The organism is Salinisphaera orenii subsp. orenii MK-B5 (genome assembly GCF_003788635.1).
Lineage (GTDB): Bacteria > Pseudomonadota > Gammaproteobacteria > Nevskiales > Salinisphaeraceae > Salinisphaera > Salinisphaera orenii.
The window spans coordinates 173,015-229,252 of record NZ_AYKH01000012.1 but is presented as its reverse complement, the minus strand read 5'-3'; the positions used below and the strand labels follow the sequence as shown (position 1 = coordinate 229,252).

General features: G+C 68.5%; 52 protein-coding genes and 1 tRNA gene (2 of these 53 only partly in view). 23 read left to right on the top strand and 30 right to left on the bottom strand.

The window, feature by feature from the left end:
* Both SAOR_RS07955 and SAOR_RS07950 read left to right on the top strand, forming a co-directional pair.
* On the top strand, window positions 1-1,624 hold the 3' portion of the coding sequence (locus SAOR_RS07955) for a GMC family oxidoreductase (RefSeq protein WP_123589757.1). Its footprint begins 5 nt before the window's first position; the window shows 1,624 of its 1,629 coding nt (coding positions 6-1,629); the start codon falls outside the window, past its left edge; it ends in the stop codon at window positions 1,622-1,624.
* 130 nt (window positions 1,625-1,754) lie between these two features.
* On the top strand, window positions 1,755-2,990 hold the full coding sequence (locus SAOR_RS07950) for a putative manganese transporter (RefSeq protein ID WP_185015596.1): 1,236 nt from the start codon (window positions 1,755-1,757) through the stop codon (window positions 2,988-2,990).
* A gap of 80 nt (window positions 2,991-3,070) precedes the next feature.
* Here the strand turns inward: SAOR_RS07950 and SAOR_RS07945 are convergent, their stop codons facing one another.
* From SAOR_RS07945 to SAOR_RS07935, 3 genes are all read right to left on the bottom strand, one after another.
* Window positions 3,071-4,729, bottom strand: coding sequence for an AMP-binding protein (locus SAOR_RS07945; RefSeq protein WP_123630945.1), 1,659 nt, complete (start codon window positions 4,727-4,729; stop codon window positions 3,071-3,073).
* Between the two features lie 111 nt (window positions 4,730-4,840).
* Window positions 4,841-6,496 carry an AMP-binding protein gene (locus tag SAOR_RS07940; protein ID WP_123630944.1) on the bottom strand — a complete coding sequence of 552 codons (1,656 nt, stop codon included), beginning with the start codon at window positions 6,494-6,496 and terminating at the stop codon, window positions 4,841-4,843.
* Between the two features lie 31 nt (window positions 6,497-6,527).
* The gene (locus tag SAOR_RS07935; RefSeq protein ID WP_123630943.1) at window positions 6,528-7,886 is read right to left on the bottom strand and encodes a YihY/virulence factor BrkB family protein; all 1,359 of its coding nucleotides are present in this window, start codon (window positions 7,884-7,886) and stop codon (window positions 6,528-6,530) included.
* Between the two features lie 144 nt (window positions 7,887-8,030).
* Here SAOR_RS07935 and SAOR_RS07930 point away from each other — a divergent pair, with 144 nt between their 5' ends.
* From SAOR_RS07930 to phaZ, 3 genes are all read left to right on the top strand, one after another.
* Window positions 8,031-9,740, top strand: a complete 1,710-nt coding sequence (locus SAOR_RS07930; RefSeq protein ID WP_185015595.1) for a PHA/PHB synthase family protein — start codon at window positions 8,031-8,033, stop codon at window positions 9,738-9,740.
* A complete protein-coding gene (locus tag SAOR_RS07925; protein ID WP_185015594.1) occupies window positions 9,724-10,584 on the top strand; it encodes an alpha/beta fold hydrolase in 861 nt (286 codons plus the stop codon). The genes SAOR_RS07930 and SAOR_RS07925 overlap by 17 nt, the downstream gene beginning before the upstream one ends.
* Window positions 10,585-10,699: 115 nt before the next feature.
* Window positions 10,700-11,710 carry a poly(3-hydroxyalkanoate) depolymerase gene (gene phaZ / locus SAOR_RS07920; protein ID WP_221179922.1) on the top strand — a complete coding sequence of 337 codons (1,011 nt, stop codon included), beginning with the start codon at window positions 10,700-10,702 and terminating at the stop codon, window positions 11,708-11,710.
* On the opposite strand, the gene SAOR_RS07915 is transcribed toward phaZ, so the two are convergent.
* The 3 genes from SAOR_RS07915 to rnt all read right to left on the bottom strand — a co-directional run bounded on the left by SAOR_RS07915 (window position 11,637) and on the right by rnt (window position 13,930).
* Complete coding sequence (locus SAOR_RS07915; protein ID WP_185015593.1) at window positions 11,637-12,458, bottom strand: lysophospholipid acyltransferase family protein; 822 nt, start codon at window positions 12,456-12,458, stop codon at window positions 11,637-11,639. The two genes, phaZ and SAOR_RS07915, sit on opposite strands and share 74 nt — an antisense overlap.
* The gene (locus SAOR_RS07910) at window positions 12,394-13,182 is read right to left on the bottom strand and encodes a GNAT family N-acetyltransferase (RefSeq protein ID WP_123630939.1); all 789 of its coding nucleotides are present in this window, start codon (window positions 13,180-13,182) and stop codon (window positions 12,394-12,396) included. Before SAOR_RS07910 ends, SAOR_RS07915 begins: the two co-directional genes overlap by 65 nt.
* Window positions 13,183-13,273: 91 nt before the next feature.
* Window positions 13,274-13,930, bottom strand: coding sequence for a ribonuclease T (rnt, locus tag SAOR_RS07905; RefSeq protein ID WP_123589748.1), 657 nt, complete (start codon window positions 13,928-13,930; stop codon window positions 13,274-13,276).
* Window positions 13,931-14,039: 109 nt separating this feature from the next.
* Here rnt and SAOR_RS07900 point away from each other — a divergent pair, with 109 nt between their 5' ends.
* The 3 genes from SAOR_RS07900 (at window position 14,040) to bamJ (ending at window position 17,707) form a co-directional block, all read left to right on the top strand.
* On the top strand, window positions 14,040-15,248 hold the full coding sequence (locus SAOR_RS07900; RefSeq protein WP_123630938.1) for an argininosuccinate synthase: 1,209 nt from the start codon (window positions 14,040-14,042) through the stop codon (window positions 15,246-15,248).
* A gap of 148 nt (window positions 15,249-15,396) precedes the next feature.
* Complete coding sequence (locus tag SAOR_RS07895) at window positions 15,397-16,689, top strand: MFS transporter (protein WP_123630937.1); 1,293 nt, start codon at window positions 15,397-15,399, stop codon at window positions 16,687-16,689.
* Between the two features lie 97 nt (window positions 16,690-16,786).
* Complete coding sequence (bamJ, locus tag SAOR_RS07890; RefSeq protein WP_221179921.1) at window positions 16,787-17,707, top strand: BamJ family beta-barrel-assembly machinery protein; 921 nt, start codon at window positions 16,787-16,789, stop codon at window positions 17,705-17,707.
* Window positions 17,708-18,238: 531 nt separating this feature from the next.
* On the opposite strand, the gene SAOR_RS07885 is transcribed toward bamJ, so the two are convergent.
* The 6 genes from SAOR_RS07885 to metG all read right to left on the bottom strand — a co-directional run bounded on the left by SAOR_RS07885 (window position 18,239) and on the right by metG (window position 25,827).
* Entirely contained in the window at window positions 18,239-19,894 is a 1,656-nt protein-coding gene (locus SAOR_RS07885; protein WP_123630936.1) for a phosphoenolpyruvate carboxykinase (ATP), read from the bottom strand.
* Between the two features lie 1,128 nt (window positions 19,895-21,022).
* Window positions 21,023-21,730: a phosphoglycolate phosphatase gene (locus SAOR_RS07880; protein WP_123630935.1), complete on the bottom strand. Its 708-nt coding sequence runs from the start codon at window positions 21,728-21,730 to the stop codon at window positions 21,023-21,025.
* Window positions 21,731-21,777: 47 nt separating this feature from the next.
* Window positions 21,778-22,437: a fumarylacetoacetate hydrolase family protein gene (locus tag SAOR_RS07875; protein ID WP_123630934.1), complete on the bottom strand. Its 660-nt coding sequence runs from the start codon at window positions 22,435-22,437 to the stop codon at window positions 21,778-21,780.
* On the bottom strand, window positions 22,434-23,084 hold the full coding sequence (gene nth, locus SAOR_RS07870) for an endonuclease III (protein WP_123630933.1): 651 nt from the start codon (window positions 23,082-23,084) through the stop codon (window positions 22,434-22,436). Before nth ends, SAOR_RS07875 begins: the two co-directional genes overlap by 4 nt.
* Before the next feature lie 17 nt (window positions 23,085-23,101).
* Complete coding sequence (locus SAOR_RS07865; protein ID WP_123630932.1) at window positions 23,102-23,752, bottom strand: RnfABCDGE type electron transport complex subunit B; 651 nt, start codon at window positions 23,750-23,752, stop codon at window positions 23,102-23,104.
* Window positions 23,753-23,754: 2 nt separating this feature from the next.
* Window positions 23,755-25,827: a methionine--tRNA ligase gene (gene metG / locus SAOR_RS07860; protein ID WP_245965421.1), complete on the bottom strand. Its 2,073-nt coding sequence runs from the start codon at window positions 25,825-25,827 to the stop codon at window positions 23,755-23,757.
* Between the two features lie 122 nt (window positions 25,828-25,949).
* Here metG and apbC point away from each other — a divergent pair, with 122 nt between their 5' ends.
* A complete protein-coding gene (gene apbC, locus SAOR_RS07855; RefSeq protein ID WP_123630930.1) occupies window positions 25,950-27,041 on the top strand; it encodes an iron-sulfur cluster carrier protein ApbC in 1,092 nt (363 codons plus the stop codon).
* 6 nt (window positions 27,042-27,047) lie between these two features.
* On the opposite strand, the gene SAOR_RS07850 is transcribed toward apbC, so the two are convergent.
* Window positions 27,048-27,950, bottom strand: coding sequence for a LysR substrate-binding domain-containing protein (locus tag SAOR_RS07850; protein ID WP_123630929.1), 903 nt, complete (start codon window positions 27,948-27,950; stop codon window positions 27,048-27,050).
* 149 nt (window positions 27,951-28,099) lie between these two features.
* Between SAOR_RS07850 and SAOR_RS07845 the strand changes: the two genes are divergently transcribed.
* Both SAOR_RS07845 and SAOR_RS07840 read left to right on the top strand, forming a co-directional pair.
* Window positions 28,100-28,393, top strand: a complete 294-nt coding sequence (locus SAOR_RS07845) for a YjiS-like domain-containing protein (protein ID WP_123630928.1) — start codon at window positions 28,100-28,102, stop codon at window positions 28,391-28,393.
* 511 nt (window positions 28,394-28,904) lie between these two features.
* Complete coding sequence (locus SAOR_RS07840; RefSeq protein WP_123630927.1) at window positions 28,905-29,507, top strand: hypothetical protein; 603 nt, start codon at window positions 28,905-28,907, stop codon at window positions 29,505-29,507.
* A 179-nt stretch (window positions 29,508-29,686) separates the two neighbouring features.
* Here SAOR_RS07840 and SAOR_RS07835 read toward each other — a convergent pair whose 3' ends face one another.
* Window positions 29,687-30,694, bottom strand: a complete 1,008-nt coding sequence (locus tag SAOR_RS07835; protein WP_123630926.1) for a zinc-dependent alcohol dehydrogenase family protein — start codon at window positions 30,692-30,694, stop codon at window positions 29,687-29,689.
* A gap of 126 nt (window positions 30,695-30,820) precedes the next feature.
* Here SAOR_RS07835 and dcd point away from each other — a divergent pair, with 126 nt between their 5' ends.
* The gene (dcd, locus tag SAOR_RS07830; RefSeq protein WP_123630925.1) at window positions 30,821-31,387 is read left to right on the top strand and encodes a dCTP deaminase; all 567 of its coding nucleotides are present in this window, start codon (window positions 30,821-30,823) and stop codon (window positions 31,385-31,387) included.
* Window positions 31,388-31,580: 193 nt separating this feature from the next.
* Here dcd and SAOR_RS07825 read toward each other — a convergent pair whose 3' ends face one another.
* From SAOR_RS07825 to purM, 3 genes are read right to left on the bottom strand one after another with little or no spacing between them, the layout of a single operon-like run.
* Window positions 31,581-32,330 (bottom strand): DUF3108 domain-containing protein, encoded by a 750-nt coding sequence (locus SAOR_RS07825; RefSeq protein WP_123630924.1) that lies wholly within the window; start codon window positions 32,328-32,330, stop codon window positions 31,581-31,583.
* Window positions 32,299-32,988 (bottom strand): phosphoribosylglycinamide formyltransferase, encoded by a 690-nt coding sequence (purN, locus tag SAOR_RS07820; RefSeq protein ID WP_123630923.1) that lies wholly within the window; start codon window positions 32,986-32,988, stop codon window positions 32,299-32,301. Before purN ends, SAOR_RS07825 begins: the two co-directional genes overlap by 32 nt.
* Window positions 32,985-34,076 (bottom strand): phosphoribosylformylglycinamidine cyclo-ligase, encoded by a 1,092-nt coding sequence (gene purM, locus SAOR_RS07815; RefSeq protein ID WP_221179919.1) that lies wholly within the window; start codon window positions 34,074-34,076, stop codon window positions 32,985-32,987. Before purM ends, purN begins: the two co-directional genes overlap by 4 nt.
* Window positions 34,077-34,223: 147 nt before the next feature.
* On the opposite strand from purM, the gene SAOR_RS07810 reads away from it, so the two are divergent.
* Together SAOR_RS07810 and hda are read left to right on the top strand one after the other, a co-directional pair.
* A complete protein-coding gene (locus tag SAOR_RS07810) occupies window positions 34,224-35,273 on the top strand; it encodes an AI-2E family transporter (RefSeq protein ID WP_123630921.1) in 1,050 nt (349 codons plus the stop codon).
* On the top strand, window positions 35,273-35,968 hold the full coding sequence (gene hda / locus SAOR_RS07805) for a DnaA regulatory inactivator Hda (protein WP_123630920.1): 696 nt from the start codon (window positions 35,273-35,275) through the stop codon (window positions 35,966-35,968). The genes SAOR_RS07810 and hda overlap by 1 nt, the downstream gene beginning before the upstream one ends.
* Before the next feature lie 49 nt (window positions 35,969-36,017).
* Here the strand turns inward: hda and SAOR_RS07800 are convergent, their stop codons facing one another.
* The 9 genes from SAOR_RS07800 to SAOR_RS07760 form a co-directional block, all read right to left on the bottom strand.
* Window positions 36,018-36,698, bottom strand: coding sequence for a DUF1194 domain-containing protein (locus tag SAOR_RS07800; RefSeq protein ID WP_185015592.1), 681 nt, complete (start codon window positions 36,696-36,698; stop codon window positions 36,018-36,020).
* 351 nt (window positions 36,699-37,049) lie between these two features.
* On the bottom strand, window positions 37,050-37,412 hold the full coding sequence (locus SAOR_RS07795) for a DUF2069 domain-containing protein (protein WP_123589728.1): 363 nt from the start codon (window positions 37,410-37,412) through the stop codon (window positions 37,050-37,052).
* Complete coding sequence (gene wrbA / locus SAOR_RS07790) at window positions 37,412-38,014, bottom strand: NAD(P)H:quinone oxidoreductase (protein ID WP_123589727.1); 603 nt, start codon at window positions 38,012-38,014, stop codon at window positions 37,412-37,414. The genes SAOR_RS07795 and wrbA overlap by 1 nt, the downstream gene beginning before the upstream one ends.
* On the bottom strand, window positions 38,011-38,376 hold the full coding sequence (locus SAOR_RS07785) for an ArsC/Spx/MgsR family protein (protein WP_185015591.1): 366 nt from the start codon (window positions 38,374-38,376) through the stop codon (window positions 38,011-38,013). The genes wrbA and SAOR_RS07785 overlap by 4 nt, the downstream gene beginning before the upstream one ends.
* A gap of 66 nt (window positions 38,377-38,442) precedes the next feature.
* Window positions 38,443-39,033, bottom strand: coding sequence for a lytic transglycosylase domain-containing protein (locus tag SAOR_RS07780; RefSeq protein ID WP_123630917.1), 591 nt, complete (start codon window positions 39,031-39,033; stop codon window positions 38,443-38,445).
* Window positions 39,030-40,742: a proline--tRNA ligase gene (locus SAOR_RS07775; RefSeq protein WP_123630916.1), complete on the bottom strand. Its 1,713-nt coding sequence runs from the start codon at window positions 40,740-40,742 to the stop codon at window positions 39,030-39,032. The genes SAOR_RS07780 and SAOR_RS07775 overlap by 4 nt, the downstream gene beginning before the upstream one ends.
* Before the next feature lie 75 nt (window positions 40,743-40,817).
* Window positions 40,818-41,228: a M67 family metallopeptidase gene (locus SAOR_RS07770; protein ID WP_123589723.1), complete on the bottom strand. Its 411-nt coding sequence runs from the start codon at window positions 41,226-41,228 to the stop codon at window positions 40,818-40,820.
* Between the two features lie 78 nt (window positions 41,229-41,306).
* On the bottom strand, window positions 41,307-42,302 hold the full coding sequence (locus SAOR_RS07765) for a cation efflux transmembrane domain-containing protein (protein ID WP_123630915.1): 996 nt from the start codon (window positions 42,300-42,302) through the stop codon (window positions 41,307-41,309).
* A gap of 26 nt (window positions 42,303-42,328) precedes the next feature.
* Window positions 42,329-42,856 carry a L,D-transpeptidase family protein gene (locus SAOR_RS07760; protein WP_123589721.1) on the bottom strand — a complete coding sequence of 176 codons (528 nt, stop codon included), beginning with the start codon at window positions 42,854-42,856 and terminating at the stop codon, window positions 42,329-42,331.
* Between the two features lie 346 nt (window positions 42,857-43,202).
* Between SAOR_RS07760 and SAOR_RS07755 the strand changes: the two genes are divergently transcribed.
* The gene (locus SAOR_RS07755) at window positions 43,203-44,213 is read left to right on the top strand and encodes an isocitrate dehydrogenase (RefSeq protein ID WP_123630914.1); all 1,011 of its coding nucleotides are present in this window, start codon (window positions 43,203-43,205) and stop codon (window positions 44,211-44,213) included.
* 130 nt (window positions 44,214-44,343) lie between these two features.
* Here the strand turns inward: SAOR_RS07755 and SAOR_RS16910 are convergent, their stop codons facing one another.
* The 4 genes from SAOR_RS16910 to hemA form a co-directional block, all read right to left on the bottom strand.
* On the bottom strand, window positions 44,344-44,823 hold the full coding sequence (locus SAOR_RS16910) for a PEP-CTERM sorting domain-containing protein (RefSeq protein ID WP_484336706.1): 480 nt from the start codon (window positions 44,821-44,823) through the stop codon (window positions 44,344-44,346).
* Between the two features lie 394 nt (window positions 44,824-45,217).
* Window positions 45,218-46,090, bottom strand: a complete 873-nt coding sequence (prmC, locus tag SAOR_RS07745) for a peptide chain release factor N(5)-glutamine methyltransferase (protein WP_123630913.1) — start codon at window positions 46,088-46,090, stop codon at window positions 45,218-45,220.
* Window positions 46,090-47,175 (bottom strand): peptide chain release factor 1, encoded by a 1,086-nt coding sequence (gene prfA, locus SAOR_RS07740; RefSeq protein ID WP_123630912.1) that lies wholly within the window; start codon window positions 47,173-47,175, stop codon window positions 46,090-46,092. Before prfA ends, prmC begins: the two co-directional genes overlap by 1 nt.
* Window positions 47,172-48,458, bottom strand: coding sequence for a glutamyl-tRNA reductase (gene hemA, locus SAOR_RS07735; protein ID WP_123630911.1), 1,287 nt, complete (start codon window positions 48,456-48,458; stop codon window positions 47,172-47,174). Before hemA ends, prfA begins: the two co-directional genes overlap by 4 nt.
* A gap of 149 nt (window positions 48,459-48,607) precedes the next feature.
* Between hemA and SAOR_RS07730 the strand changes: the two genes are divergently transcribed.
* The 8 genes from SAOR_RS07730 to ychF all read left to right on the top strand — a co-directional run.
* Window positions 48,608-50,311 (top strand): tetratricopeptide repeat protein, encoded by a 1,704-nt coding sequence (locus SAOR_RS07730; RefSeq protein ID WP_123630910.1) that lies wholly within the window; start codon window positions 48,608-48,610, stop codon window positions 50,309-50,311.
* A complete protein-coding gene (gene lolB / locus SAOR_RS07725; protein WP_123630909.1) occupies window positions 50,308-50,934 on the top strand; it encodes a lipoprotein insertase outer membrane protein LolB in 627 nt (208 codons plus the stop codon). The genes SAOR_RS07730 and lolB overlap by 4 nt, the downstream gene beginning before the upstream one ends.
* A gap of 66 nt (window positions 50,935-51,000) precedes the next feature.
* Window positions 51,001-52,146 (top strand): MFS transporter, encoded by a 1,146-nt coding sequence (locus tag SAOR_RS07720; RefSeq protein WP_123630908.1) that lies wholly within the window; start codon window positions 51,001-51,003, stop codon window positions 52,144-52,146.
* Between the two features lie 341 nt (window positions 52,147-52,487).
* Window positions 52,488-52,562: transfer RNA gene (locus SAOR_RS07715), tRNA-Gln, on the top strand.
* Window positions 52,563-52,863: 301 nt separating this feature from the next.
* Window positions 52,864-53,817, top strand: a complete 954-nt coding sequence (locus tag SAOR_RS07705; protein ID WP_123630906.1) for a ribose-phosphate diphosphokinase — start codon at window positions 52,864-52,866, stop codon at window positions 53,815-53,817.
* A gap of 155 nt (window positions 53,818-53,972) precedes the next feature.
* A complete protein-coding gene (locus tag SAOR_RS07700) occupies window positions 53,973-54,686 on the top strand; it encodes a 50S ribosomal protein L25/general stress protein Ctc (protein WP_123589710.1) in 714 nt (237 codons plus the stop codon).
* A gap of 39 nt (window positions 54,687-54,725) precedes the next feature.
* On the top strand, window positions 54,726-55,316 hold the full coding sequence (gene pth, locus SAOR_RS07695; RefSeq protein ID WP_123630905.1) for an aminoacyl-tRNA hydrolase: 591 nt from the start codon (window positions 54,726-54,728) through the stop codon (window positions 55,314-55,316).
* Window positions 55,316-56,238 carry the 5' portion of a redox-regulated ATPase YchF gene (gene ychF / locus SAOR_RS07690; RefSeq protein WP_123589708.1) on the top strand. It continues 169 nt past the right edge of the window, so only the first 923 of its 1,092 coding nucleotides appear in the window; the start codon lies at window positions 55,316-55,318; its stop codon lies off the right edge, out of view. Before pth ends, ychF begins: the two co-directional genes overlap by 1 nt.

Sequence of the window (56,238 nt, the reverse complement as noted above, 5' to 3'; positions counted from 1 at the left end):
CGCGCAGCAGCAGACGTTCGATTACGTGATCGTGGGCGGCGGCTCCGCCGGTTGTGTCCTGGCCAATCGGCTCTCGGCGGATCCGGACGTCAGCGTCTGCCTGCTGGAGGCCGGCCCCTCGGACTGGAATCCGCTGATCCGCATGCCCATCGGCATCATCGGCCTGATGTGGTCGCGGATGTTCAACTGGGCCTACTACACCGTGCCGCAGAAGCATCTCGGCGGCCGCCGGATGTTCTGGCCGCGCGGCAAGACGCTCGGTGGATCGAGCGCGATCAACGCCCAGTGCTACACCCGCGGCAACGCCGCCGACTACGACCACTGGGCCGAACTCGGCAACCGCGGCTGGGGCTTCGCCGAGATGCTGGCCTATTTTCGCAAGTCCGAGCGCTGCGAGGCGGGCGAGAGTGAATACCACGGGGTCGACGGCGCCTACTGCGTGAGTGCGCCGCGGCACGTCAATCCGCTCAGCCGTGCCTTCATCGAAGCGGGCGTGGCCTGCGGCTATCCGCGCAACGACGATTTCGGCGGTGCCACCGAAGAGGGCGTCGGTCTCTACAGCGTGGCCCAGGACAACGGCCGGCGTTGCTCCAACGCCGATGCCTTCCTGCATCCGGTGGCCCATCGCGAGAACCTCACCGTCATCACCCGTGCGCGGGTCCGGAGAATTCGTCTGGAAGGGCGCCGGGCGGTCGGTGTGACCTATCGCCGCGGCCGCTGGGGCGGAGACCGCACGGTCGAGGCCCGGCGCGAGGTGCTGCTCTGCGGCGGAGCGATCAACTCGCCGCAGCTTCTGCTGCTGTCGGGCATCGGTCCGCGCGAGGAGATCGAACCGCACGGCATTCCGCTGGTTCACGAGCTGCGTGGCGTCGGGCGCAATCTCCAGGATCATCTGGATGTCAGCATCATCGACCTCGAACGGACCCGGCTCAGCCTGCGGCTCGGACCGCGATTCCTGTTCGTCGACCTGCCGCGGGCCGTCTATCAGTACTTCGTCCATCATCGCGGCCAGCTCACCAGCAACGTCGCGGAGGCGGGCGGCTTCGCGCGCAGCGGTGACGATCGCGCGCAGGCCGATCTGCAACTGCACTTCATCGCCACCGTCGAGCAGGATCACGGCCATAATCTCTGGAACACGATCAAGCATCACGGCTACACGCTGCGGGTCTGCGACCTGCGGCCGAAATCGCGCGGACGCATCGGGCTGGCGAGCGCGGATCCGGCGGCCGACCCGCTGATCGATCCCAACTATCTGGATCATCCCGACGACCTCGCGCAGATGGTCCGCGCGGTGAAAGCCGGGCGCGCCATCATGCGGGCGCCGCCGCTGGCCGCCCACCGCGAGCGCGAACTGGAGCCGGGCGAGACCGTGACCGACGATGCCGCCATCGAGGCCTTCGTCCGGGACAAGGCCGAGACCATCTACCATCCGGTGGGTACCTGCCGGATGGGATCGGACGCGGCGGCGGTGGTCGACGACCGCCTGCGCGTGCACGGCATTCAGGGCCTGCGCGTGGTCGATGCCTCCATCATGCCGACACTCGTCGGCGGCAACACCAATGCGCCGACGACCGCCATCGCGGAAAAGGCCGCCGACATGATCCGCGAGGACGCCGAAGGCTAGGACCTATCGACAGGCCCCGGGTTAGAACATCCAACGATTAATCGCGAGTCTTGCCGCAGCGCACGGGGTCGGATAGATTGGGCGTCAAGAGTTAGCCAAGGCTAAAATTAAGACGCTCATGAAGGAAACGATGTTCGCGCCAATATACGGGGTCTGGCAGCGCCTGCCGGAGGCGTTCGGTGGCCGCGCCTGGCGCTGGTCGGTGCCGATACTGCTGCTGGCCGCCGTGCTTGGCGGCGGCGACAGCGGCGCGCTCGTGCGCGATACGCTGGCCGAGGCCTATCTCCAGGTCAGCGTGTTCGTCGCCGGCACGCTGATGCTGTTGTTCGCGGTCGAACGCTGGTTTGCCGTCGACCTGCGCGAGCGCATCGCCCAAGCGCGCGTCGGGCAGGTGCCGATCGCCACCGCGCTCGGCATGCTGCCCGGCTGCGGCGGTGCGATCGTGGTCGTCACCCAGTTCGTGAACGGTCGCATCGGCTTCGGCGCCCTCGTGGCGGTGTTGATCGCGACCATGGGCGATGCCGCCTTCCTGTTGATCGCCGCCGCACCCGAGACTGCGGTGGTCGTGTTCGCGGTGAGCGGCGCGAGTGCCGTGCTCTGCGGCTGGGCCGTCGAGGCGATCCACGGCCGTGACTTTCTGCGCCATCGACGGGCCGAGGACGATGCGCCGACGACCGCTGTAGCGGGTGCGGGGCGGCCGGTCCCGCCGGTGATCGACGGCCTCTGGGCCGCGCTCTGGGCGATTGGCGTGCCGTTCGCGCTGCTCATCGCCTTCCAGCAGGATCCGAACGCCTGGTTCGGGCCCTGGGCCGCGTATCAGCCCGCCACCTGGCTCGGCTTTGCCGGGGCGATGCTGGCCGTGACCCTATGGGCCGGCGGTCTCGGCGAGCGCGAAGCCGGGACGAGCGGGACATACGGCGAATTCTCACCCCTGTCGAATGCCGGCCACGGTAACGGCCGGGGCGCGGCGTCGAACGTCGGGCCCATGGCATGGGTGCGCTGCGCGCGCACCGATACCAACTTCGTCACCGTGTGGGTGATCGCTGCCTTTCTGCTGTTCGAGTTCGGCGTGGTCTTCAGCGGTGTCGATCCCGAAGCCTGGTTTGCCGTGGTCGGGCCTCTGGCGCCGCTGGTCGGCGTGCTGGTGGGCTTCATCCCCGGCTGCGGCCCGCAGATCCTGTTGACCACGCTGTATCTCAGCGGCGCGATGCCGATGTCGGCGCTGCTGGCCAATGCGATCAGCAACGACGGCGACGCGCTTTTCCCGGCCATCGCGCTGGCCCCGAAAGCGGCCGTTCTGGCCACGGCCTATTCGGCGCTGCCGGCGCTGGCGGTCGGCTACGCCGCCTTCGGTCTGGGGTATTAGCCCGGGCCTTCGGCGGATGCTCTCGCGGCGGCCGGCCCGAGCGATCATCGCCGCCCGGGCCGGGATTCGAGCGTTCGGCGCTAGGTGCCCCGAAGTTCCTTGCGCAGGATCTTGCCGACGTTGCTCTTGGGCAGTTCGTCGATGAACGCCACCTGCTTGGGCACCTTGTAGCCGGTGAGCTCCTTGCGGCAGAAATCGATGAGCTCGTTCTCCGTGAGGCTGTCGTCCTTCTTGACCACGAAGACCTTCACGACTTCGCCGGAACGGTCGTCGGGGATGCCGACACAGGCCGCCTCCAGAACCTTCGGGTGCTGGGCGACCACGTCCTCGATCTCGTTGGGATACACGTTGAAGCCGGAGACCAGGATCATGTCCTTCTTGCGATCGACGATGTAGAAAAAGCCCTGTTCGTCGTAGTTGGCGACGTCGCCGGTCCGCAGGAAGTCGCCGAAGAAGGTCTCTTCGTTCTCCTCGGGCTTGTCCCAGTAACCCGGCATGACCTGGGGGCCGCGCACGCACAGCTCGCCCGGCTCGCCGGCCGGCAGCTCGTGGCCCTCGTCGTCGCGGATGGAGACGTCGGTGCCCGGCAGCGGCAGGCCGATCGAGCCGTTGTAGTCGGTCATGTCCAGCGGATTGATGCACACGCCCGGCGACGCCTCGGTCAGCCCGTAGGCCTCGATCAGCGGCACGCCGGTAATCCGTTTCCATTTCTCGGCGACTGCGCGCTGCACCGCCGCGCCGCCGCCGAGGGTGATCTTGAGATCCGAGAAGTCGAGTTTGGCGAAGCCGTCGTCGTTGACCAGCGCGTTGAACAGCGTGTTCACGCCGGTGAAGGCGGTCGGCTTGTGCTTGTCGAACTCCTTGACCAGCGCGGGGATGTCGCGCGGATTGGTGATCAGCACGTTCTTGCCGCCCTGCTGGAGAAAGACCAGACAGTTCGCCATCAGGGCGAACACGTGGTAGAGCGGCAGCGGCGTGATGATGCGTTCGCGCCCCTTTTCGGTCCACGGGTCGAGCCAGGCCTGGGCCTGGGCGATGTTGGCGACCATGTTGCGATGCAGGATGATCGCGCCCTTGGCCAGGCCGGTGGTGCCGCCGGTGTACTGCAGGAAGGCGATGTCGTCCGGCCCCACGCCGGCCGGCTTGAACTGCTGCTGCCCGCCCTTCTTGAGTGCGGTGTTGAGCGAGACCGCGCCCGGTAGGTTGAAGCGGGGCACCATGCGCTTGACGCGCTTGACCACGAAGTTGACGAGATGGCGCTTGAGCCCGGGCAGACGATCGCCGATGCGGGTGGTGATGATGGCCTCGAGCGCCACCTTGTCGACCACCTGTTCCAGCGTCGCCGCGAAGTTCTCCACGATGACGATGCCGCGCACGCCGGCATCGGTGAGCTGATGCTCGAGCTCGCGCGCGGTGTAGAGCGGGTTGACGTTCACCGCGACCATGCCGGCCCGCAGGATCCCGAACAGCGCGATCGGGTACTGGAGGAGGTTGGGCATCATGATCGCGACGCGATCACCCTTGGCGAAGCCCAGTTCGTTCTGGAGATAGGCCGCGAAGTCACGGCTGTGGGCATCGAGTTCCGCATAGGACATCTCGCAGTCCATGTTGCTGAACGCCGGACTGTCGCCGAACTCGCGAAAGCTGTCCTCGATGACCTCCACGAGCGTGCGGGCGCTGTCGGTCTCGATGTCGGCGACGACACCCTTCGGATAGCGGTCTAGCCAGATCTTGTCCACGGCATCTCCTCTTGCGCTGCGGTTTCGGGCGACGCGGCGCGGCGCCGGTTTTTCGAGTATATCAGCAGGCTGGCGGCCAAAGCCTGCACGTTGGCTGCGGGTTTGCGTGCGTTATCGCAATTCCTTGCGGAGAATCTTGCCCACGTTGGATTTCGGCACCTCGTCGATGAATTCGTAGTGCTTGGGCACCTTGTAGCCGGTCAGGTGTTCGCGGCAGTGGCGTCGGACCTCCTCCAGGCTAAGATCCGGGCGCCGCCGCACCACGAACAGCTTGACCGCCTCGCCGGATTTCTCGTCGGGCACGCCGACCGCGGCGGCCTCGAGCACGCCCTCGTGCGCCACGATCACGTCCTCGATCTCGTTGGGATACACGTTGAAGCCGGACACCAGGATCATGTCCTTCTTGCGATCGACGATGTAGAACAGGCCGGCCTCGTCCTGGCGTGCGATGTCGCCGGTGCGGAAGAAGCCGTCAGTGGTGAAGGCCTCCGTGTCGGCGTCTTCCCGGCGCCAGTAGCCGCGCATCACCTGGGGGCCGCGCACGCACAGCTCGCCGGCCTCGCCGGGCGGACGGCTGTGGCCGTCGTCGTCGCGGATGTCGACGTCCGTCGAGGGCAGCGGCATGCCGATGGAATGATTGAAGCGCTCCACATCGAGCGGGTTGCAGGTGACCACGGGCGCGGTCTCGGACAGGCCGTAGCCCTCGATGATCGGCCGGCCGGTGACCCGGTACCAGCGCTCGGCCACCGCCTGCTGGGTGGCCATGCCGCCGGCCATCGAGAACTTCAGGTGGGAGAAGTCGAGCTTGTCGAACCCTTCGGTGTTGAGCAGACCGTTGTAGAGCGTGTTCACACCCGTGATCGCGGAGAACGGATGCCGTGCGAGCGTCTTCACGAACCCGGGCATGTCGCGCGGGTTGGTGATGAGCACGCCGTGCCCGCCGATCGAGAAATAGACCAGCGTGTTCACGGTCAACGCGAAGATGTGATACATCGGCAGCGCCGTGATGATGGTCTCGCCGGTCTCGCTCATCTGCGGGGCGAACCACGCCTGGCACTGGCGTACGTTCGCGGCCACGTTGGCGTGCGTGAGCATCGCGCCCTTGGCCGGGCCGGTGGTGCCGCCGGTGTACTGCAGAAAGGCCAGGTCTTCGCCGCGCACGGCCACGGGCCGGAACGTCTGGCCGCGGCCTTCGGCCAGGGCATCGGGAAAGGCGACCGCGCCCGGCAGATTCCACGCCGGGACCATCTTCTTGATCTTCTTGACCACGAAATTCGTCACCACGCGGCGCACCGGCCCCAGCATGTCGCCGAGCTGGGTGGTGATCACGGTCTCGACCGGCACGCTGTCGTAGATCTTTTCCAGCGTCGCGGCGAAATTCTCCATCACCAGCAGGGTGCGGACGTCGGCGTCGGTCAGCTGATGCTCGAGCTCGCGCGCGGTGTAGAGGGGGTTCACGTTGACCACGGTCAGCCCGGCCCGCAGCGCGCCGAACAGCGCGACGACGTACTGCAGGCAGTTGGGCATCATGATCGCGAAGCGCTCGCCGGGCTGCAGGCCCCGAACCTGCTGGAGATAGCCCGCGAACGCTGCCGACAGCCGGTCGACGTCCGCGAACCGGATGGTGTTGCCCATGCTGCTGTAGGCGTCGCGGTCGGCATAGTCGCGGCAGGCGGCGTCGATGATGCCGACGAGGGTGGCGTCGTCGTCGGTGTCGATGGTGTGCCCGATCCCGGGCGGATAGTGCTCGAGCCAGTTCTTGTTCATGGCGCTCTCCCTTCGATGTGGCGCGGCGGCGTCAGTGACCGGCCCCGACGCCGGTCGGGGCGATGGCGGCGTCCTCGTCGGCGACCAGCGCGCGCAGCGTCAGACCGTCGAAGACCCGGCGCCGCGCCTTTTCCTTGCGCTCGATCCAGGCCGTGACGTCCCGATGGGCGACGGCATCGCGCGGGCGCAGTGCCGCGGCCGCATCGCCGGCGCGGACCGCGTCGAGGATCCCGTTGAGGGTCACGCATTCGATGTCCTGTCGCGGCAGCAGGGTCACGCTGTCCTCGCCGGTCTCGAGCAGGATGCCGGCGTCGACGAGCTGGTCGACGACATCGTAGACGTGATCCGGCGCCGCCCGCAGTTCGTGGGCGATCCGTTCGACCTGCCAGGGCGTGTCGCCGTGCAGGAAGCTGCGGCCGATCAGGCCCATCATCAGCAGGGCGAGCTGCTCGCGACGCTCCGCGCCCAGGCGCGGCGGGTAGGGGCGTCGGCTGAGCTGCTCGGTGTGCTGCAGAAGAAAGGCCACCCGGCAGCCCATGAGCAGGATCAGCCAGGAGACGTAGATCCAGATCAGCAGCAGGATGACGATGGCGAAACTGGAATAGATCGCGTTGACGTTGCCGGCGTTCTTGGCGAACACGGCAAAGCCCAGACTGGCGGTCTGCCAGAGCACCCCGGCGAACACGCCGCCGCCCAGCGCAGGCAGCAGCCGCACCCGGGTGTTGGGCATGAAGGCGTAGAGAAAGGTGAACGCCGCGCTGTAGAGCAGGTACGGGACCAGCCGGCCGGCCACGTACAGCGAGGTGCCGAACGGCTCGATGTCGGCGAGATAGTCGACCACCGTGTTGCTGGTCAGCGAGGCGGTCATGCTGCTGCCGGCGAGAATCACGATCGGGCCCACGATCAGCACGCTGAGATACTCGGTGAAGCGTCGCCCCAGCGAGCGCGCGTGTCGCACCTGCCAGATGTAGTTGCAGCCGGCCTCCACCTTCTGGATCAGCGAGATCACCGAATACATCAGAAAGACGACGCCCAGGGCGCCGAGCACGCCGACCTGGACGTTCTCGACGAAGTCGACGATCTGGTCGACGATCACATCGCCCTGCCCGCCGAGCGGCGCCATGAACCGCTGCAGGGTGGGGCGCAGCGCGCTGTCCACGCCGAACGCCTTGAGCATCGAGAACGCGAGTGCGAGCAGCGGCACCAGCGACAGCAGGGTGGTGTAGACCAGCCCCATGGCGCGCATGGTGATCTCGCCGTGCTGGATGTCGCGGATCAGCACCTGCACCAGCCGCGCCGCAGTGATGCCCCAGCGCCGGGCGCCGCGTTGGCGCTCCAGTTCGGGCTCCCAGATCGCGGCGTCGAAACGCCGGCTTATCGCGCTGATCATGATCGCATCTGCGCCGGTGTCGATGAATCCTGCATTCTAATCCCCCTGTCTCGACGCATGCGGCAGTGCGCAACGGTTGTCCCCGCCCCAAGCGTAGCGCACCCTGTAGCCCATCGGTCACGACCGTACCGCAGCGAGCCCGTCATGAGCGCCATCGCCACCGATCAGAGCACCGCCCGCCGCGGCGAACTGCCGCCGCGCGCGCTGCGTGATCTGACCGGCGCCTATGCGATCACGGGCCGGCGCTGGCGCGATACCCTGGGCTCGGCGCGCGAGCTGGTGACCACGCTGCTCTCCCATCCGCTCGTGCTGGCGCGCGCCGAGGCGCGGCTCGCGCGCGAGATGGCGCGGATCGCGCTCGGACGCTCGCGGCTGCGGCCGGCGCCCGAGGACGAGCGCTTCGTGCATCCGGCGTGGACCGACGACCCCGTCTTCCGGCGCACGCTGCAGGGCTATCTGGCCTGGTCGCAGACGCTGTTCGAGATCATCCAGGCCCTGCGTCTGCGGCCGGAACGACGACGCCGGCTGTTGTTCGCCGCGGAGCATCTGGTCGCGGCGGCCGCGCCGAGCAATCTCTTCGTGACCCATCCCGGCTTCTACACTCGCGCCCGGGCGACCCGCGGCGGCTCGATCGTGGCCGGGCTGCGCCACGTGCTCGAGGACCTGCGCGACCATCGCGGCCTGCCGCGCCAGGTCGACGAGACCGCCTTCCGTGTCGGCCGCAACATCGCGGCCACCGAAGGGGCGGTGATCTTTCGCAACGATGTCTTCGAACTGATCCAGTACAGCCCGCGCACGACCGAGGTCGACGCGCGGCCGGTGCTGTTCGTGCCGCCGCAGATCAACAAGTACTACGTGATCGATCTCGCCCCCGAGAAAAGCCTGGTGCGATATCTGCTGGAGGCCGGCCAGCAGGTGTTCACGCTGTCGTGGCGCAACCCGACCGCGGCCCAGCGCGACTGGGGCCTGGAGACCTACGTCGAGGCGGCCACCGACGCCATCGATATCGTGCGCGCGATAGCCGGCGACGCGCCGGTGAAGCTCGTCGGCGCCTGTGCCGGCGGCACCACCGCCACCCTCGCGCTGGCGCGGCTCGCCGCGGCTCGGGCCCAGGACCGCGTCGCCTGTCTGACGCTCATGGTCACGGTGCTCGACGCGCCGCGCGCCGGGCGGCTGTCCCGGGTCACGGACGAGGCCGCCATCGGCACCGCGCTGGCGCGTTCGGCGCACGCCGGCGTGCTCGACGGGGCGGATATGGCGCGGACCTTCGCCTGGCTGCGGCCGGACGAGCTGGTTTGGCATTTCGTGGTCAACAACTATGTCCTCGGGCGTCGCCCGCCCGCCTTCGACGTGCTCTACTGGAACAGCGACACCACGCGCCTGCCGGCGCGCCTGCACGCGGATCTGCTGGGCATCTACCGCCACAATCGCCTGCGCGAGCCGGGCGGGCTGCGGATCGCCGACACGCCCATCGACCTGCGTGCCATCGACCGCGATGTTTTCGTGGTTGCCGGTGCCCGCGATCACATCACCCCGTGGCAGACCTGTTACCGCGCCATGCAGATGTTCTCGCGCTCGAACGTGCGCTTCGTGCTCGGCGCCGCCGGCCACGTGCAGTCGATGCTGTGCCCGCCCGGCGACGCGCGGGCGCGGTTTTTCATCAACGACGACTACAGTCTGGATCCCGCGGCCTGGCGCCGCGGCGCCCGCGAGCAGACCGGCTCCTGGTGGCCGGCCTGGGTGCGCTGGTGCGAGGCCCACGGCGGCGGCCCGCGGCCGGCGCCGACGGCCTACGGCGACGAGCGCTACGAGCCCATCGAACCCGCGCCCGGACGCTATGTCCGCCAGCGCTGACCGCGATCACGATCCGTTCACCCACGCCACGGTGGCGGTGGACGGCGAACGCCTGCACGTGGCGCAGCGCGACGGGCGGGGCACGCCGCTGCTGTTCTGCAACGACTTCGCGGCCAACCTCGAGATCCTCGGCGACGTCGCGCGGCATCTCGAGCAACCCGTCATCGCCTTCGATCCGCCGGGCGTGGGCGCGTCCGAGGACGTGCATCGCATGCGCCGCATGGCCGCGCTCGCGCACCTGGTCGTCGCGATGCTGGACAGGGTGGGCGTCGACACGGCCGTGGACGTGCTCGGCATCGGCTGGGGCGGGCTGCTCGCCCAGCAGATCGCGCGCCAGGCGCCGGACCGCGTGCGTCGGCTCGTGCTGGCGGCGACCTCCAGTGGCCAGCTGATGTTCCCGGGCCGGTTCAACAGCCTCTGGCGGCTCGCGCATCCGAAGGGGCTGACGCGCATCGCCCCGGACGCCGCTCGGGCCCGGTCGGTCTTCGGCGGACGGCGCACCGATGAATGCCGGGCCATCGCCCGGGCCATGGGCCGGGCCACGCCACCGACACGGCGCGGCCACGCCGCCCAGCTCTACGCGCTGGCCGGCTACAGCAGTCTGCCCTGGCTGCACCGGCTGGGCGTGCCCACCCTGGTGCTGGCCGGCGACGATGACGCCGTGGTGCCCATGGTCAACGCCCGGGTGCTGGCGCTGCTGCTGCCCCGGGCCCGGCTGACGGTGATCCGCGGCGGCGGCCATTGGTTCGTGCTCGAGCGCACCGACGAAGTGGTTCGCGAGCTCGACGGCTTTCTGAACGCCCGCCACGCGCCGCGCCCGCCGGCCGAGGACAATACACTTTAAGCGCGAAAGGCAAGTTTCTGATCGTGATCGGTTGCTGCGCTGCGGCAAAAGTCTTAGAGCCGGATGGTGACGTTTTCCGTCATACTCGGCATATGGCAGTCGAAGGGGATGTGTCTTGAGCGCCGAGACGGCGCCCGAGTCGAGCGGGCGGCGGCGCGTGCCGCCCGCGCTGAGCGTGCTGCGCCGGCGCACGCGCATGCGCGTCGAGTTCGTCGATGTCGACGGCATACGCCTGCGGGTCGGCGTGCGGCGAGGCCAGGGCCGGCCCATGCTGCTGTTCAACGGCATCGGCGCGAACCTCGACCTGACCCTGCCGCTGATCAATGCCCTGGACGACGTCGAGCTCATCGTCTTCGACATGCCGGGGGCCGGTGCCTCGCCGGCGCTGAAGCTGCCGCATCGCTTCGGCTGGCTGGCCCGGCTCACCGCGACACTGCTCGATCGGCTGGGTTACGACGAGCCGATCAACGTCGCCGGCATCTCCTGGGGTGGCGCGCTGGCCCAGCAGTTCGCGCTGGATTTTCCGGGGCGCACCAATCGGCTCGTGCTGGCCGCGACCTCGGCCGGCATGCTCGGCCTGCCGGCGCGGGCGAACGTGTTCCGGCGCCTGATCACGGCCCGGCGCTATCAGAAGAACCAGACCCTGGCCGAACTCGCGCCGACGCTGTACGGCGGGCTGGTCCGGCGCCGGCCGGAGCTGCTCGAACGGCGCGGCGCGCACGCCGCCGGACCGTCGACGCGCGGCTACCTCAACCAGATGCTGGCCGGTCTCGGCTGGACGAGCGTGCACCGACTGTACCGGCTGCGCTGTCCGACGCTGATCATGGGCGGCGACGACGATCCGGTGATGCCGCTGGTCAACATCCGGCTGCTGTACTGGCTCATTCCCAAGTCGTACCTGCACATCGTTCGCGGCGGTGGCCATCTTTTTCCACTGGTGCGCGCGAACGAGAGCGCGGCGGTGATCAAGCGCTTCATCAACGAGCGTCGTTATGACGGCACCGACGGCCAGGACTATTACGCCGCGCGCGGAGCGCCGGCCGACGGGCGGCTCACGCCGCTGACCGCACCGGGTCGGACCGTTCCGAACGGGCGCGAGCGGCCGCCATCGCCTGGCGATGGCTGACCGCCAGCTGGCAGGCTTCGGCCAGACTGCGGCGATCGTAGCCGCGCGGATCGACCGGCGCGCACAGCCGCACCTCGGCCCGTATCTCGCGCAGCCGGAACAGGTCGCGGAAATGCGGCCAGAGTGCGGCCTCGTTGACCCACGGCGCGAGCGCATGATGCATGTCGGCGGGCGTGGTCTCGTCGCAGTAGCGCAGTGCCACCGGGGTCACCGGGTAGCCGCCGTCGATGGCGGCCGCGAACAGCCGCGCGTGGAAGCGGCGCGGCTGCGGATCGGTGGTGGTCGTGCCCTCCGGGAAGAACAGCACCGAACGCCCGGATTCCAGTACCGAACGGATGCGTGCCGAGGTCTCCGACGTGCGCCCGGCGCCGCGGGCGAGAAACAGCGTGCCGGCGGCGCGCGCGAACGAGCCGACCAGCGGCCAGCCGCTGATCTCGGCCTTGGAGACGAACGAGGCATTGAAGGCGTGGCCGAGCACGACGATGTCCAGCCACGAACAGTGGTTGGCCACGATCAGCGTCGGTCGGCTGGGCACCACGCCGTCGATGTCCAGGCGGACGTTGAGCACCCGCAGCATGCGACCGTGCCACCAGCGCACGAGGTGCCAGCTGCGCTTGCCGATCAGCGGCACCATCGGCAGCAGCACGATGCCCAGCAGCAGGAGTCCGATCAGACGCAGACTCTTAAGATACAGGCCGACCCGCCCGAGCAGCGGTCGGGCCTGGCGATTCGAGGAAGTGTCGTGCATAACGCGGGCACAAGTTAGCGACTTGCAGGTGCGTGAACAAGTCGGCCACGCGAAATGCCGGGTCCCAGCAGGGTTCGCCGGCCACCGTGGCGCCCAGCCCCAGATAGGTCCGCAGTAGCGGCGGACGGCGCGTGCCGGCCGGGTCGGCGTCCGCCGCGGGCAGTGGTCGTCGCGGGCGCACGACCGTGCCCGTCGACCGATGCCGTGATTCCAGTGCCGCGTAGAGCGCCCGCGCCCGCGCGCCGCCGTCGCGTGCATCGAGGCTGACACAGCCGATCAGATGCGCATGGTCCTCGGCGCGCACGAGGCGGGCGATGCCGGACCAGAGAACGGCCATCACCGTCCCGTGGCGTGCATCCGGTGCGACGCAGGTGCGGCCGATCTCGAGCGTGCGCCCGGGCAGCTCGAGAACGGATTCGAGTTCGAATTCGGTCTGCGAGTAGAACCCGCCGGCCGCGACGGCGCCGGCGTCATCCAGCAGTCGGGTCGAGGCCAGCAGCCGGCCCGTGGCGGTGTCCCGTACCAGCAGGTGGCGACAATGGCGATCGAAGGCGTCGGTTTCGATATCCGGCGCCTGGTTCGGGATGTGCGCGCCCATCTCCTCGACGAACACGCGATGGCGCAGTGCCAGACTGGTTTCGATCTCCGCGGCGTCGCGCGCGACCTGCACGGTGAGACGCGGCGCGGACCGGGGCAACTCCAGCGAACGTGCGGCGACGGCCATGGCATGTCCTCCGTAACGGTGGCGTCATGCGCAGGCTAGGGTTCGCGAGTTGAGAAACGATGACGCGCGCATGGCACGCGCGTGACCGGCGTCAGTTCTGTGGCAGGGGCGGGATGTTCTCGTAGATGGGCTGGAAACGGTTGACGATGGTGCAGAACAGACGGGCGGTCTGCTCGGTGTCGTAGCGGGCCGAATGGGCGGCCTCGCTGTCCCAGGACATTCCCGCAGCGGTCGCGGCGCGCTTGAGCACCGTCTGGCCGAGGGCGACGCCCGCCAGGGTGGCGGTGTCGAAGCAGGAGAATGGATGAAAGGGGCTGCGCTTGATGCCCGTGCGGGCGATCGCCGCGTTGAGAAAGCCGAGATCGAAATGGGCGTTGTGTCCGACCAGGACCGCGCGCTTGCAGCCGGCTTCCTTCATCGTCTGGCGCACCACCTTGAAGATGCGCGCCAGCGCTTCGTGCTCCGGCAGCGCGGGGCGCAGCGGGTGATGCGGATCGATGCCGTTGACCTCCAGGGAGGCCGGTTCGATGTTGGCGCCTTCGAAGGGCGCCACGTGATAGGCCATAGACTCGCGGATGTCGAGCTGCGCATCGGCGTCGAAATCCACCGTGACCGCCGCGATCTCGAGCAGTGCGTCGGTCGCGCTGTTGAAGCCGCCGGTCTCCACGTCGATGACGACGGGCAGGAAGCCGCGGAAGCGATTCGCCATCAGCGGCGTCGCCGATTCGATGTTGTCGGATGCTGTCATGGCGCGATACTAGCAGCTGGGCGATGCCGGGTGGGCCGCGCGGGGCGACGGCTTGCGTATAATGCCGCGTTCTGAGATTTCGATTGAAACGCAAGGCCCGGCGAAGACTATGAGCGACGTCAAGAAAGTGGTGCTGGCCTATTCGGGCGGCCTGGATACCTCGGTCATCCTGAAGTGGCTGCAGGACGAATACGACTGCGAGGTCGTGACCTTTACCGCCGATATCGGCCAGGGCGAGGAGCTCGACGAAGTCCGCCCCAAGGCCGAGAAACTGGGCGTGAAGGAAGTCTTCATCGACGACCTGCGCGAGGAGTTCGTGCGCGATTTCGTCTACCCCATGTTTCGCGCCAACGCCATCTATGAAGGCGAGTACCTGCTCGGCACCTCGATCGCGCGCCCGCTGATCTCCAAGCGGCTGGTCGAGATCGCGCAGGAGACCGGCGCGGATGCCATCGCCCACGGCGCCACCGGCAAGGGCAACGATCAGGTGCGCTTCGAGCTGTCGGCGTACGCGCTCATGCCCGGGATCAAGGTGATCGCGCCCTGGCGCGAATGGAATCTGAACTCGCGCGAGAAACTGCTCGCCTATGCCGCGGACAACGGCATCGATATCCGCAAGAAGGCCGACGGCGGTTCGCCGTATTCCACCGATGCGAACGCGCTGCATATCTCCTACGAGGGCGGCGTGCTGGAAGACCCGTGGACGCCCGCCGAGGATTCGATGTGGGAATGGAGCGTGTCGCCGGAAGACGCGCCGGACGCGGCCCAGGAAATCGACCTCACCTTCGAGCGCGGCGATATCGTGGCCATCGACGGCGAACGGCTCACGCCCTATCAGGTATTGGCCAGGCTCAACGAGCTCGCCGGCGCCCACGGTATCGGCCGGATCGATATCGTCGAGAACCGCTATGTCGGCATGAAGTCGCGCGGCTGTTACGAAACCCCCGGCGGCACGGTCATGCTGCGCGCCCATCGCGCGATCGAGTCGATCACGCTGGATCGCGAAGCCGCGCACCTGAAAGACGAGCTCATGCCGCGCTACGCCAAGCTGATCTACAACGGCTACTGGTTCTCGCCCGAGCGCGAGATGCTGCAGGCCGCGATCGACAGGTCGCAGACCCACGTCAACGGCACGGTCCGCGTGAAGCTCTACAAGGGCAGTGTCTCGGTGGTCGGCCGGGCGTCGGAATCCGACAGCCTGTTCGACGAGGCCATCGCCACTTTCGAGGACGATCGTGGCGCCTACGATCAGAAGGACGCGGCTGGTTTCATCCGTTTGAACGCGCTGCGGCTTCGGCTGGGGCACGGTCGGGGCTAGTCCGCGGCGCCGGCGACGTTAGATCTGTCGTGGGCGAGATGGTACCGACCTGCCATATGGTCTTCGGGAAGACGTTGACGAGGGCTGACGAGCGTTCGGCAGTGATGGCCGGGCGCGCTCGCTTCGTATCGGGGCAAGTGGTGCATCGATGGGGCAGGTGATCGTATCGCTGGCGGCGATGTTCGCGAGCCTCGCGCTGTTCATCGCCGGTACCGCGCTGCTCGGCACCGTCCTCGCCGTGCAGCTCGCGGATGAGGGGTTTTCGGCGACCGCCGTCGGGCTGGTGCTGGTCTGTCATTCGATCGGCTTCGTGCTCGGGTCGCGCCTGGCCACCGGGCTCATCCGGCGCGTCGGCCAGATCCGCTCGTTCTCGGCGTTTGCGGCGGTGGGCTGCGTGGCTGCTCTCATTCACCCGATGTACATCGACGGCTGGCTCTGGGCGGTGCTGCGCGGCCTGGTCGGATTCTGTGCCGCCGGATTGATCATGGTGCTGGAGAGCTGGATCTCGGGCCGGTCGACGCGTGCGACCCGCGGCGCGCTGCTCGGGGTGTATCAGGTGGTGTATTTCTTCGCCGCCGCGCTCGGCCAGTATCTGGTCGCCTGGGGTGCGACCGACGACTACCCGATCTACAGTCTCGTCGCCATCCTGATCGTGCTGTCGCTCGTGCCGCTGGCGCTGACGCGTTCCGAGGCGCCGGTCATGGGGGCGATCGGCCGATTGCACTTCGGCGCGCTCTATCGGCTGTCGCCCAGTGGCGCCCTGGGCGGACTCGCCGGCGGTGTGGTCATATCCGCCTTTCTGGCGCTGGCGCCGGTCTACGCCAGCAGCATCGGCCTGTCGCTGGAGGGGGTCTCGCGCTACATGGCCTTTGCCGTGGTGGCGACCATGGTGCTGCAGTGGCCGGTCGGCTGGGTCTCGGACCGGTTCGATCGGCGCTGGCTCAGCGCCGTGATCGCCGGCCTCGCGCTGATCGGCGCCCTGGCCGCCGCGGCGTTCGGCGCCGGCCAGGCGGTCGTGCTGTACGCCGCCACGGTCGCGGTGTTCGGGCTGACGGGCTGTCTCTATCCGGTGAGCCTGTCGATGATCAACGACGGCATGGCCGAGGGCGATCCGGTCGCTGCGAGCGCCGGTCTGCTGTTCGTCTACGGGATCGGCACCTGCATCGGGCCGGTCGCCGGCGCGTTGGCCATGCAGGGGCTGGGTCCGGACGGCCTGTTCGTATTCCTGGCCGCGGTACTGACCGTGTACGGCGGTTTCGTGATCTGGCGCGGCGTCACCACGCCGAGCGTGCCGGTGGACGCCCAGGGCCCTTATGTCAACATCGCCGCCGCCGACACCGGTCCGGTGATCCTGGAACTCGATCCGCGCACGCATCCCGACACGCCCGGCGCACCGCCCGGCGCACCGCCCGGCGAGTCGGCCACGGGGCGGGGCGGCTAGTCCCGGGCCGGCTTCGGCGTCGTCGCCTGTCCTGCTTTTGCTTGTCCGACCTTTAGCGTAGGCTTGCGGGTCCCATTACAGTCCATGGACGATCTCGATGAAACGATTCATTGCGTTGCTCGCGTGCATCCTCGCGCTGACGGCGTGCGGCAATCAGTCCGATTCGGACCAGTCCGGCAGCGAACAGGCCGGTGGCGGCGACAGCAGCGCGAGCACCGACACCAGCACGAACGGCGACGGCGGCGACAGTGGCGCCGAAGACGATGCAGCCCAGTCGGGCGATGCCTTCGCCAACGATGACGAGAAGCGCAGCTACGCGCTCGGCATGGATATCGGCAATTCGCTCCAGGAACTGCCGGTCGAGCTCAACGTGGACATGCTGGCCCAGGGCGTGCGCGACACCATCGAGGGCAACGACACGCGTCTGTCGCAGGAAGAGCTCGACAGCGTGATGCAGGGCTTCGTCAAGGACATGGAAGCCGCCCAGCAGGATCAGGCGCAGGAGCAGGCGCGCTCGAACCAGGACAAGGGCGAGCAGTTCCTGGCCGAGAACAAGGACAAGGAAGGCGTCGAGACGACCGACAGCGGGCTGCAGTACAAGGTTCTGGAGGAAGGCGACGGCCCGACGCCCTCGAAGAGCGACAGCGTCACGGTGCATTACACCGGCGAGCTCATCGACGGCACCGTGTTCGACAGCTCGCGCGAGCGCGGCGAACCGGTGACCTTTCCGGTCGATGCGGTCATCCCGGGCTGGACCGAAGCGCTCCAGCTGATGAAGGAGGGCGCCAAGTACGAACTCTACATCCCCGCCGATCTCGCCTACGGCGAGCGCGGCGCGGGGGCCCAGATCGGCCCGAACGAGACGCTGATCTTCGACGTCGAGCTGATCGAGGTCGACGACGGCGGCAGCGGCGAGGGCAGTGATGGCGCCGGCGGCGATGGGGGCGACGAAGAGTCCGCCGCCGACGCCTCGGGTGGCGACAGTGCGGGCGAGGACTCGAACGCCGACGAGGGCTGATCGCCGACCACGACGAGCGAGCCCGCACCACGCGGGCCGCGTCATCGCCGGCATGAAAGCGAGCCGCTGACGCGATGCGTCAGCGGCTTTTTCGTGTCCGGGGAGGCACGCTCCGGCCGGCACCCGCACAGCGTGTAGGCCGTGGCGCGCCCGGCCTTGATGCCGTGGTCGCCGACGTAGACGATTGGGGGTGGGATCGGCCGCTCGCGACCGTCGTGTGGTTCGGTCGAGGGGATGCCAGCGCTCGCCTGCGAACGCGGGGGCTTCGACGGCGCGGCGATGGACGCCCTGCCCGGCATGACCGGCGGCGGCCGTACGACACGAAACGCGGCGGCCGCGCCGGGTCGGGTCAGCGGAACTGCGGCTCCGGCCTGCGGTCGCGGCGACGGGCAGGTTCATCGAGCCGAGCTTTGGCGTGATCCGGTGCCGTGCTTATCGACACGACACGCGACGCGGCCCGGCCGAGATGATGCAAGAAACCTGTCAAACGTCGATCGCCCGGGCTCGGGCGATCGACGTCGTCGGCCGTGGCTACATCACCGCTTCGATGCCGAGGGCGTCGAAGCCCTTGCTGCGGTAGTTCTCGCGGAACATGTCGCGTAGCTTCTCGGCCTGGACGTCGTAGGCGTGCTTGTCTTCCCAGGTGTTGCGCGGATTGAGAATCTCGGTGGGCACGCCGGGGCAGGCGGTGGGCATGGCGAGATTGAAGATCGGATGGTTGTCGTAGCCGACCTTGTCGGCATCGAGTTCGCCCGCCAGCGCGGCGTTGAGCAGCGCCCGCGTATGCTGAATGGAGATGCGCTTGCCGACGCCGTGCGGCCCACCCGACCAGCCGGTGTTGAGCAGAATGCAGCGGGCCCGGTGCGTCTTCATCTTCTCGGCCAGGATCTCGGCGTAGACCGAGGGTTTCTGCGCCATGAACGGCGCCCCGAAGCAGGCCGAGAAGGCGGCCTTGGGTTCGTTCACGCCGACCTCGGTACCGGCCAGCTTGGCGGTGAAGCCGGAGACGAAGTGGTACATGACGTCGCGGGTGTCGAGGATCGAGACCGGCGGCAGCACGCCGAAGGCGTCCGCGGTGAGCAGCACGATGGTCTCGGGGTGCGGCCCGCGTGCGCCATCGGCGACGTTCGGATTCGCCGCCAGCGGATACGACAGCCGCGTGTTCTCGGTGATGGCGTTGTCGCTCAGATCCAGATCCTGCGGATCGGTTTCGGCCAGCGGCCGATCGGGCAGGGGCGGCACGTTCTCGATCACGCTGCCGGGCATGGACAGCGCCGCGGCGATCACCGGCTCGGCGGCCTTGTCGAGATCGATGAGCTTGGCGTAGCAGCCCCCCTCGAAGTTGGACACGCCGTCAGCGGTCCACGCGTGCTCGTCGTCGCCGATGAGCTCGCGTTCAGGGTCGGCCGAGAGCGTCGTCTTGCCGGTGCCGGACAGGCCGAACAGGATGGCGCCGTCGCCGCGCGGGCCGACGTTGGCCGAGCAGTGCATCGGCATCTCGCCGATCTCGGGCAGCAGATAGTTCATGACCGTGAACATGGTCTTCTTGACCACGCCGCAGTAATCCGCGCGGCCGAGCACCAGGCCGACGCGGTTGCGCATGTCGATGATCACGGCGCGCGCGCTCAGCGTGCCGTCGCGCTCGGGGTCGCAGTGGAAGCTGGGTACGTCGAGCAGCGTCCAGCGCTTGGATTCCGGGTCCGCGACGTCGACGCCCGAGGCGAACATGTTGGTCGCGAACAGGGCGTGCGTGGCATATTCGCCGACGAAGCGATAGGGCACGGCGTAGGCCGGGTCCCAGCCGCAGTGAACGTCCTGGACGTACAGATGACGGCCGCGCTCGTTCAGATGCGCGGCCACGCGCTCGAGCAGCGGGCCGAAATGATCCGGGTCGAACTTCTGGAAATCCGACTTCCACCACAGCTTGTCCTCGACCTCCGGCCAGGCGACCGCAAAGGTGTCCTGGACCGGGCGCCCGGTGCAGCTGGGATCGGAATAATAGACCAGCGGCCCCTCGAGGCCGAGCGCGGTCTCGTAGGCCTTGGGCTCGTCGTCCGGCCCGTCGGCCCGGATGCGGCCGCGGTCGTTGGCGAGTGCTTCACGAAAGAGCGCATCCTTGCCGAGATCGTGACGATATTCCAGGCCGTCGAGGCCCAGCGTTTCCTTCAACGCGGCGTTCAGACTCATGTGCACCCGTCCTGAATTCGACCGGCCCGCGGGGCGCGGCAAAAACGCGGAGATTACCGATTAGGTCATAGCGTGGCAATACGCGACCGAAGGGCCGCTGAACGTCGCGCGGGCCCGGGTCGCGCCCGGAGCGGCTGCGCGGCGCGACCCGGCGTGCCGGTGCGGCAAGCGGGGCCTGCGATCGTGAAGTCGCCGGACGCACGCGTGATCGAGGCGCGGTCGTCACGTGAGTTGATCATACCGGTGGCGATCCCGATGCGAGCGCGGTGGAGGTGAAATCGAGCAGCCCGGCACCCGTCGGCAGGGATGGCAGGGTCGTGTTGATCGACGGCGTGTCGTGGATGCGGGCATCGCCGGCCTGCAGCCGGATAGCGCGGTCGGAGCCCGTCGGCGGGCCCGCTCAGTCGGTATCCGGGAGATTCGGCGCCGGGCCGGGCTCGTCGAGCATCGCCGCCGCGAGTTCGCTGAGACGGAAACCTGATCGCGGCCCAATGATCGGCCGATCGTCGTCGGGTCTCACGCCGTCGCGAACGGATATCGCCGGGCCCGAACGCTCGAACCCGAGTACGGACGGCACCGGTCTGACCGGCAGAGCGAACCGCGGCCCCGTCGTGACAGTGACGAACAGGCGCTGGCCCCCGGCCGTCGATACCGCAGGGGAGAGCGTGCTCGGCAGACCGCCGACCGGGGATCAGCCCGAACAGCCGGCGCGCCCTGCCGCGCGCCGAGCTGCGGTTCCAATGCGCGAGGCGCTGCTCCGCCCGGAGCGATCGGTCGCCCATGCCGTTTGGCGTGATCGGCGTCGCCATCGGCAAACGTCGGCGACGGTATTGTCGCTGAAGCGTGAACGCATAGCCGCGCGCACAGGCCGGCCGCTTGCGGCCCGAGCCGCGTAGTATCGCTTCGCGCGCCGGGGGCGAAGGGCTGCGAATCACGCCCGGCGGCGACGTGACGGTCACGGAATGCAGTCGGCGGCGCCTTCTCGCGGCCGTCGATGCCGCCCCCGCTGTGTCCTCGTGCCGGGCCGGTTTCGTGGCGACGATGAGGCGCCGGCTCGGCGTCCGGTGGGGGCGCGATCCCCCGTGCGCCGTTACTGGATCGCCTCGTCACGCCTCTGTCGGAAAGGACTCAGGTTGCGTGGGGCGACAGAGTCTCGCCCTGGGGCAGCAGCTCGGCCAGCGTATCGACCACGTGGTCTGGAGCGCTGTCCCGGACGGGCTCGCCGTGGTTGTAGCCGTAGGTCACGGCCAGCGTACGGAAGCCGGCCGCCTTGCCGGCGGCGACGTCGTGCCGCGAGTCGCCGATCATGAGGGCGCGGTCGGGGCTGATGCCGGTCCGCTCGGCGGCGTGCAGCAGGGGATCGGGGTGAGGTTTCTTGCGCGCGAGCGTGTCGCCGCCGACGGTCACGGCGAACCGGTCGCCGAGACCGAAGCGTTCGAGAATCGGGGGCAGAAACGCGGCGGGCTTGTTGGTCACCAGTGCGCAGGCGATCCCGGCCGCGCTCAGCGTCTCGAGCAGTTCGCCTGCGCCTTCGTAGAGCAGCGTGCGTTCGCAGGGGGCAGCGCCGTAGTGGATCAGAAAGCGCGCATGGGCGGCGTCCACATCGGCTTCGGAGGCCGGCTCGCCGCTTGCACGCGTGGCGTCGGTGAGCGCGCGTTCGACCAGCTTGTGCGTGCCGTTGCCGACCCAGTCGCGCACCTTGTCCACGCCGGCTGGGGGCAGCCCGCGCTCGCCGAGTACGGCGTCGACGGCCGTTGCCAGGTCCGGCGCCGAGTCGATGAGCGTGCCGTCCAGATCGAAGACGACGAGAGCGATGTGATCGAGCGCCGGATGCATGGCGTGTCCTTGTGACTGGAGCGAAGCGAGAAGGGGTCTGCGGGTCGTCAGGCGATGGTCCATTCGGCGCCGGCGAGCCGGGGCGATGACAGGGCGAGCTGCATGCCCGCCTGCACCGGCCCGACGCCCTCCGGTGTGCCGGTGAATACCAGATCGCCCGGCAGCAGGTGCCAGTGGCGGCTGAGCACGGCGATCAACTCGGCGACCCCGACGAGCATGTGGGCGGTATGGCCGTGCTGGCGCACCTCGCCGTCCACGCTGAGCTCGAAGTGCAGATCGGCCAGGTCGATGTCGTCGTCGAGCGCGGTCATCGGCCCCAGTGGCGCACTGTGGTCGAAGGCCTTGGCCTTCTCCCAGGGCTCGCCCGTATTCTTGAGCCCGGTCTGTACGTCGCGCAGGGTCAGATCGAGCCCCAGGCCGACCGCGGCGATGTGCCCGCGTGCGGCTTCGGCGGCGATGTCGCGACCGCCCGGGCCGATCTCGACCACGAGTTCCGCCTCGTGGTGGATCTCGCCGACGTCGGCCGGCAGGATGATCGCCTCCTCGGGCGCCACCAGCGCGCTCGCCGGTTTCATGAATATCACGCACTCCTGGCCCGGCAGCGTGCTGTCGAGTTCGGCGATGTGCTTTGCGTAGTTGCGCCCGATGCAGAAGATGCGCGGCGTGCTGCGAACGGAAAACGCGTCGGCGGGGCGGGGTCGGCTCATGAAGCGACGTCCTCGGCAAGATTCTTGTGGCGATATTCGCACAGGTCGACGATCACGCACGCATCGCATAGCGGCTTGCGCGCGCGGCAGGTATAGCGCCCGTGCAGGATCAGCCAGTGGTGGGCGTCCCGCAGGAACGGTTTCGGCACCAACCGCATGAGCCGGTCCTCGACCGCGCGCACGGTCTTGCCCGGCGCGATGCCGGTACGGTTCGACACCCGATAGATATGCGTGTCGACCGCCATCGCGGGCTGGCCGAAAGCGGTATTGAGCACGACGTTGGCGGTCTTGCGGCCCACGCCCGGCAGTGCGACCAGCGCCTCGCGCGTGTCCGGTACTCGGCCGTCATGTTCGTCGACCAGCGCCCGGCAGGTCTTGATGATGTTGGCGGCCTTGCTGTTGTATAGACCGATGGTCTTCACGTAATCCTTGAGGCCGTCCTCGCCCAGGTCGAGGATCGCCTGCGGCGTGTTGGCGACGGGAAACAGCTTCGCCGTGGCCTTGTTGACGCCGACGTCGGTCGCCTGGGCGGACAGGATCACCGCGACCAGCAGCTCGAACGGCGAGCCATACTGCAGCTCGGTCTTGGGTTCGGGGTTGGCATCGCGCAGACGCTCGAAGATCTCGGTTCGCTTGGCCTTGTTCATGAATCGATCAGTCGCGGCTACGGGGTGCGGCGCGCCTTCGCACGGGCGATGGCATCGGCGATCGTGGCTTTCTTGTCCGCGGAGCCGGCGGCCGCGTCCTCGCGCGCATCGACGGTGGCATCGTGACGATTGCTGCGTCGGCGGCGGGTGGTCTTCTGGTTCAGGCGTCGGCGGCGCGCCTCGAACAGCTCGCGGGCGCGGGCGGCGCGTTCGGCGTCGATCGTGCGTTGCGGCGGCCAGAGCGGCTGGCCGCTCTCAGCGCCCGATTCCGGCATGTCGATACAGTCGACCGGGCAGGCGGGCACGCACAGCTCGCAGCCGGTGCAGTCGAACTCGATCACCGTATGCATCTGCTTGGCCGCGCCGATGATGGCGTCGGTGGGGCAGACCTGGATGCAGCGCGTACAGCCGATGCACTCGGCCTCGCGGATGAAGGCCACCTTGGGAATGCTGGCGTCGCCGCATTCCGGATCGATCGGCTTGACCGTTTCGCCGGTAAGTGCGGCCAGGCGTTCGACCGTGGCGTCGCCGCCGGGCGGGCAGCGGTTGATGTCCGTCTCGCCCGCGGCGATCGCCTCGGCATAGGGCCGGCAGCCGTCATAGCCGCAGCGGCGGCACTGGGTCTGCGGCAGCAGGGCATCGATGGCATCGACGCGGGCCTCGTCCATGGCTACTTGATCTTGTCGCCCGGGGCAGCACCGGCGTCCGGCGACAGAATATGCGGCGAATCGCCGGCGGCCAGCACCATGCCTTCGGATACGCCGAAGCGCATTTTGCGTGGGGCGAGGTTGGCGACCATGACGGTCAGCCGGCCTTCGAGCTGTGCCGGGTCGTAGGCAGCCTTGATGCCGGCGAAGACCTGCTTCTTGCCGAGCGTACCCACGTCGAGGGTGAGCCGCAGCAGCTTGTCCGCGCCCTCGACGTGATCGGCGGCTTCGATACGCGCGACCCGCAGGTCCACCTTGGCGAAGTCGGCGATATCGATCGTGTCGGCATCCGAAACTTGCGAGTCCGGCTTGTTCTTGTCCGGCATCTTCGCGGCCTGAGTGTCGGCAGGGGTCGAGTCCTGGGCCGGTTCGCTCTGCGGCGCCGGCTTGGCGGCCAGATCCTCCCGGCTCGCGGCCAGCATCTTGTCGATGGCCGGTTGTTCGACACGCCGCAGCAGCGGCTTGAACTTGCGGATCGTGCCGGAGACGGGCGTAGCGAGATCCGCCCAGCTCAGCGGCTCGACGTTCAGAAACGCCTCGGCGCGTTCGGCGGTGTCGGGCAGCACCGGCTTGAGATAGATCGTGAGCTGGGCAAACAGCGCGAGCGCGGTCGTGCAGATCTGCTGCAGCTCGTCCTCGCGGCCGTCTTCCTTGGCCAGCTGCCAGGGCGCGCGCTCGGCGACGTAGGCGTTGGCCTCGTCGGCCAGTGCCATGATCTGGCGTATCGCCTGGGCGAAGCGGCGCTGCTCGTAGTGCTGCCCGATCTCGTCGGCGGCGCCGGCGAAGCGTTCGAACAGCGCCGGCCGGTCGAGCGTGTCGGCCAGCCGGCCGTCGAAGCGCTTGCTGATGAAGTTCGCACAGCGGCTGGCGATATTGACGTACTTGCCGACCAGGTCCGAGTTGATGCGGGCGACGAAGTCGTCGAGGTTCAGGTCGAGATCCTCGACTTTGCCTGAGAGCTTGGCCGCGAAGTAGTAGCGCAGGAACTCCGCCGGCAGATGTTCCAGCCAGGTGCGCGCCTTGATGAAGGTGCCGCGCGACTTGGACATCTTCTCGCCGTTGACGGTGAGAAAGCCGTGCGCGTGGATGGCCGTCGGCGTGCGATAGCCCGCGCCTTCGAGCATGGCCGGCCAGAACAGGGCATGGAAATAGACGATGTCCTTGCCGATGAAGTGGTACAGCTCCGCTTCGGAGCCGGCTTTCCAGAAAGCGTCGAAGTCCAGGTCGTCGCGACGGGCGCACAGGTTCGCGAAGCTGGCCATGTAGCCGATCGGCGCATCCAGCCAGACGTAGAAGTACTTGTCGTCGGTGCCCGGGATCTTGAAGCCGAAATAGGGCGCATCGCGGGAGATGTCCCAATCCTTGAGGCCGGCCTCGAACCATTCGTCGAGCTTGCGGGTGACGGCCTCCTGCAGATGTTCGCTGCGGGTCCAGCGATGCAGGAAGTCCTCGAAGTCGGCGAGCTGGAAGAAATAGTGCTCGGAATCGCGCTCGACCGGCGTCGCTCCGGACAGCACCGAGACGGCATTCTTGAGCTCGGTCGGCTGGTAGGTCGCGCCGCAGGCCTCGCAGGCGTCGCCGTACTGCTCGGGCGTGCCGCATTTCGGGCATTCGCCGCGGATGAAGCGGTCCGGCAGAAACATCTGTTTTTCCGGATCGAAGGCCTGGGAGATCGTGCGCTTGGCGATATGGCCGGCCGCGTCGAGCGCGTTGTAGATGGTCTCGGCCAGCTCCCGGTTCTCGTCGGAGTGCGTCGAGTGGTAGTTGTCGAAGCCGATCGCGAAATCGGCGAAGTCGCGCTGGTGTTCCTCGCCGACGCGCCGAATGAGCTCTTCCGGCTCGATGCCTTCGGCGCGCGCCTTCAGCATGATCGGCGTGCCGTGGGCGTCGTCCGCACAGACATAAATACAGCGGTTGCCGCGCAGCTTCTGGAAACGCACCCAGACGTCGGTCTGGATGTATTCCACCAGATGGCCGAGATGGATCGACCCGTTGGCGTAGGGCAGAGCGGATGTGACGAGGATGTCGCGCGCCATGGCAGGGCTGTTCTGGAAGCGTTTTCTAGCCCGCCAGTATGCCACAGGCACCCCCGGTGGCCGGCCGGTCCTTGCTATCATCGCGGGCAGTTCAATTCATGCGATCAATCGGGACACACGCCATGAGCGATTCCCTGAAACAGACTGTCGAGGCCCGCCTCGGGCGCTTCAACGAACCCTATCTCGGTACCGACCTGATGAGTGCGCGCGCCGTGCGTTCGCTCGAGGTCGACGGCGGGCACGTCAAGCTCGAGCTCGATCTCGGCTTTCCCTGCGGCGACTACGGCCAGGAACTGGCCGAACGGGTTCGCGGCATGCTCGAGGCGGTCGAGGGCATCGAGCGGGCCGATGTCACCGTCGGTTTCACGGTGGCCGCACGCGCGGTCCAGTCGTCGCTCAAGCGGCTGGATTCGGTGCGAAACATCATCGCCGTGGCCTCGGCCAAGGGCGGCGTCGGCAAGTCGACGGTCGCGGCCAACCTGGCGCTCGCGCTCAAGGCCGACGGCGCCTCGGTCGGTCTGCTCGATGCCGACATCTACGGGCCCAGCCAGCCGCGGCTGATGGGGATCGAGGGGCGCGCCCAGGGCAAGGACGGCAACACCCTGCTGCCGATGGAAGCCCACGGCATGCAGACGATGTCCATCGGCTATCTCATCGACAAGGACTCTCCTGCGATCCTGCGCGGGCCCATGGTCACCTCGGCGCTGCAGCAGATGCTGTTCCAAACCGCCTGGGACGATCTGGACTATCTGATCATCGACCTGCCGCCCGGCACCGGCGATATCCAGCTCACGCTGGCGCAGAAGATTCCGGTCTCGGGCGCGGTGGTGGTGACCACGCCCCAGGATCTGGCCCTGATCGACGCCCGCAAGGGCGTGGAGATGTTCAACAAGGTCAACGTGCCCGTGTTGGGCATCGTCGAGAACATGAGTACCCATATCTGCTCGAAGTGCGGCCACGAGGAGCATATCTTCGGTGAACGTGGCGGGCAGACCCTGGCCGACGAATACAACGTGGACCTGCTCGGCCAGCTGCCCCTGGACATCTCCATTCGCGAGAACGCGGATTCGGGGCATCCGAGCGTGGTCGCGCAGCCGGAGGGCGCGATCGCCGCGGCCTATCTGGACATGTCCCGCAAGACGGCCGCGCGGCTGGCCCGTCAGAAGAAGGACTACGCCAGCAAGTTCCCGAACATCAAGGTCGAGAACAGCTGACCGCTTCTAGCCGCGCAGGGCGCGAAACGCGTCGACGACGTGCTGCGTAAGCGTCTGGGCCGCCTCGGAGCGCCGGGCGCCGGTGACGAGCAGGATGTGTGTATCGGCGAGCGCCGGCAGCTTCGGATCGTCCACGATTTCCAGCAGCGGCGAGGTCGCCAGCGAACGCGGCAGCGGCGCTACCGCCAGATCGGCCTGAACGGCGGCGCGCTGACCGGCGCTGTGTTCGCTGCTGTAGGCCACGCGGTACGGCCGGCCGGCGCGATCGAGCGCGTCGACCGCGCTCGCGCGCCACGCGCAGCCGTGTTCGGCGAGCGCCACCGGTAGCGGCTCGCGCAGGCGGGCGGTGCCGTCGGCGCGGGCGACCCACACCAGCGGCTCGGTCGCCACGACCTCGCCGCGTTCCGGATCGACGTCGCGGCTGCCCGCAGTCACCAGCGCCAGGTCGATTTCGCCCGCATCCAGTCGTTCGAGCATGACCCGGCTCACACCCGCCATCACGTCGACCTGCACCGCCGGGTGCGACGCAGCGAAGCCCGAGAGTACCTGTGGCAATACCCGCGTCCCCACATCGTCCGGGGTGCCGATCCGCACCGTGCCTTCCAGCGCGGGCGTCAGGAAACAGGCCACGGCCTCGGCGTTGAGCTGCAACAGCCGGCGCGCATAGCGCAGCAGCAGCTCGCCGTGCGCGGTCAGCTGCACGCGCCGCGCTTCACGTACGAACAGGGATTGGTCGAGCGTGGTTTCCAGCCGCTTGATCTGCATGCTCAGCGCCGACGGGGTGCGAAACACGGCCTTGGCGGCGCGCGTGAAGCTGCCGTATTCGGCGATCGCAACGAAGCTGCGCAGCACATCCGTATCCAGCAGCGGCTGAACGTTCGAGACGTTCGGCACAGGAGATCGAGTCATGGCTTTGCGTTAAGAAATATTGAAATCAGAGTATAGAACTTTTCGCTGGAATGAACGCAGGCTCGGGCGCAGGCTGGCTTCGTGCCTCGACGAACGGGCACGTGATACACCCGGCGGGCCTGCGATGGCACGCCCTATGGAGATGAGCCATGCGTGAATATTCCAGTCGATCGAACCCGCCGACCGCGCAGCAGGTCGAACAGCAACACGCCCGGCTCGACCGGCTCTATATGCCGGCGATGCCGCCCCTATGGCTGCTTACGCTGATCGGGCGGGCGGTGCAGGCCCGGCGCAAACGCCGGGCCGTGAAGGCACTGTTGAAACGCGACGACCATAGTCTTCGCGATCTCGGTTATAGCCGCGCGCAGCTGCGTCAACGGCTGAACGACGGCGAAAAACAACGGGTGCTACTCGATGATCGTGTGGCCCGTTCCGGCCCGTGAAGCTTCGATGTGCCGCGGCCGCTGGCTGATGGTTGTCGGAGATTCTTGCACCCGGTCGCTGCCCGGCCACGTTCTGCGGTCGCGCTGGATGGCGCGGCCTCCGGAGCCGGTCGGCATACCTGATCCAGCCCGGCGGGCTTGAGGTCGACGGTTGATACCAGGCAACTGCCCGAATCGACACGTCTTGCCGGATCGTGAGCCGACGGGGCGCCACCGACAACAATCGGGCTCGGCTAAAGGTGGATCGCCCGGCTGGGGCGTTGCGACCGTCGGCGATTCTGACACGTCGAAGCCGCTGGCGCAGATGTTCGGGAAAATAGTCGCCTGATCAACGGTCTACACAATGGCGCGAAAAAAATGCGATGTCTGGTCCCGTGCTCGTTTTCCCTGCCGCGGGCAGGTTTCATCATGGAGCGAGGTGCAGACCATGCATGCGATGTATATCAGGCGGTTGCTCGGGGCCGGTGTATTCTTGGCGGCGGCTTGGGGCGGATCGGCGCTGGCCGTACCGATGACCCAGACCATCGACCTCGGTTCGGTGTATACCGGAGCGACCCCGACGGGAGCGCCGCCATGGCTCAGCGCGGCGTTCTCCTACGAAACCGGCGCCACGACCGGCACGTTGACGCTGATGTCGCTGCTCGATGGCGGTGATTTCGTGCAGGGGGGAAGCAACGCCAATGCCCAGCCGGGCTGGGCGTTCTCACTTTCTCCGAGTGTCCAGTCGCTCAGCTGTACGAGCGGAAACTGTGCGGATGCGGTATTCAACCAGGCAGGCCTGAATGCGGGGCCGACAGGCACCGGTGACTACAATCTGGCCTTCAGCTGGGCCGTTCAGGGCCCCGGTGGGCGCCTCGATGGCGCCGAGCAGGCCGTTTACGACCTGATTTTCGCCGACGCGCTGGGCGCATCGCCGTTCGTCCCCAACGCGGCGGGCTATATTTCCGCCGCGCATATCCAGGGTATCGGCGACGGTGACGACAGCAGCTTCGTCGTCGACGGCGGGCAGCAGCCGCCGCCGGTCGATGTGGCCGAGCCGGCGGGCACCGCGCTTGCCTGGCTGGCCCTGATGCTGGTCGGACTCGGCGCGTGGCAGACACGCCGTATCGGCTGACGCCGGACGAGGAGTCGACCAGTGGCCGTACAGGGGCGGACCGCCTCCGCCCCTGTTTTTCAGTATCCCGGTCGCGCGGCTATGGATCCGCCACCGGAACAGTTGAATCGTCAACTGTTTTCAACGTGCTCGATAATCGAGGCCGGCGCATGTCCGTCCTCTATTCTCAGGCACTTCGCTCAGAGGGTCTTTGCCTCCTCGCCGATATCGATGACGATCTTGCCCACGGCCGCGCCGGCTTCCAGATGCGCGTGCGCCGCGGCGACGTCGCCGAGAGTGAAGCGCCGCTCGTCGAGCATCGGCCGGAGCTGATCGGCGGCCGCGAGTCCGGCGGCCTTGGCGAGGATCTCGCCGTGGTGCTGTGGATGCACGCCGTTGAGCATGCTGGTGAGCATGAAGATGGTGTGCAGCGTCAGACTCTTGGTGTGCATGGGTGTGAGGTCGGCCGTGTACTGCGACACGATGGTCGCGACCTGGCCGTTGACTCGGGCGCCGGCGAAGGAGGTCGCGATATCCGAGCCGCCGGTGGCATCGAAGACCACGTCGAAGCCGCGCCCGCCGGTCAGGCGCTCCACGTAATCGTCAACGCTTTCTTCACGGTAGTTGATGGTCTCGTCCGCGCCCATGCGGCGGGCGATATCGGCCTTGGCGGCCGAGGAAATCGTGGTCGCCACCCGCGCGCCCTGGGCCCTGGCGAGCTGGACGGCGATATGGCCGACGCCGCCCGCGCCGCCGTGGATGAGCACGTGATCGCCGGGCGCGACGCGGGTGCGATCGACGAGCGCTTCCCAGGCGGTGATGGTCACCAGCGGCAGCGCCGCGGTCTCGCGCCAGTCGAGGGCGTCGGGCTTGAAGGCCATGAAGGCGGCATCGACCGCGACGTATTCACCGTAGGCGCCGCCGTGGCCGCGCACGCCGGCGGCACAGCCGTAGACGGCGTCGCCGGGTGCGAAGCATCGCACGCCGTCGCCGACGGCTTCGACCACGCCGGCCACGTCGCAGCCGAGCACCGCCGGCAGTTCGGGCGCGATCGCCGGCCCGGCGGTGCGCAGCTTGGTGTCGACCGGATTGACGCTCGCCGCGATCTGGCGCACCAGCAGTTGGCCCGGGCCCGGCCGGGGCGTGTCGATCTCGGCGGCTTCGAAGACATCCGGGGCGCCAAAGGCGCGAATGAGTTGAACCTGCATGACACGACTCGTGGAAATGACACGCCCACGATACGACATCCGCTGCCGCGGAACAGGCCGGCGCTGGGCGGCGGGCGACGCAGTCGCTAGACTGCGCGGGTTGTTTCGCCGCCGCAGCCCTTCGCAATGAGCATCAAGTCCGACAAGTGGATCCGCCGGATGGCCGCCGAGCACGGCATGATCGAACCGTTCGAGCCGAGCCAGGTCAAGGCGCGCGACGGCGAGCGGATCGTGTCCTACGGCGTGTCCAGCTACGGCTACGACGTTCGCTGCTCGCCGTATTTCAAGATATTCACCAACATCAACACCGCGATGGTCGATCCGAAGGCGTTCGACTCGGCCAGCTTCGTCGATTTCGAGGGCGAGGTCTGCATCATTCCGCCCAACTCCTTCGCGCTGGCCTCCACCGTGGAGTATTTCCGCATTCCGCGCAGTGTGCTTACGATCTGTCTGGGCAAATCCACCTATGCGCGTTGCGGCATCATCGTGAACGTCACCCCGCTGGAGCCGGAGTGGGAGGGCCACGTGACACTCGAGTTCTCCAACACGACGCCGCTGCCCGCCAAGATCTACGCCAACGAAGGCGTGGCGCAGATGCTGTTTTTGGAATCCGACGAGGTTTGCGAAACCTCGTACGCCGATCGCGGCGGGAAGTACCAGGGCCAGCGCGGGGTGACGCTGCCGCGCACCTGACCTCGTCGTTGCCCGCCGCGCAGATCGCGAGGTTCGGCGCGCGGTACGGTCTCACCGTACGCACGCGGGTCCGCGGGAATTAGGGGCCGGGGCAGATCAATCCGGGGTTTCGGTCTGACGGGGCGGAGCCGGGCCGGCGGGCGCGTCCGCCCGGAGACGACACGGCCGATGCCGACGCCCACGGCGGCTCGGATCAGCGGTGCAGACGCGTCATGGACATGCGGAAAACGCCGCCGTCGCCTTTCTGGTGCTCGACGCGCACGGGAATCCAGTCGGCGTTTTCCGCCAGCCAGAAGCGCAGATGTCGACTGCTGTCGACCCGTTCGACGCGCAGCGTATCGTAGATGCCGGCCTCGGTCTCGATCGTGCCGCCCTCGGAGACCCGCAGCGTGTAGGTCTTGCGCTCATCCTCGTCGATCAATTCGAAGCGCGCCTCGCCGAGGGCCGCGGGGTCGTCGGCCTCGGCCAGCCAGCGCCGGGCCGCGATCTGGATCGACAGCGGGTCGAGCGCACGGTCGCCGAGCGCCATCGTCTTGCGGCGGCCGGCCTCGTTCTCGTAGGTGACCTCGTGCGCCGACCAGTCGAAGTCGAGCGTGTAGCTGTCCTCGGCGTCGCCGTCGATGTGATGACGGAAACGCTGCGGCCGGATGGCGCCGTCCTCGATGCAGAACCGACTCTCGTCGGTGACGCGGCCGATGAACATGCGCACGAGGGCGTTGGGATCCGCGCGGCCGCTGTAGACATAGCAGCCGGCGCGCTCGCCGGCCTCGAGGCGGAATGTGGTCGTGCCCAGAGCGATGCTGCCGCGGTGGACGTCGAAATCGGCGGTGAAGGCGTCGGTGACCGCCGCCTGGGCGGGCGATGCGATCAGCAGGACGAGACCGAGCGCCAGCGCGGCGCTCCGTCGGCGGTCAGGGCGTTTCGTCGGTGTCGTGGTCCTCATGCGGGCACTGCTCCTGCGGCCGGCCGTCGCGCCACACCCGGCCGTCGTGCCAGCGCACGCGGCCGGCGGCGAGCTCGGCCAGCGCGGCCGGGTAGATGCGCTGCTCCACGCGCTGCATCAGACGATCGGCCAGGCGCGTCGGCGTGTCGTCCGCCGCCACCGCGATGCTGCCCTGGCGAATCACCGGGCCGGCATCCAGTGCGTCGGTGACGAAATGTACGCTGGCGCCGTGGCGGTGTTCGCCCGCGGCCAGCACGCGTTCGTGCGTGTGCAGCCCCTTGTAGTGCGGCAACAGCGAGGGGTGAATATTCACGAGCCTGCCGGCAAAGCGCTGTACGAAGGCTGAACTGAGCAACCGCATGTAACCGGCGAGCGCGACCCAGTCCGGCTGCTCCGCGTCGATGCGCGCGCCGAGGGCGCGATCGAAATCCTCGCGCGAGGCGAAGGCGTGCGGCTGGATCGCGACCGTCGGCAGCCCGGTGAGGCGGGCGGTCCGAAGCCCCGCCGCGTTCGCCCGGTTGCTGGCCACGAGCACGATGCGCGCGTTCAGCGCGCCGCGCTCGATGGCGTCCATGATCGCCTCGAGATTGCGGCCACGGCCGGAGATGACGACGACGAGCCGCGCCGCGGGCCCGTCGCGGGTGGCGGCCGGAGTCAAACCAGTCGGACGGCGTCGGTGTGCGGGTCCCGGCGCCGGATCTCGCCGAGACGCCAGGCCTGCTCGCCGGCCGCCGCGAGCACGTCCAGCGTCTCCGCGACCTGGTCGGACGGCACGATCACGCAGTAGCCGATCCCGCAATTGAAGGTGCGCTGCATCTCCGCTTCGCTCACGTTGCCCGCCTCGGCCAGCCAGTCGAACACGGGCGGACGCGGCCAGGCGTCGCGCTCGAGGGTGGCGCCCAGATGTTCCGGGATCACCCGCGCCAGATTCTCCGCCAGCCCGCCGCCGGTGATGTGCGCCATGCCGCGGACGTCGACGCGCTCGAGCAGGGCATGGATGGCGTTGACGTAGATCCGGGTCGGCGCCAGCAACGCATCGGCGAGCGTGGCGTCGCCGACGGGCGTGTCCAGCCCGGCGCCGTGGGTTTCCAGTATCCGGCGGATCAGCGAATAGCCGTTGGAATGCGGCCCCGAGGAGGCCAGGCCGATGACGGTGTCGCCCTCGGTCAGGCCGCTGCCGTCGATGCGGGCCTCGTACTCGACCACACCGACACAGAAGCCGGCGAGATCGAAATCGCCGGCGCCGTACATGCCGGGCATCTCCGCGGTCTCGCCGCCGATCAGCGCCGCGCCCGCCTGCCGGCAGCCCTCGGCGATGCTCCGGATGACTGGGGCGGCGACCGCGGCGTCGAGACGGGCGGTGGCGTAGTAGTCGAGAAAGAACAGCGGCTCCGCGCCGGTGACGAGCACGTCGTTCACGCACATCGCGACCAGGTCGATGCCGATGCCGTCATAGCGCCGATGGTCGATGGCCAGCCGCAGTTTCGTGCCCACGCCGTCGGTGCCGGAGACCAGCACCGGACGCCGGTAGCGCTCGACCGGCAGCTCGAACAGGCCGCCGAAGCCGCCCAGGCCGCCGATGACCTCGGGCCGCCGGGTGGCTTCCACCGGTTCGCGGATGGCGTCAACCAATCGGTTGCCGGCATCGATGTCCACGCCGGCATCGGCATAGGTCAGGGGAGTGCGTTCGCTCACGGGGCCTCGTCGGTGATCACGTATGGAGGGCGGGCGGCAGCCCGGCACCATGTTATTGTAACGCGCGTTGCGGACCCGGTTGACCGCGCTCGTGAATCCCGCAGAGGTAGTCTTGTCCCAGCGTCTCCTGCATGCCGCCGTATCGCGCAGCGCGCCCGTCGATCGCCGTTGCCCGGCCCGTCTCGCCCGGGGCGTCCGATGACCCCGCGTACCATGGTCACGATCGCGCTGCCGGTCCTCGTGATCGCGACGTTGTGGATGCTCGGCTCGATCCTCACGCCGTTTCTCGTCGGCGCCGGCCTGGCTTACATATGCGATCCGATGGTGGATCGCCTGGAGCGGGTCGGGCTGTCGCGCACCAGCGGCGTGATTGTCGTCTTCGCCGGTGTGACGCTCGTGTTCGTGCTGCTGCTGCTGCTGCTGTTTCCGGTGCTCCAGCAGCAGGTAAACACACTCATACAGAACCTGCCGCGCTATGTGAACTCGATCCAGCGCACGATCGCGCCTTGGCTCGGCGGCGTCGATCGCGGCGGCGAGCCGTTCGATGTGGATTCCATCAAGGGCCTGATTTCAGAGAACTGGGGCACGGCGGGCGGGTTCGCCTCCACGGTCCTCCAGCGGGCGTTCTCCTCGGGCACGGCGCTCATGGCGATCGTCATGAACCTGCTGCTCATCCCGGTGATCCTGTTCTACCTGCTTCGCGACTGGGACCACATGGTCGCCTGGATACGGGCCCAGCTGCCGCGGCGCTATGTCGGCACGATTTCGGCGCTGGCGTCGGAGACCGACGAGGTGCTCGGCCAGTTCATCCGCGGCCAGCTCGTGGTGATGACGGTACTCGGCAGCATCTATGTGGCCGGGCTCTGGCTGGCCGGACTCGATCTCGCGCTGGTGATCGGCCTGGGCGCGGGGATGGTCAGCTTCGTGCCCTATGTCGGCGTGATCAGCGGCCTGCTGGTCGCCGGCATCGCCATGCTGGTCCAGACCGGCGATCCGGTATCGCTGCTCTGGGTGGCGCTGGTGTTCGGCATCGGTCAGGTGATGGAGCAGGTCGTGCTGCAGCCGCTGCTGCTCGGCGACGCCATCGGCCTGCATCCGGTGTGGGTGATCTTCGCGGTCCTGGCCGGCGGTCAGCTGTTCGGATTCGTGGGTGTGCTCGTGGCCCTGCCGGTGGCGGCCACCATCGCGGTGCTCGTGCGTTACGGCGGCCGGCAGTGGCGTGCGAGCCGGCTCTACCTGAATCACTGATGGCCACTCAGCTCGTGCTTGGCGTGCAGCTGCCCCAGAGCGCCACGCTCGACGCCTTCGTGGGTGGTCGCAACAGTGCGGCCAAGGCAGCGGTCGCGGATCTGGCCGCGGGCCGCAGCGAGCGTCTGTTCATCCACGGGCCGGAGGCCACCGGCAAGACGCATCTGCTGCAGGCGGTGTGTCGCGCGGTCGGTGACGGCGGCGCGCGCAGCGTCTACGTGCCCCTGGCCCAGCTCGGGCGCGATGCGGAGTCGCTGCTCGCCGGCCTCGACGATATGGATTGCGTCTGCGTGGACGATGTCTCCGCGATCGCCGCCCACCGCGACGCCGAGATCGCGCTGCTGAGCCTGACCGAGGGGCTGCGCCATCGGGGCGGGCGGTTGCTGGCGGCCGATGCGCGGCCGCCGGCCGATATCGGGCTCGCACTGCCGGATCTGGCCAGCCGGCTCGGCTGGGGCGGGGTGGTCGCTATGACGACGCCGGACGATGCCGACAAGCAGGCGATGCTCGTGCGTCGTGCCGCTCAGCGCGGCATGGATCTGCCCGAGGCGACCGCGCGCTGGCTGCTGCGGCACGGCACGCGCGACGTACCCTGGCTGATGGACGCGCTCGAGCGGCTCGACGAGGCGTCGCTGGCGGAACAGCGCCGCCTGACCATCCCGTTCGTCAAGCAGGCCCTGCGGGTGGAGATCTAGGCCAGAGGGCCGGCAGCGGGTGCCGCCGGCCCGCATGAGCCACCGATGTTCAGCCCCGACGCGCCCGGCGCCGACCGGCCGCACCGATGCCGGCCAGACCCAGGGCCAGCACGGCGAGGGCGCTCGGCTCGGGCACGCCGATCGGCCCGCCGCCGATTTCACGCTGCAGCTTCTGCCGCAGTGCGCTCTCGAGGTCGTCGAAGGAGCTTATGATCACGGAGAACGAGTCGTCCGGAATGAAGCTGCAGTTGGCACCCGCGCCGATGCCCAGACAATTGATCTGATCCACGCCGGCCGCGAGCGAATCGGCCACCGAGGTGCCGAGCGAGCCCACCCCGTCGGTCGAGACGTCGATGACCTGGCGATCCGAGTCGATGCCGTTGCCGAAGATCTCGCTGGTCAGCGCGTCGATGCCGATACCGATATTGGTGCCGCCGCCCGGATAGGCCGCGTTGCGGATGGCGTCGGCCACGCCGCCGATGGTCGTCGGATCGATGACGGTCGCCGGGAACAGGGTATTGAACGAGCTGGAAAACACCAGCGCCGCGATGGCGACCGAGCCGTCCTGCGGGACGATGTTCGGATCGCTCAACACGTCGGCGTAGATGTTCTGCTGGGCCTGGAAGGTGGAGAAGCCGATACTCCCCGAGCCGTCGATGGCGAGCCCGAGTTCGATCGGGATCGCGCTGGCCGTCGCACTGCCCGCGAGCAATGTCGTACCGACCAGCATGTTTCTCAATGTCCTGAGTTTCATCTCTGCGGTCCTCGTGCCGTTGTTTGTCCCGAAGCGATCGCCTCGGTACGAGCCCGCCCCCGGGCCCGGGCTTTTCGATGCAGGCCGCGTGCCAGAGCGGAAAACGGATATGAACCATAGATTTGAGAAAGAACGGCGCTTCATCCGCTCATGCTGTGTAAGCGATTACGACATGAGGTTTCCCTGCGGTTACAGCGCGCGTTGCGGCAAGTGATTGAATCCGATGGCCGAATCGGTGTTTTGCGCAAGGCGGGGCCGCAGGCGTGGCTGTCGGCCGGGCCGACAGCGCCGGCCGGGTCGCCTGCGTGTGCGGTGTGTCGACGCGGCTCAGTCGTTGCCGCGTTTCTTTCCGGTGAGACCGCGCTCGCGCGCATCCCATTTCGCGAACACCACGGTGCCGGTGAACAGTGCGATGCTGGCAGCCAGACACAGATCGACGCCGAGCGAGCCGGCTCCGGCGATGTACTCGACCATCGCGTAGGCCAGGTAGAACAGCGATGCCATCGAGGCCCAGGCCGCCGTGTAGATGCGGCCGCGGGCGAGACCGTTCAGGGCGATCAGCAGGGGAATGCTGAACACTGCCGCGAGTATCAGGCGCTGACTGCCGCTGCCGGCGATGACGAAGAGGCTGGCGATGAGCCCGATGTCGCCGGCGATGGCCAGGCCCAGCGCGTAGCGCGAGCGGCGCATCAGCCCGCCCCCAGCTTGATGGCGGTTCGGGCGACGCGCTCGCCGAGATTGCGGGCCAGCTGGCTTTCGATCTCGGTGAGCTGTTTCTCGCCCATCACGCCGGAGACGTGGCTGGCGCCGTAGGGCGTACCGCCGGAATCGGTCTCGGCGAGCAGGTTGTCGGCGGTGTACGACAGGCCGACGATGAGCATGCCGTGATGGAGCAACGGCAGCATCATGCTGGTCAGGGTGGTCTCCTGACCGCCGTGCAGGCTGCCGGTGGAGGTGAACGCCGCACCGGGCTTGTCGGTGAGCGTGCCGGACAGCCATTGTCCCGAAAGCGTGTCGATGAAGTGCTTGAGCGGCGCGGCCATGTTGCCGAAGCGCGTGGGCGAGCCGATGATCAGCCCCGCGCAGTCCTCGAGGTCGTCGTGGCTGACATACGGCGCGCCCGCCACCGGCACGGCCGGGGCCTGGGCCTCGTGGTCGGGCGAGACCTCCGGTACGGTCCGCACCCGCGGCTGCATCGGTGCGGCTCGGGCGACGCCGCGCGCAACCTCGTTGGCGAGCTTGGCGGTGGCGCCGTTGCGGCTGTAATAGAGCACGAGGATTTCGTCACTCATGGGCGAGGGTCGTCCTGTGTCGGCGGGTCAATCAGTTCGAATACGCGTTCGGGCGGCCGCGCGATGACCGCGCGGTCACCCGCGACCAGTACCGGCCGTTGCATGAGCCCCGGGCGTGCCGCGAGCAGCTCGATCACGTGCCGGCGGTCCAGCGGCCCGGCAGCGTCAGGGTCGAACGCCGGATCGTTCCCCCGCACGAGCGAGGCGGGGGGCGCGTCGAGGGCGTCGACGAGCGCGGCCAGCGTCGCGGAATCGGGCGGGCGGCGCTGATAGTCGACGATCTCGACGTCCCGGCCGGCGTCGGCCAGCAGATCGCGGGCGGCACGCGACTTGGAGCAGCGCGGGTTGAAATAGAGTCGCATGGGGTCTCCGGCCGGCGGGCGCGTCATCCTGACCGGGGCCGGGCGCGGGCGCAATTGCTGCATCGTTCAGCGGCCATACCAGCGCGTGCGCAGCGCGCGCTCGACGCGGGCGGGATACCAGGTCTCGCCGAGACTGCCGTTGTAGCGTGCCAGCGCGCGGACGACGTTGCCGTCCTCCTTGTCGAGATAATAGGCGAGGATCGTGCAGCCGTAGCGCAGGTTGGTGCGCATGTCGAAGAGATTGTCGTCCGGACGGCCGATCTCCTCGATCCAGAACGGCATGATCTGCATCAGGCCGCGGGCGCCGGCCGAGGACACGGCGAAGCGTTTGAAAGCGGATTCCACCTGAATCAGCGCCAGCACCAGCTGCGGGCTCAGACCGGCGCGCGTGGCTTCGGCGTGCACCGTCTTCAGCAGCGCCATCCGACGACCGGCGTCCGGCATCTGTGGGGCCAGTCGGGTCGCCATGTCCAGTAGCCAGACTTCGGCTGCGAAGCGGTTGTCGAAGCTCGTGGCGTCGTCGACCGCGGTCGTCAGCTGCTCGCGCAGCGCCGGATCGACCGACTCCCGGGCGGCGGCCGCCGCTGAGGCCCGGGATATCGGCATCAGCGCACCGGCGACGACCAGGCCCGCCGCGACGGCCGCCGCGGGCCTCATGCGCCGTCGGTGCGGCCCATCGCCTCCCGGATCGCATCCAGGCCGTGCCCGATCTGCCGGCTCTCGGCATCACGACGGCCCTTGTATTCGAGCGTGCCTGCGTCCAGGCCGCGCTCGGAGACAACGATGCGGTGGGGTATGCCGATCAGCTCGGCGTCGGCGAACATCGGCCCGGGGCGCAGCCCGCGATCGTCGAGGGCGACGTCGATACCGGCCGCCCGGCATTCGGCATAGAGCGTGTCACAGGCGTCGCGCACGCGCTCGGACTTGTCGGCCTTGATCGGCACGATCACCAGCTCGAACGGTGCGATCGCCGTCGGCCAGCAGATGCCGGCGTCGTCGAAGCACTGTTCGATGGCCGCGGCCACGATCCGGGAGACGCCGAAGCCGTAGCAGCCCATCTGCGGCGTCACCGCCGCGCCGTTCTCGTCGAGTACGGTCAGTTCCAGCGCGCGGCTGTACTTGTCGCCGAGCTGGAACACATGGCCGACCTCGATGCCGCGCAGCACCGCGAGCGGGGAGCCGTCGGGGGCCGGATCGCCCGCGACGGCGTTGCGCAGGTCGGCGAACTCCGGTTCCGGGGCGTCACGGCCCCAGTTGAAGTTCACGAAGTGGGCGCCGTCATAGTTCGCGCCGACCGCCATGTCGGCGGTCTTCTCCAGGGCATGATCGGCGATCACGCGCAGGGACAGATGCACGGGGCCGAGCGAGCCCGGCCCGGCGCCGAAGTGCTCGCGGATCACGGCCTCCTCGGCGAATCGCAGCGGGCTGGCGATGCCGTCGATGCCCTCGGCCTTGATGTCGTTGAGCGAGTGGTCGCCGCGCAAGACCAGCAGTACCGGCCGATCGTCGTCGCCGGCGACGACGATCGCCTTGGCCGTGGCTTCGGCGGGCAGATCCAGCGCGCGGCAGAGATCGGCGATGGTCGCCACGCCCGGGGTGTCCACCTTGCGCAGCTCGCCGCCGGGCGCCGGCCGCTCGCCGGCCGGCGCCCGGGTCACCGCGGCCTCGATGTTGGCCGCATAGGCGCCGGATTCGGACACCGCCAGTTCGTCCTCGCCGCTGTGGGCCAGGACGTGGAACTCCTCGGACTTGGCGCCGCCGATCGCGCCCGAGTCGGCGGCGACGATCCGGTAGTCCAGCCCCATGCGGTCGAGGATGCGGGTGTAGGCGGCGCGCATGCCGTGGTATTCGCGGTCCAGATCCGCCTGGTCCATGTGAAAGGAGTAGGCGTCCTTCATGATGAACTCGCGCGCGCGCATCAGCCCGAAGCGCGGCCGGATCTCGTCGCGGAACTTGGTCTGGATCTGGTAGAAGTTCACCGGCAGCTGCTTGTAGCTGGCGATGTCGCGCTTGGCGAAATCGGTGATGACTTCTTCATGGGTCGGGCCGAAGCAGTACTCGCGGCCGAGCCGGTCGTCCATCTTCAGCATCAGGTCGCCCATGGCCTCCCAGCGGCCGCTTTCGCGCCAAAGCTCCGCGGGCTGGACCGCCGGCATGAGCACTTCCAGGGCGCCGGCCGCATCCATCTCCTCGCGGATGATGTTCTCCACCTTGCGCAGTACGCGCATGCCCAGGGGCGACCACGTGTAGAGGCCGGCGGCGAGCCGGCGGATCATGCCGGCGCGCAGCATCAGCTGATGCGAGATGATCTCGGCGTCGGCCGGTGTCTGCTTGGTGGTGGCGAGCGCGAAGCGGGATAGACGCATGTTCGGTGTCTTTTTCGGGGAGAACGGACGAGTCAGCCGCGATTCTACAAAAAACCGGCGGCCGGGGCGCCGGACTCAGTCCATGACGGTGAGCGTGTGCTCGATCATCCGATCGTCCTGGCGCTGCCAGGCACGCATCTCGAGCACGCCCTTGATGTTCAACGAGATAATCAGATACAGCGCGTCGGGATAGCCGAGGCCGTCGAGGTCGTGGACGGAGGGCTCGGGCGGCGCGCTCGGGTGCGAGTGATAGATCGCCAGCATGGTCTCGCCGCGCTCGCGCATGGTCTTCATCGCGCGGATCTGGTCGGCCGGGTCCATCTCGAAACGGCGCGCCGGATCGTCGGCGACGTTGGCCACCGGATAGATCTCCCGGGGGTGGCCGTCGAGGGCGCTGAGAAAGCCACAGACCTCGGTATCGGGCTGCTTCTGCGCCTCGAACAGGAGTCGGGTGGCCAGCGGCCGGCTGATCTTCAATGCTGTCAAGATGTACTGTCGCCGCGAAACCGGCGCGCATGATAGCGCGCGGGCATGGCCTCGCGACAGCCGGCCGGCACGCGCGACTCAGATCCAGCTCGGCCGGCCCGGACTGTCCGGCAGGGCACGGCAGCGCGAGTCGGCCACCGGCACCAGTGCGATGTCCAGCAGCCGCCAGTCCATTGCACGAATGTCGCCGCGCGCCCGCTCCAGGCGGTCCACCAGGTCGTGTTCGGTGTTGGGGGCGACGAAGGCCACGCCGGTTAGCAGGCGGCCCTCCTCGCGCAGGCGCACCCGCGCGGTATCGATCCAGTCCAGCGATTCCAGGTAGGCGAGTACGCGTCCGCCCAGCGGGTCGACCTGGGCGGAACCGATCCGGCGCGGCACTTCGTCGATCAGGTCGCAGACCGCGGTCTGCAGCAGCCGGCTGCCGTGGCGCAGGATATCGGCGCCGATGAGCAGGGTGGCCACGAAATCGACGCGGTCCAGGCCCAGCCCCACGCAGAGCACGCCGATGACGGCCGCGCCGCCGGCCATCCAGCTCATGCGCCCCATCTCCGCGTCGGCGTAGAGGCCCTTGTCGTGCAGCCGTATGGCCAGCGCCTGGCGTGAGCGGCCGGCCACCAGGGGGACGGCGATGCTGTAGAGCAGGGCGGCCACCGCGGGCCAACCGGGCCAGGTCAGCCAGCCGGTCTCCGCAAAGGTCGCAAGTCCCGGATGGCGACTGTGGAGCAGGCCGCGAAGGCCGGTCCAGCACAGGTACAGCCCCATGGTCGCGAGCGCGAGTGCGGCCGTGAGAAAGGCAATGCTGCCGGCACGGTAGAAGCCGTATGGAAAACGCGGTGTCGGCTGCCGGGCCTCGATCCGGCAGGCCGCGAGAAAAGCCGCCGGGGGTAGAAGCGACCACAGACTCTTGAGCCAGATGGCGTCGAGCGCCTGGGTACGCCCGAGCCCGACGTAGAGCGCCAGGACCACGGTCACCCGAAGCGCGAGGGTGAGCCATTCGAGCCGTCGCGCACGGGTCAGTTGCTCGCGCTTGTCGGGCGGCAGGCGGCCGGGCGGGCGCGGTGCCTGATGGGTCATTCGGACGTCCCGTCAGCGCGTCGCGGTCAGGGATAGATGTGGATGCGCGTGCCGTCGGGCACGCGCGTCCAGATATCGTTGATGGCCGCGTTGGACACCGCGATGCAGCCGTTGGTCCAGTCGCCCTTGCGATCGCGGTCGTCGTAGTCCGGCTGGCCGTGGATCATGATCATGTCGCCGGGGTCCAGGCCTCGAGCCTTCGAGGCGCGGACATCGCTGGGCTTGGGATAGGAGATGTGGATCGAGCGGTGGAAGATACTGTCCGGATTGCGCCAGTCCAGCGTGTAGGCGCCCTCCGGGGTGCGGTTGTCGCCGCGTTCGCGCTTGGTGCCGACGGGGTTCTTGCCGAGTGCGATCGGATACTGGCCGACGATCAGGCCGTCGTCGTAGAGATAGAGCACGCGTTCGGATTTCATCACCACGACGAGATCCACCGCGGCCTCCGGTTCGATGTCGCTGTCGGCGACCCCGTCGCTGGCATTGGCGCTACAGACCGCCATCAACGACAGCAGCGCGATGACGAAAATACGGCAGGCGAAAGGGATCGAGTGCATGGCGTGATTCGTCTGTCGATGTAGCGGAATGCCGTGGCCGACCCGGCGTACGGCCGGCGCAGATTCATGCGATGACGCCGCCGAGTGGACCGAAAACCGAATTTTTCCGGCGCAACCCGCACGACGGCCCCGGTACCCGGGGCACCGGGCGGACACAAAAGCCTCGCGCCACGCGGTGCGTGCTCGCATGCGCAGAGCGTCGGCCAGGGTTCTCGGCGCGGGCGCCGGATGCCGCGAACCGCTGTCGCAGCCAGTGCTAGCATGCCACATATTCAAGCCGGTGAGGCGCGACCATCAAGGCCCGTTTCGCCCCCGGCGCCCCCAACATTCGTTAACGGGAATCGACATGAGCACTACACCGGTTACGGTCATCAAGGGCGACGGTATCGGCCCCGATATCGTCGATTCGGCCCTGCGCATTCTAGAGGCGCTGGATCCCGGGCTGGATTATGAAGAGGTCCAGGTAGGGCAGGCGGCCCTCGACGCGGGCGCGTCCGACGTCATGCCGGAGGCGGCGATCGCCTCGATCGAACGCACCGGGCTGGTTCTGAAGGGGCCGGTCACCACGCCGTCCGGCAAGGGCTATCGCTCGGTCAACGTGGCCATGCGCAAGAAGTTCGATCTGTACGCCAACGTCCGGCCGACGCTGTCCATGCCCGGGACCCAGTCGCGCTACGAGGGCCTGGACATCATCACCGTCCGCGAGAACAAGGGCGGCATGTACTCCGGCGAGGGCCAGACAGTCTCCGAGGACGGCACCCGGGCCGAGGCCCTGTCGGTGATCACGCGCGAACAGTGCGAGCGCATCATCCGCTTCGCCTTCGAAATGGCGCGCTCGCGCGGTCGTCGCAAGGTCACCCTGGCGCACAAGGCCAACATCATGAAATCCACCTCCGGGCTGTTTCTCGATGTCGGCCGCGAGATCGCGCAGGAGTACGATGATCTCGAGCACGACGAGATCATCGTCGACGCCTGTGCCATGAAGCTGGTGATGTATCCCGAGCAGTTCGACGTGATCGTCACCACGAACCTGTTCGGCGACATCATCTCCGACCTCTGCGCCGGCCTGATCGGCGGGCTGGGGCTCGCGCCCGGCGCCAACATCGGCGAGAACTGCGCGATGTTCGAGGCCGTGCACGGCAGCGCGCCGGACATCGCCGGCAAGGGCATCGCCAACCCCACGTCGGTGGTTCTGGCCTCGGCGCTGCTGCTGGAGCACATCGGCCGGCGCGAGGACGCCGAGCGCATCCGCCGGGCGGTGCGCGCGGCGGTCGCCGATCACGACCGGGTCACGCCGGACCTGGGCGGCGACGGCACCACGTCGAGCTTCACCGACGCGGTCATCGAGCGGCTCTAGCGCCAGTCCCCGGACCGGGCGGCTCGCGGACCGCGTCGACCGCGTTCGGTGGCGGGCGGTACCGGCCCGATGAGGGCTCGCAGATAGACAGAGCCGCCGGGGGCGGCTCCGTCGGGTCGCGATCCTTCGATCAGCCGCCGTGGGTGCGACGCCGCGCCCAGGCGGCGCCCACCAGGCCCGCGCCGAACAGCGCCAGTGCGCCCGGCTCGGGCACGCTGGTCTTGCCGAAGGCGTGATTGTCGCTCCCGAACGCGTACGGCGAGCGGGTCATGCGGATGCCGTTGAGCTCGGGTAGCCCGAAGAAGTTCACGTGGGTGTGGGTCCCCGGCGAGTTCTGGTTGCCGTCGGCCGGATTGGTGATGTCGAGACCGGCATAGCTGTCCACGACGGTGCCGTCGAGCAGGAACTCGAGCGTGTTGTCGTCGTCGATCGAGCCCCGGAGCAGGCCGAAGTAATTGGCGGAGGTGCCGAGCGAGAACTCCGCCGAGATCGGCTGCTGGCTGAGATTCTCCGGCACGGTCGGATATTGCGTGGTGCCGGGGCCGCTGGCCCGGGGCGGGGCGCTTACTGGCCGGAGCTGCCGGTCGCCAGCGCATAGTTGCCGCTGCAGGCGGCACAGCCGCAGCCGCTGTTGAAGTCGACGGTGGTCACACCGGCAATGCTGGACATGGGCACGCCGTTGGGGGTGCTGTCGTAGGTGATCGGGCGGCGCTCGCGGAACCGGCGGCGACCATCGCCGCTGCGAACACCATCGTGCTGACCTGTTTCATGGTGGATACTCCTGATCCTTTCTTCTGGTGAGGCCGGGCTTGTTAAGGCCAGAAATGTGCCCTCACCGGGAAAACCAATGGATCAATGCCTTGCGAGGGGCGCAGCGGTCGCAGTCGGGCGACTGGCAGGTTCTCCGACGCCGTTGGCCGCCGGACCGCGTTCGCGCTGTGTCGGCTGCGGTCGAAGCCGCGCTGAATCAGGTGGTTCACGGGTCGGGACGCGTCCCGGCGGTGTCAGGCCGAACGACCGATGGCGCCGCCGGCGAGATGGCCGCAGGTCACGCGTGCGCGCCGACCCAGATCGCTGATCGTCTCGGCCTCGAAGCCCGCGGCCGCCAGCAGGTCGCGCACGGCGGAGCCCTGGTCGGCGCCGTGCTCCAGCAGCAGCCAGCCGGGGCCGCGCAGATGGGCGGGTGCGGCCGCGGCGATCGCCGCCAGGTCGGCCAGGCCGTCGTCGGCGGCCACGAGTGCCGCGTGCGGCTCGTGGGCCAGGTCGTGCAGATGCGGATCGTTGGCCGCCACGTAGGGCGGGTTGGCGACGATGGCGTCGAAGCGGCGCCCGGCGACGGCTTCGAGCCAGGGGCCGGCCACGCATTCGACCCGATCCAGATCGAGGGCCCCGGCGTTGTCGCGGGCCACGGCCAGCGCGGCCTCGCTGGCTTCGGTGGCCACTATGTGCCAGGCCGGGCGCTCCCGGGCCAGGGCCAGGGCGATCGCTCCGGAGCCCGTGCCGAGATCCGCCACGGCCAGCGGCGCGTCCGGAGGCAGCCGCGCGAGGGCCGCCTCTACCAGGGTTTCGGTATCCGGGCGCGGAATGAGCACGTCCGGGGTCACACGCAGATCGAGCGACCAGAACCCGGCGCGGCCGATGATGTAGGCCAGCGGCTCGCCGGCCGCGCGCCGTTCGACCAGTGATTCGTAGCGCGCGGACGCCGTCGCCGGGAGCGGCGTGTCCGCGTGGGCCAGCAGATAGGCCGCACCGACATCCAGCGCGTGCTCGGCCAGCCAGCGCGCGTCCAGATCCGGCGTGTCGCTGACCGAGGCCAGCCGGCGGCGAGCCTCGCGCAGCGCCGCCGCCAGCGTGCACGGGGCGCTCGTGGCGGTCATCACGCCGCGCCCAGCTCGGCGAGCTGGTCCGCCTGATGTTCGCTGGTCAGGGTCTCGATGACTTCCTCGAGGTTGCCGGACATGACGTCGTCGAGCTTGTAGAGGGTGAGGTTGATGCGGTGATCGGTCACCCGCCCCTGCGGAAAATTGTAGGTGCGGATGCGTTCCGAGCGGTCGCCGCTGCCGACCAGCCGCTTGCGCGCATCCGCCTGTTCGCGGTCCTGCTTGTCCTGCTCGGCGGTCATCAGCTTGGTCTGCAGCAGGCTCATGGCGCGGGCCCGGTTCTTGTGCTGTGAGCGCTCCTGCTGGCATTCGACCACCACTCCGGTGGGCAGATGGGTGATGCGGATGGCCGAGTCGGTCTTGTTGACGTGCTGGCCGCCGGCGCCCGCCGCGCGAAACGTGTCCACGCGCAGATCGTTGGCGTCGATCTGGATGGCCTCGACTTCGTCCTGCTCCGGCAGGACCGCGACCGTGCAGGCGGAGGTGTGGATGCGGCCCTGGGACTCGGTCGCCGGGACCCGCTGCACGCGGTGGGCGCCGGATTCGAACTTCAGATGCGAGAACGCGCCGTCGCCGATCACCCGCGATATGACTTCCTTGTAGCCGCCGTGCTCGCCCTCGCTTGCCGACAGGATCTCGATACGCCAGCCGTGTTTCTCGGCGTAGCTGCTGTACATGCGAAACAGATCGCCGGCGAACAGCGCGGCCTCGTCGCCGCCGGTGCCGGCGCGGATCTCGAGATAGAGATTGGCGCTGTCGTTCGGATCGCGCGGGATCAGGTGCTTGCGCAGGGCGGCTTCGAGCGAGTCCAGCCGCGGCCGGGCTTCGGCCAGTTCGGATTCGGCCATCTCGCGCAGTTCGGTCTCGTCGGCCTCGACCATGCCCTCCAGATCGGCGATCTCGTCGACCAGCGCGCGCCAGGCGCGATAGTCCTCGGTCAGCGCCTCGAGCTGGGCGTATTCCTGCGACATGCGCCGGAACTTGGCCTGATCGTTGATGACCTCGGGATCGGACAGCGAATGCGCCAGATCCTCGTGGCGTTCGACCAGTTCCTCGAGCTTGCGGCGGAGCGAATCCTTCATGTGATGTCGTCGTCGTCCTTGTCGTGCTCGGGCTCTCCGAGCTGGAACAGTTCGCGAGCGCCGGTCAGCAGTTCCTGCTGGTGGGCGCCGCGGGCATGCCGCAGGGTCGCGCTGGGCGGATGCATGAGCTTGTTGGTCAGTGTACGGCCGACGAAGGCGAGCACCGCGTCGGTATCGTCGCCGCGGGCGAGGCGGCGGCGGGCCTTGTCGAGCACTTCGTCGCGCTCGGCCTCGGCCTGACGGCGCAGCGCCTTGATGGTATCGGTGGCCCGGCGGGAATCCAGCCAGTCGATGTATTCCTCGATGCGGGCGTCGAGCATGCCGTCGGCGAGCGAGGCCGCCTGCTCGCGCGAACGCAGATTGTCGTCGATCACGCCCTGCAGGTCATCCACCGAATACAGGTAGATGTCCTCGAGCTCGCCTGCGGCCGGATCGATGTCGCGTGGCACGGCCAGGTCGAGCACGAACATCGGCTTGCGCCGCCGGCGCTTGACCGCGGCCTTGAGCTGCGAGAAGTGCACGATGTAGCCGGGGGCGGCGGTCGAGGCGATCACCATGTCGGCTTCGGCCAGATGCGCGGGTACGTCGGCCAGCGCGATGGCGTAGCCGTGGTAGCGTGTCGCCAGCGCCTGGGCGCGCTCGACGCTGCGGTTGGCGAAAACCATGCGAGAGACGCCGATCTCGGCGAGATAGCGCGCGGTCAGGTCGATGGTGTCGCCGGCGCCGATGAGCATGGCACAGGTCTCGGACAGGTCGGCGAAGATCTGACGCGCCAGGCTGACACCGGCGTAGGCCACCGACACGGGGTTGGCGCCGATGTCGGTCTGGCTGCGGATCTGCTTGGCGACGGCGAAGCTGTGCTCGAACAGTCGCGTGAGCAGCGGGCCGGTGCCGCGCGCCGCCCGGGCGCTGCGGTAAGCGTCCTTCATCTGGCCGAGGATCTGCGGCTCGCCCAGAATCATGGAATCCAGGCCGGAGGCGACCCGCAGCGTATGGCGAATGGTGTCGCGGTCGCGGTAGACGTAGAAATGCCCGCTCATGTCGTGAGCGCTCAGCCCGCGCTGACGACAGAGCCAGTCGCGCAGGGTGCCGTCGCCGGGCGCGTCCGTGACCGCGTAGAGCTCGGTGCGGTTGCAGGTCGACAGGATCGCGCCTTCCTCGACGTGGGGCAGACGCAGCAGGTCGCCGAGCGCGTCGTCGAACTGCTCGGGCGGAAAGGCGGCGGTCTCGCGCACGGCAAGGGGCGCGGTATTGTGGTTCAGGCCGACGGTCAGCAGCGTCATGGGCGCATTCTACCGCGAGCGGTCCACGATCCGCGGTTGCATGGCAGCGTTGTCCGTGCGCGCGGTATCATCGGATCATGCCGTTATTCCAAGTCAATCCAGGGGCTCCGGCGCGGATCGTCCGGTCGCCACGCGCCATTCGAGCCTTCGTGCTGGCCGCCGCGCTGACACTCGCCGGCTGCGCCGGCCAGCCCGCGTCCGACAGCGTCGAAGGCATGCGCATCGACGCGGCGACGGTCGCCACCCCCGAGTCCAGTCGCCGCAGTGCCTACGAGTATCACGTGCTGGCCGGCGAAATGGCCATCCAGCGCGGGCATCGCGACGTTGCGGCACGGGAATATGTGGCCGCGCTCGATTATTCCAATGACCGCGAGCTCGCCGAGCGGGCCACGCAGATCGCCTTGTTCGCCGGCGAGGCCGAGCTGGCGTATCGCGCCGCGGGCACCTGGGCGGCGGCCGAGCCGGATTCGCTCGATGCCCAGCGCACCGCTGCGCGACTCGCACTCGCCACCGGCGACGCCAGCGGGCTGGCGGTGTACGCGCGCAGCCTGGTCGCGGCGGCCTCGTCGACCCGGACCGGCTATCAGCTGCTCGCCGATCTGTTGTCGGGCGAGAACGACCGGGCGGACCTGGCCATCGACACGCTCACTGACATCGCGCAGCGCCACCCCGAGAGCGCGCCCGCCCAGCACGCGCTCGGCGTCGTGGCGCTGCGCTACGGGCGTGAGCAGGTCGCCTCGCAGGCGGCCGAGCGCGCCGTACGGCTCGAGCCGGCGTGGGACGGCGCGGTCCTGCTGCAGGCCGGCGTGCTGATCCGTGCGGGCGAGACCGACCGCGCGCAGGCGCTCATCTCCGGGCTGCCCGGCAACGACGCGCGTCGGGCGCAGTACCACCTGACGCTGGCGCGTCTGATGGTGCAGGCGGATCAGGGCGAGGCCGCGCTGGACGCCTTCGATCGCGCGCTGGCGCTGGCGCCGGACAATGCCGATGCGCGCTACGGTCTGGGCGTGCTCGCGCTCAGCGTGGGCGATCTCGAGCGCGCCGCGACCGCTTTTCGGCGTCTCTACGAGGACGGCGATCGCGCCGACGATGCCGCGTACTACCTCGGCAGCATCGCCGAACGCAACGACGATCCCGCCCGCGCCCAGCAGTGGTATCAGCGGGTCGAGAACGGCAGTCATGCGTTCGAGTCCCAGGTGCGTGCGGCCCGCATGATCTGGGCGCAGGGCGACATGGCCGGCGCGCGGGCGCGGCTTGCGTCGCTGCGGGAGACCTATCCTGAAATGACCGACCAGCTCTATGCCGCGGAAGGCCAGCTGCTGTTCGAGGCCAATCGACCCGCGGACGCGCTCGCCGTCTATGACGCCGGGCTGGCGGCGGCGCCGGAGAGTCTGGAGCTGCGCTATGGTCGCTCGCTCGCCTACGAGCGCCTGGGGCGCATCGACGCCGCCAAGGCTGATCTGCAGGCGGTACTCGACGCCGAGCCGGACGACGCCCGGGCACTCAATGCGCTCGGTTATCTGCTGGCCAATCACAGTCAGCGCTATGACGTCGCGCGCAATTACATCGAGCAGGCGCTGGCCTCGGATCCGGACAACCCCGCGATTCTCGACAGCATGGGCTGGGTCGAGTACCGGATGGGCCACCTCGACACCGCGCGGGATTATCTCGAGCGGGCCTACGCGGACTATCCCGATCCCGAGGTCGCCGCGCATCTCGGCGAGGTGCTCTGGAAACAGGGCGAACGGGAGGCCGCGCGCCGCATCTGGCAGGATGCGCGCGCCGACAACCCGAACCACCCGATCCTGCGGGAGACCGTCGAGCGTCTCGATTCGCAAGGAAACGCGCCATGAAACATCTTCTTCTGTTCGTGACGCTGGTCAGTCTGCTGGCCGGCTGTGCCGTGATACGTCAGCCGCCCGAGGCCGAGCCCGGGGTAGCGGATGCCGCGGCCTGGCAGGCGCACCGTGAAACGCTGGCGGAACTGAAGACCTGGGCGCTGCAGGGGCGTGTGGCCACGGGCCAGCTGCTCGGCTGGACCGGCAACCTGAACTGGCGTCAGAGCGGCGAGGATTTCGACGTCCGCCTGTCCGGCCCGATGGGGGCCGGCGGCTTCCGCGCCTCGGGCACGCTCGACCGCGTGGTGATCCGGACCGGCGACCGGCGCATGGTCACCACCGAGCCGGACGCGCTGGTCGAGCGGACGCTGGGCTGGACCTTCCCCCTCGAGCCGCTGCGCTACTGGGGCCGGGGGCTGCCGGCGCCCGGGGGCTACGATCGCATCAGCGTCGATGCGCAGGGGCGCCTGGTCGCGCTCGAGCAGGACGGCTGGAAGATCGCGTTTCCCGAGTACGCCGAGCCCGACGGCGCGCCGGCGCTGCCCGAGCGCATCGTGCTCGATAACGGCGAGACCCGGATTCGGCTGGTGGTCGATCGCTGGTTCGACATCGGCGGGGCGAGCGCGCCGGATGCCTGATCGTCCCGCGGGCAGCGGCCGGCAGGCCCCGTTCGCGGCACGGCCGTGGCGGTGGCGCGACCGGGCATGACGGAGGCTCACGACGGATCGCATCGCGCTCGCCTCGCCGCGCTCGGCTGGGCCCATTTCCTAAACGACGGGGCCGCCAACTTCCTGCCGGGGGTGCTGCCGCTGATTCTGATCGATCTGAATCTGTCGGTCGGGCTGGCGGGCTCGATCATGGGTGCGCTGCTCATCGGTCAGGGCCTGCAGCCGTTCGTGGGCCTCGTGGCCGATCGGCTCGGCGGCCGCGCGCTGATCGCGGCCGGCCTGCTCGGCTCCTCGCTGGGCGGGGCGCTGATCGGCTGGGTGGACGGCATCGTGTCGCTGGTGGTCGTGCTCGTGATCATCGGCATCTCGAATTCGCTGTTTCATCCGCAGGCGCTGGCGGGGGTGCGGCGACTCGCCGTGCACCGGCCGGGCGGCGCGATGTCGGCGTTTCTGGTCGGCGGCGAGATCGGCCGCGGCGTCTGGCCGGCGCTGGCGAGTGCCCTCGCCGTCGGGCTCGGACGCGGCCACCTGTGGCTGATGATGCTGCCCGGGCTGGCGACCGTGCCGCTGGTCCTGCGGGCCGCGCCGAGGCTGCCGGCCCGACGCGCCGATGCGCCGCGCCTGAACTGGCGGCGCAACGCGCGGCCGCTGGCGCTGCTGGTGGGCTACTGCGCCCTGCGCGGCCTGATGATATTCAGCCTCGTCACCTTCATGCCTCTGATCTGGGTCGAGGCCGGCGGCGACGTGACCGTCGGTGCCAGCCTGCTCACCGTCCTGCTGGTCGTCGGTGTGGTCGGCAATCTGTCCGGCGGCTGGTTCGCCGATCGTTTCGGCACGCGCCGGATTCTGATGGCGACGATGGCGATGGCCACGGTGTTGCTGGGGCTGTTCACGCAGGCCGCAGGGGTCTGGCTCTGGCTGATCTGTGCCGCCCTGGGCATCGTGCTGTTCGCCACTCTGCCGCTGACCATCCTGGTGGCCCAGGACCTGTTGCCCGAAAACCGCTCGCTGGGCTCCGGGCTGGCCCTGGGGCTCGCCAACGCCGTGGGCGCGGTCGGGGTCATGGCCGTGGGGCCGCTGGCGCAGTGGTGGGACGTGCGCGCGCCCCTCTGGTGCGCGGCGATCGGTGGCCTGATCGCGATGCTGCTCGTCCTGCGGATGCCGCGGCGCGCTTCGGCGTGACTGGCGCCAGCGCGACTACAATGCCGTATCGATGACGGCGCGGCTCGCGGCCGCGGCGGGTCGGTACGGACACTGAAAACCAAGCCCCCCGGTCGGGCGCAGCCGACGGTCCGCCCCGACACCCGATTGCGTGAATGCCCGGCTCGGCGCCGCCGCTAAGCGCGGGTGGCGCCGGTGCGCGAGTGCTGCGGGCCGGCACGGCGCTCGGAGACGGCTGGCCGGATGCGCTGCGGCTTCGCGATGCAGTGTCGCTGAATTGACACGGATGAGACGGGAAAAGAGAATACGCGCCTGTTCGAGTCAGCGGTGACGTCCGGTCGAAGCCGCTGCTGCGATTCCACTGGGGCGTAGCCAAGCGGTAAGGCATCGGGTTTTGATCCCGTGATTCGCAGGTTCGAATCCTGCCGCCCCAGCCATTGTCATCCGTCGCGAACACGGCGGGGTGGCGGAGCGACAATCCGACGGTGTCCCGAACGCGCGTCGGCGAGCCCGGATCACCGCGTGAAGCGGTTCGGGTCCGACGGGTCGAGAACGTGACAATCCACGGATCGTCTCGCCGCCGCAGCCAGGAAAAATTGACGAACAGCCACGGCATCCGGCGCGCGTCCAGGGAATAGCAACGGCCCGCGCCGAGCCCCGGTCGCTTCAGGACCGGTGGCATTCGACGGCACGCCGCCGGCACGCGGTCCAGACATCATTGAAAAACGGCGGTAATTCATGACGGACTCCCGATTGATGGTCTTCACGGGCAACGCCAATCCGGCGCTGGCCCGGGATGTGGCGGGCTATCTCAAGCTGCCGGTGGGCAAGGCCAGTGTCGGCAAGTTCTCCGACGGCGAGGTCGCCGTCGAGATCGAGGAGAACGTACGCGGGCGCGACGTGTTCGTGGTCCAGTCGACCTGTCAGCCGACCAACGACAATCTCATGGAACTGCTGATGATGATCGATGCGCTGCATCGTGCATCGGCAGGGCGGATCACCGCCGTCATACCCTACTTCGGCTATGCGCGCCAGGATCGCCGTCCGCGCTCGGCGCGCGTGCCGATCTCGGCGAAGGTCGCCGCCAGCCTGCTCGGCGCCGTCGGCACGGACCGTGTGCTCACGGTCGATCTGCACGCCGACCAGATCCAGGGCTTCTTCGACATGCCGGTCGACAACGTCTATGCCTCGCCGGTGCTGCTCGGCGATATCTGGCGCCAGAAGGAGGACAATCTCATCGTCGTCTCACCGGACGTCGGCGGGGTGGTCCGGGCCCGGGCGCTGGCCAAGCGGCTGGACGAGGCCGATCTCGCGATCATCGACAAGCGTCGGCCCAAGGCCAACGAAGCCAAGATCATGAACATCATCGGCGACGTGAACGGCAAGAGCTGCATCATGGTCGACGATCTGGTCGATACGGCGGGCACGCTCTGCCAGGCCGCCGATGCGCTCAAGAATCAGGGGGCGACCCGGGTGCGCGCCTACGTGACGCATCCGGTGCTCTCCGGCAAGGCGGTGGAGAACATCAGCAATTCCCGCCTCGACGAGCTGGTGGTTTCCGATACCATCCCGCTGTCGACCGATGCGGCGGCGTGCGGCAAGATCCGACAGCTGCACATCGCCGCGCTGCTGGCCGAAACCATCCGCCGTGTCAGCAACGAGGAGTCGGTCTCCACACTGTACGTGGACTGATTGCGAATTTTTCGGTCGCGGCTCGGCATTCGCCGCGCAAGCGCGTATACTACGCGGTCTTTTGAACGCGGCGGAACCGATCGTCGCGGCCTGCAAGCATTGTTCGACCCGGCAAGGCGTGGTTTGCCGGTGCACATCGACTGGAGCGAATCGATATGGAAGCCTTCGAGTTGAACGCGGAAAAACGCACGGCCAAGGGCCGCGCCGAGAACCGCCGCCTGCGCCGTGCCGGCCAGGTGCCGGCCATCATCTATGGTGGCAACGGCGATCCGGTGATGCTGAGCCTGGAGCACAACGACCTCGACCATCATCTGGATAACGAGGCGTTCTTCTCGCACATCATCAAGATTCACGTCGCCGGCGGTGGCACCGAAGAGGCGGTGCTGCGTGACCTTCAGCGGCATCCCGCCAAGCCGTTCATCGAGCACGCCGATTTCCTGCGCATCGTCGCGGGCGAGGCGCTGCGCATGAGCGTGCCGCTGCACTTCGCGGGCGAGGACGAGTGCCCCGGTGTGGTCGACGAGGACGGCGTCATTCAGCACAACATGAACGACGTCGAGATCGAGTGCCTGCCGCGCAATCTGCCGGAGTACATCGAGGTCGACTGCTCGAAGCTCGGGCTCAACGACTCGATCCATCTCAGCGAGCTGGTGCTGCCGGAAGGCGTGCAGATCGTGGATCTGATGGGCGACGAGGAGGATCAGAACGATCTGACCGTCGTTTCCGTCCAGGTGCCGCGTGCCGCCATCGAGCTGGAAGAAGAGGATGCCGAGGCCGCCGAAGCCGAAGAGGGCGAGGACGCCGACGGCGAGTCCGACGACTCGGAAGCCGGGGACGACGGCGAGGACGAGGGCGATCAGGACAAGTAGTCCCGGATCCTCGTCCGGCCCGGTTCGGAGCGACAGCGCGTGAGCGAGAACATTCGTGCGATCGTGGCCCTGGGCAATCCCGGGCCCGATCATGCACGGGACCGTCACAACGCCGGGTTCTGGTTCGCCGACGTGCTGGCGGCGCGCTGGCGACTGTCGTTCTCATCGGAGAAGCGCTTCAAGGGCGAGCTGGCGCGCTACGGCGCCGGCGGCGACACGGTGTGGCTGCTCAAGCCCGCGACGTTCATGAACGTCAGCGGTGCGGCGGTCCAGCCGCTGTGCGCCTTTCACAAGATCAGCGCGCCCGAGCTGCTGGTCGTGCACGACGATCTCGATCTGCCGCCGGGCACGGTTCGACTCAAGGAATCCGGTGGCCACGGCGGGCACAACGGTCTGCGCGACATCCACCGCGTGATCGGCTCCCAGTACAAGCGGCTGCGGGTCGGCATCGGGCACCCCGGTGACGCCGCGGGCGTGCTGTCGCACGTGCTCGGCACGCCGACGGCCGATGAGCAGGCCGCGATCGAGGCGGGCCTCGTGGCGGCGGCCGACGCCATCGAGACCGTGCTCGCCTCGACCTGGAACCGGGGCGCCCAGCAACTGAATTCGCGCAAGGCGGTAAGCGACTGATGGCACTTCAAGTGGGAATCGTGGGCCTGCCCAACGTCGGCAAGTCGACGCTGTTCAACGCCCTCACGGCCGCGGAGATCCCGGCCGAGAACTATCCGTTCTGCACCATCGATCCGAACGTGGGGGTCGTGCCGGTGCCGGATCCGCGCCTGGCCGCGCTCGCCGAGATCGCCGCGCCGGAAAAGACGCTGCCGACGACCATCGAGTTCGTCGACATCGCCGGGCTCGTGGCCGGGGCCTCGGCGGGCGAGGGGCTGGGCAACCAGTTCCTCGCCAATATCCGCGAGACCCACGCGATCCTGCACGTGGTCCGCTGTTTCGAGGACGACGACGTCATGCACGTCGCCGGTCGTGTGGATCCGATTGCCGACATCGAGACCATCGACACGGAACTCGCGCTGGCGGATCTCGCCACCGCCACGCGCGCGGCCGAGCGGGCGACCAAGGCGGCCAAGTCGGGCGACAAGACGGCGCGGCGCAACGCGGATCTGTTCGCGCGCGTGCGCGACCATCTGGACACCGGTGCACCGGTGCGCGCGATGGATCTGAGCGACGACGACCGGGCCGCCCTGCACGAGCTGCACCTGATCACGGCCAAGCCGGCGCTGTTCGTGGCCAACGTCGACGAAGGCGGTTTCGAGAACAATCCGCTGCTCGATCGGGTGCGCGAATACGCCAGTGCCCAGGACGCGCCGGTCGTGTCGGTGTGTGCCGCGCTCGAGGGCGAGCTCGCCCAGCTGGACGGCGACGACAAGGCGGATTTCCTGGCGGATCTGGGTCTGGAGGAGCCGGGTCTGGACCGGGTCATCCGGGCCGCCTACGAACTGCTCGGCCTGCAGACCTTCTTTACGGCCGGTCCGAAGGAGGTTCGGGCATGGACGGTGCGCCGCGGCGCGACCGCACCGCAGGCGGCCGGCGTGAT

Coding starts and splice junctions, on each gene's coding strand:
- nth (WP_123630933.1), bottom strand. CDS start 23,084: ATGAACAAGGCCAAGCGAACCGAGATCTTCGAGCGTCTGCGCGATGCC.
- SAOR_RS07760 (WP_123589721.1), bottom strand. CDS start 42,856: ATGCACTCGATCCCTTTCGCCTGCCGTATTTTCGTCATCGCGCTGCTG.
- prfA (WP_123630912.1), bottom strand. CDS start 47,175: ATGAAGGATTCGCTCCGCCGCAAGCTCGAGGAACTGGTCGAACGCCAC.
- SAOR_RS07840 (WP_123630927.1), top strand. CDS start 28,905: ATGACCCAGACCATCGACCTCGGTTCGGTGTATACCGGAGCGACCCCG.
- hemA (WP_123630911.1), bottom strand. CDS start 48,458: ATGACGCTGCTGACCGTCGGCCTGAACCACAATACCGCGCCCCTTGCC.
- SAOR_RS07775 (WP_123630916.1), bottom strand. CDS start 40,742: ATGCGTCTATCCCGCTTCGCGCTCGCCACCACCAAGCAGACACCGGCC.
- SAOR_RS07700 (WP_123589710.1), top strand. CDS start 53,973: ATGGAAGCCTTCGAGTTGAACGCGGAAAAACGCACGGCCAAGGGCCGC.
- prmC (WP_123630913.1), bottom strand. CDS start 46,090: ATGACCGCCACGAGCGCCCCGTGCACGCTGGCGGCGGCGCTGCGCGAG.
- SAOR_RS07900 (WP_123630938.1), top strand. CDS start 14,040: ATGAGCGACGTCAAGAAAGTGGTGCTGGCCTATTCGGGCGGCCTGGAT.
- SAOR_RS07925 (WP_185015594.1), top strand. CDS start 9,724: ATGTCCGCCAGCGCTGACCGCGATCACGATCCGTTCACCCACGCCACG.
- SAOR_RS07865 (WP_123630932.1), bottom strand. CDS start 23,752: ATGGACGAGGCCCGCGTCGATGCCATCGATGCCCTGCTGCCGCAGACC.
- SAOR_RS07915 (WP_185015593.1), bottom strand. CDS start 12,458: ATGCACGACACTTCCTCGAATCGCCAGGCCCGACCGCTGCTCGGGCGG.
- SAOR_RS07705 (WP_123630906.1), top strand. CDS start 52,864: ATGACGGACTCCCGATTGATGGTCTTCACGGGCAACGCCAATCCGGCG.
- SAOR_RS07875 (WP_123630934.1), bottom strand. CDS start 22,437: ATGAGCCGACCCCGCCCCGCCGACGCGTTTTCCGTTCGCAGCACGCCG.
- SAOR_RS07935 (WP_123630943.1), bottom strand. CDS start 7,886: ATGATCAGCGCGATAAGCCGGCGTTTCGACGCCGCGATCTGGGAGCCC.
- rnt (WP_123589748.1), bottom strand. CDS start 13,930: ATGACAGCATCCGACAACATCGAATCGGCGACGCCGCTGATGGCGAAT.
- dcd (WP_123630925.1), top strand. CDS start 30,821: ATGAGCATCAAGTCCGACAAGTGGATCCGCCGGATGGCCGCCGAGCAC.
- bamJ (WP_221179921.1), top strand. CDS start 16,787: ATGAAACGATTCATTGCGTTGCTCGCGTGCATCCTCGCGCTGACGGCG.
- SAOR_RS07895 (WP_123630937.1), top strand. CDS start 15,397: ATGGGGCAGGTGATCGTATCGCTGGCGGCGATGTTCGCGAGCCTCGCG.
- metG (WP_245965421.1), bottom strand. CDS start 25,827: ATGGCGCGCGACATCCTCGTCACATCCGCTCTGCCCTACGCCAACGGG.
- SAOR_RS07885 (WP_123630936.1), bottom strand. CDS start 19,894: ATGAGTCTGAACGCCGCGTTGAAGGAAACGCTGGGCCTCGACGGCCTG.
- SAOR_RS07845 (WP_123630928.1), top strand. CDS start 28,100: ATGCGTGAATATTCCAGTCGATCGAACCCGCCGACCGCGCAGCAGGTC.
- wrbA (WP_123589727.1), bottom strand. CDS start 38,014: ATGAGTGACGAAATCCTCGTGCTCTATTACAGCCGCAACGGCGCCACC.
- SAOR_RS07800 (WP_185015592.1), bottom strand. CDS start 36,698: ATGCTGGTCGGTACGACATTGCTCGCGGGCAGTGCGACGGCCAGCGCG.
- SAOR_RS07795 (WP_123589728.1), bottom strand. CDS start 37,412: ATGCGCCGCTCGCGCTACGCGCTGGGCCTGGCCATCGCCGGCGACATC.
- lolB (WP_123630909.1), top strand. CDS start 50,308: ATGAAACATCTTCTTCTGTTCGTGACGCTGGTCAGTCTGCTGGCCGGC.
- SAOR_RS07780 (WP_123630917.1), bottom strand. CDS start 39,033: ATGAGGCCCGCGGCGGCCGTCGCGGCGGGCCTGGTCGTCGCCGGTGCG.
- hda (WP_123630920.1), top strand. CDS start 35,273: ATGGCCACTCAGCTCGTGCTTGGCGTGCAGCTGCCCCAGAGCGCCACG.
- SAOR_RS07910 (WP_123630939.1), bottom strand. CDS start 13,182: ATGGCCGTCGCCGCACGTTCGCTGGAGTTGCCCCGGTCCGCGCCGCGT.
- SAOR_RS07950 (WP_185015596.1), top strand. CDS start 1,755: ATGTTCGCGCCAATATACGGGGTCTGGCAGCGCCTGCCGGAGGCGTTC.
- SAOR_RS07940 (WP_123630944.1), bottom strand. CDS start 6,496: ATGAACAAGAACTGGCTCGAGCACTATCCGCCCGGGATCGGGCACACC.
- SAOR_RS07810 (WP_123630921.1), top strand. CDS start 34,224: ATGACCCCGCGTACCATGGTCACGATCGCGCTGCCGGTCCTCGTGATC.
- purM (WP_221179919.1), bottom strand. CDS start 34,076: ATGGTGCCGGGCTGCCGCCCGCCCTCCATACGTGATCACCGACGAGGC.
- SAOR_RS07825 (WP_123630924.1), bottom strand. CDS start 32,330: ATGAGGACCACGACACCGACGAAACGCCCTGACCGCCGACGGAGCGCC.
- SAOR_RS07755 (WP_123630914.1), top strand. CDS start 43,203: ATGAGCACTACACCGGTTACGGTCATCAAGGGCGACGGTATCGGCCCC.
- apbC (WP_123630930.1), top strand. CDS start 25,950: ATGAGCGATTCCCTGAAACAGACTGTCGAGGCCCGCCTCGGGCGCTTC.
- SAOR_RS07880 (WP_123630935.1), bottom strand. CDS start 21,730: ATGCATCCGGCGCTCGATCACATCGCTCTCGTCGTCTTCGATCTGGAC.
- SAOR_RS07785 (WP_185015591.1), bottom strand. CDS start 38,376: ATGCGACTCTATTTCAACCCGCGCTGCTCCAAGTCGCGTGCCGCCCGC.
- SAOR_RS07850 (WP_123630929.1), bottom strand. CDS start 27,950: ATGACTCGATCTCCTGTGCCGAACGTCTCGAACGTTCAGCCGCTGCTG.
- SAOR_RS07765 (WP_123630915.1), bottom strand. CDS start 42,302: ATGACCCATCAGGCACCGCGCCCGCCCGGCCGCCTGCCGCCCGACAAG.
- SAOR_RS07930 (WP_185015595.1), top strand. CDS start 8,031: ATGAGCGCCATCGCCACCGATCAGAGCACCGCCCGCCGCGGCGAACTG.
- SAOR_RS07835 (WP_123630926.1), bottom strand. CDS start 30,694: ATGCAGGTTCAACTCATTCGCGCCTTTGGCGCCCCGGATGTCTTCGAA.
- SAOR_RS07720 (WP_123630908.1), top strand. CDS start 51,001: ATGACGGAGGCTCACGACGGATCGCATCGCGCTCGCCTCGCCGCGCTC.